General features: G+C 40.0%; 48 protein-coding genes, 1 tRNA gene and 1 other annotated feature (2 of these 50 only partly in view). Of the genes, 19 read left to right on the top strand and 30 right to left on the bottom strand.

Going from position 1 to position 57671, the window contains the following annotated elements:
• On the top strand, positions 1-1220 hold the 3' portion of the coding sequence (locus tag NXG62_RS12705; protein ID WP_427112789.1) for a sigma 54-interacting transcriptional regulator. It extends 745 nt beyond the left edge of the window; only the last 1220 of its 1965 coding nucleotides appear in the window; its start codon lies off the left edge, out of view; it ends in the stop codon at positions 1218-1220.
• Positions 1221-1284: 64 nt separating this feature from the next.
• On the opposite strand, the gene lpdA is transcribed toward NXG62_RS12705, so the two are convergent.
• The 5 genes from lpdA to NXG62_RS12680 form a co-directional block, all read right to left on the bottom strand.
• Positions 1285-3009 (bottom strand): dihydrolipoyl dehydrogenase, encoded by a 1725-nt coding sequence (lpdA, locus tag NXG62_RS12700; RefSeq protein ID WP_427089541.1) that lies wholly within the window; start codon positions 3007-3009, stop codon positions 1285-1287.
• 72 nt (positions 3010-3081) lie between these two features.
• Positions 3082-4431, bottom strand: coding sequence for a dihydrolipoamide acetyltransferase family protein (locus NXG62_RS12695; RefSeq protein WP_427112788.1), 1350 nt, complete (start codon positions 4429-4431; stop codon positions 3082-3084).
• Positions 4432-4475: 44 nt separating this feature from the next.
• Positions 4476-5798, bottom strand: a complete 1323-nt coding sequence (locus NXG62_RS12690; protein ID WP_427112787.1) for an MFS transporter — start codon at positions 5796-5798, stop codon at positions 4476-4478.
• 85 nt (positions 5799-5883) lie between these two features.
• The gene (locus tag NXG62_RS12685) at positions 5884-6861 is read right to left on the bottom strand and encodes an alpha-ketoacid dehydrogenase subunit beta (protein ID WP_427089543.1); all 978 of its coding nucleotides are present in this window, start codon (positions 6859-6861) and stop codon (positions 5884-5886) included.
• 22 nt (positions 6862-6883) lie between these two features.
• Complete coding sequence (locus NXG62_RS12680) at positions 6884-7846, bottom strand: thiamine pyrophosphate-dependent dehydrogenase E1 component subunit alpha (protein ID WP_427089544.1); 963 nt, start codon at positions 7844-7846, stop codon at positions 6884-6886.
• 756 nt (positions 7847-8602) lie between these two features.
• On the opposite strand from NXG62_RS12680, the gene rpoN (NXG62_RS12675) reads away from it, so the two are divergent.
• The gene (rpoN, locus tag NXG62_RS12675; RefSeq protein WP_427112786.1) at positions 8603-9940 is read left to right on the top strand and encodes an RNA polymerase factor sigma-54; all 1338 of its coding nucleotides are present in this window, start codon (positions 8603-8605) and stop codon (positions 9938-9940) included.
• A 21-nt stretch (positions 9941-9961) separates the two neighbouring features.
• Positions 9962-11161, top strand: coding sequence for a cation diffusion facilitator family transporter (locus tag NXG62_RS12670; protein ID WP_091651858.1), 1200 nt, complete (start codon positions 9962-9964; stop codon positions 11159-11161).
• A 131-nt stretch (positions 11162-11292) separates the two neighbouring features.
• Here the strand turns inward: NXG62_RS12670 and NXG62_RS12665 are convergent, their stop codons facing one another.
• The 11 genes from NXG62_RS12665 to NXG62_RS12615 all read right to left on the bottom strand — a co-directional run bounded on the left by NXG62_RS12665 (position 11293) and on the right by NXG62_RS12615 (position 27866).
• Entirely contained in the window at positions 11293-14763 is a 3471-nt protein-coding gene (locus tag NXG62_RS12665) for a DNA polymerase III subunit alpha (RefSeq protein ID WP_427112785.1), read from the bottom strand.
• A 197-nt stretch (positions 14764-14960) separates the two neighbouring features.
• Positions 14961-16643 (bottom strand): biosynthetic-type acetolactate synthase large subunit, encoded by a 1683-nt coding sequence (gene ilvB, locus NXG62_RS12660; RefSeq protein WP_427112784.1) that lies wholly within the window; start codon positions 16641-16643, stop codon positions 14961-14963.
• Between the two features lie 75 nt (positions 16644-16718).
• Positions 16719-16961, bottom strand: a binding site (T-box leader).
• Positions 16962-17116: 155 nt separating this feature from the next.
• Positions 17117-17193, bottom strand: a tRNA-Pro gene (locus NXG62_RS12655).
• Positions 17194-17482: 289 nt separating this feature from the next.
• Complete coding sequence (locus NXG62_RS12650) at positions 17483-18835, bottom strand: pyruvate carboxylase subunit B (RefSeq protein WP_427112783.1); 1353 nt, start codon at positions 18833-18835, stop codon at positions 17483-17485.
• Between the two features lie 317 nt (positions 18836-19152).
• Complete coding sequence (locus NXG62_RS12645) at positions 19153-20292, bottom strand: iron-containing alcohol dehydrogenase (protein ID WP_427112782.1); 1140 nt, start codon at positions 20290-20292, stop codon at positions 19153-19155.
• Positions 20293-20475: 183 nt separating this feature from the next.
• Positions 20476-21567, bottom strand: coding sequence for a glycerol dehydrogenase (locus NXG62_RS12640; RefSeq protein WP_322351649.1), 1092 nt, complete (start codon positions 21565-21567; stop codon positions 20476-20478).
• Positions 21568-21664: 97 nt separating this feature from the next.
• Entirely contained in the window at positions 21665-22702 is a 1038-nt protein-coding gene (locus tag NXG62_RS12635; protein ID WP_427112781.1) for an alpha-hydroxy-acid oxidizing protein, read from the bottom strand.
• A 20-nt stretch (positions 22703-22722) separates the two neighbouring features.
• The gene (locus NXG62_RS12630; RefSeq protein ID WP_427112780.1) at positions 22723-23334 is read right to left on the bottom strand and encodes a hypothetical protein; all 612 of its coding nucleotides are present in this window, start codon (positions 23332-23334) and stop codon (positions 22723-22725) included.
• A gap of 24 nt (positions 23335-23358) precedes the next feature.
• Positions 23359-24834, bottom strand: a complete 1476-nt coding sequence (locus NXG62_RS12625; RefSeq protein WP_427112779.1) for a hypothetical protein — start codon at positions 24832-24834, stop codon at positions 23359-23361.
• 150 nt (positions 24835-24984) lie between these two features.
• Positions 24985-26292 (bottom strand): acetyl-CoA hydrolase/transferase family protein, encoded by a 1308-nt coding sequence (locus tag NXG62_RS12620; RefSeq protein ID WP_427112778.1) that lies wholly within the window; start codon positions 26290-26292, stop codon positions 24985-24987.
• A gap of 122 nt (positions 26293-26414) precedes the next feature.
• Complete coding sequence (locus NXG62_RS12615; protein WP_427112777.1) at positions 26415-27866, bottom strand: 4-hydroxyphenylacetate 3-hydroxylase family protein; 1452 nt, start codon at positions 27864-27866, stop codon at positions 26415-26417.
• 557 nt (positions 27867-28423) lie between these two features.
• Here NXG62_RS12615 and NXG62_RS12610 point away from each other — a divergent pair.
• From NXG62_RS12610 to NXG62_RS12565, 10 genes are all read left to right on the top strand, one after another.
• Entirely contained in the window at positions 28424-28720 is a 297-nt protein-coding gene (locus NXG62_RS12610; RefSeq protein ID WP_322351553.1) for a NifU family protein, read from the top strand.
• Between the two features lie 9 nt (positions 28721-28729).
• Positions 28730-29440: a MaoC/PaaZ C-terminal domain-containing protein gene (locus NXG62_RS12605; protein ID WP_322351552.1), complete on the top strand. Its 711-nt coding sequence runs from the start codon at positions 28730-28732 to the stop codon at positions 29438-29440.
• Positions 29441-29484: 44 nt separating this feature from the next.
• Entirely contained in the window at positions 29485-29721 is a 237-nt protein-coding gene (locus NXG62_RS12600; protein WP_427112776.1) for an acyl carrier protein, read from the top strand.
• Positions 29722-29753: 32 nt separating this feature from the next.
• Complete coding sequence (locus NXG62_RS12595; RefSeq protein WP_427114285.1) at positions 29754-30395, top strand: MBL fold metallo-hydrolase; 642 nt, start codon at positions 29754-29756, stop codon at positions 30393-30395.
• Positions 30385-31458: an acyl-protein synthetase gene (locus NXG62_RS12590; RefSeq protein ID WP_427112775.1), complete on the top strand. Its 1074-nt coding sequence runs from the start codon at positions 30385-30387 to the stop codon at positions 31456-31458. The genes NXG62_RS12595 and NXG62_RS12590 overlap by 11 nt, the downstream gene beginning before the upstream one ends.
• Complete coding sequence (locus tag NXG62_RS12585; protein ID WP_427112774.1) at positions 31448-32632, top strand: acyl-CoA reductase; 1185 nt, start codon at positions 31448-31450, stop codon at positions 32630-32632. Before NXG62_RS12590 ends, NXG62_RS12585 begins: the two co-directional genes overlap by 11 nt.
• Positions 32633-32643: 11 nt before the next feature.
• Positions 32644-34059, top strand: coding sequence for an AMP-binding protein (locus NXG62_RS12580; RefSeq protein WP_322351549.1), 1416 nt, complete (start codon positions 32644-32646; stop codon positions 34057-34059).
• A 7-nt stretch (positions 34060-34066) separates the two neighbouring features.
• Positions 34067-35329: an RNA polymerase factor sigma-54 gene (gene rpoN, locus NXG62_RS12575; RefSeq protein WP_427112773.1), complete on the top strand. Its 1263-nt coding sequence runs from the start codon at positions 34067-34069 to the stop codon at positions 35327-35329.
• Positions 35330-35452: 123 nt separating this feature from the next.
• Positions 35453-36904, top strand: a complete 1452-nt coding sequence (locus NXG62_RS12570) for a sigma-54 interaction domain-containing protein (RefSeq protein ID WP_427112772.1) — start codon at positions 35453-35455, stop codon at positions 36902-36904.
• 22 nt (positions 36905-36926) lie between these two features.
• Positions 36927-37748, top strand: a complete 822-nt coding sequence (locus NXG62_RS12565) for an EFR1 family ferrodoxin (RefSeq protein WP_427112770.1) — start codon at positions 36927-36929, stop codon at positions 37746-37748.
• Between the two features lie 407 nt (positions 37749-38155).
• On the opposite strand, the gene NXG62_RS12560 is transcribed toward NXG62_RS12565, so the two are convergent.
• The gene (locus NXG62_RS12560; protein ID WP_427112769.1) at positions 38156-39049 is read right to left on the bottom strand and encodes a LysR family transcriptional regulator; all 894 of its coding nucleotides are present in this window, start codon (positions 39047-39049) and stop codon (positions 38156-38158) included.
• 397 nt (positions 39050-39446) lie between these two features.
• On the opposite strand from NXG62_RS12560, the gene NXG62_RS12555 reads away from it, so the two are divergent.
• The 4 genes from NXG62_RS12555 (at position 39447) to aroD (ending at position 44577) form a co-directional block, all read left to right on the top strand.
• A complete protein-coding gene (locus NXG62_RS12555; RefSeq protein ID WP_427112768.1) occupies positions 39447-41459 on the top strand; it encodes an FAD-dependent oxidoreductase in 2013 nt (670 codons plus the stop codon).
• A 201-nt stretch (positions 41460-41660) separates the two neighbouring features.
• Positions 41661-42539, top strand: coding sequence for a shikimate dehydrogenase (locus tag NXG62_RS12550; protein WP_427112767.1), 879 nt, complete (start codon positions 41661-41663; stop codon positions 42537-42539).
• Positions 42540-42579: 40 nt separating this feature from the next.
• Complete coding sequence (locus tag NXG62_RS12545) at positions 42580-43791, top strand: MFS transporter (RefSeq protein WP_322351547.1); 1212 nt, start codon at positions 42580-42582, stop codon at positions 43789-43791.
• 39 nt (positions 43792-43830) lie between these two features.
• Positions 43831-44577 carry a type I 3-dehydroquinate dehydratase gene (gene aroD / locus NXG62_RS12540; protein WP_427112765.1) on the top strand — a complete coding sequence of 249 codons (747 nt, stop codon included), beginning with the start codon at positions 43831-43833 and terminating at the stop codon, positions 44575-44577.
• A gap of 80 nt (positions 44578-44657) precedes the next feature.
• On the opposite strand, the gene NXG62_RS12535 is transcribed toward aroD, so the two are convergent.
• The 13 genes from NXG62_RS12535 to NXG62_RS12475 form a co-directional block, all read right to left on the bottom strand.
• Positions 44658-45161 (bottom strand): shikimate kinase, encoded by a 504-nt coding sequence (locus NXG62_RS12535; protein WP_427112764.1) that lies wholly within the window; start codon positions 45159-45161, stop codon positions 44658-44660.
• Positions 45158-45982 (bottom strand): shikimate dehydrogenase family protein, encoded by an 825-nt coding sequence (locus tag NXG62_RS12530; RefSeq protein ID WP_427112763.1) that lies wholly within the window; start codon positions 45980-45982, stop codon positions 45158-45160. The genes NXG62_RS12535 and NXG62_RS12530 overlap by 4 nt, the downstream gene beginning before the upstream one ends.
• Complete coding sequence (gene pheA / locus NXG62_RS12525; RefSeq protein ID WP_427112761.1) at positions 45924-46838, bottom strand: prephenate dehydratase; 915 nt, start codon at positions 46836-46838, stop codon at positions 45924-45926. Before pheA ends, NXG62_RS12530 begins: the two co-directional genes overlap by 59 nt.
• 4 nt (positions 46839-46842) lie before the next feature.
• A complete protein-coding gene (gene aroC, locus NXG62_RS12520) occupies positions 46843-47934 on the bottom strand; it encodes a chorismate synthase (RefSeq protein ID WP_427112760.1) in 1092 nt (363 codons plus the stop codon).
• A 6-nt stretch (positions 47935-47940) separates the two neighbouring features.
• Entirely contained in the window at positions 47941-49224 is a 1284-nt protein-coding gene (gene aroA, locus NXG62_RS12515; protein WP_427112759.1) for a 3-phosphoshikimate 1-carboxyvinyltransferase, read from the bottom strand.
• On the bottom strand, positions 49221-50297 hold the full coding sequence (gene aroB / locus NXG62_RS12510) for a 3-dehydroquinate synthase (RefSeq protein ID WP_427112758.1): 1077 nt from the start codon (positions 50295-50297) through the stop codon (positions 49221-49223). Before aroB ends, aroA begins: the two co-directional genes overlap by 4 nt.
• Positions 50278-51162: a prephenate dehydrogenase gene (locus NXG62_RS12505; RefSeq protein WP_427112757.1), complete on the bottom strand. Its 885-nt coding sequence runs from the start codon at positions 51160-51162 to the stop codon at positions 50278-50280. Before NXG62_RS12505 ends, aroB begins: the two co-directional genes overlap by 20 nt.
• Positions 51163-51195: 33 nt before the next feature.
• On the bottom strand, positions 51196-52212 hold the full coding sequence (aroF, locus tag NXG62_RS12500) for a 3-deoxy-7-phosphoheptulonate synthase (protein ID WP_427112756.1): 1017 nt from the start codon (positions 52210-52212) through the stop codon (positions 51196-51198).
• A gap of 375 nt (positions 52213-52587) precedes the next feature.
• Positions 52588-53481 (bottom strand): polysaccharide deacetylase family protein, encoded by an 894-nt coding sequence (locus NXG62_RS12495; protein ID WP_322351546.1) that lies wholly within the window; start codon positions 53479-53481, stop codon positions 52588-52590.
• Positions 53482-53507: 26 nt separating this feature from the next.
• Complete coding sequence (gene yqeC, locus NXG62_RS12490) at positions 53508-54278, bottom strand: selenium cofactor biosynthesis protein YqeC (RefSeq protein ID WP_427112755.1); 771 nt, start codon at positions 54276-54278, stop codon at positions 53508-53510.
• Positions 54279-54307: 29 nt separating this feature from the next.
• Positions 54308-55144: an FAD binding domain-containing protein gene (locus NXG62_RS12485; protein WP_427112754.1), complete on the bottom strand. Its 837-nt coding sequence runs from the start codon at positions 55142-55144 to the stop codon at positions 54308-54310.
• A gap of 47 nt (positions 55145-55191) precedes the next feature.
• On the bottom strand, positions 55192-55968 hold the full coding sequence (locus NXG62_RS12480; RefSeq protein WP_427112753.1) for a suppressor of fused domain protein: 777 nt from the start codon (positions 55966-55968) through the stop codon (positions 55192-55194).
• Positions 55969-56033: 65 nt separating this feature from the next.
• A complete protein-coding gene (locus NXG62_RS12475; protein WP_427112752.1) occupies positions 56034-56348 on the bottom strand; it encodes a DMT family transporter in 315 nt (104 codons plus the stop codon).
• A 192-nt stretch (positions 56349-56540) separates the two neighbouring features.
• On the opposite strand from NXG62_RS12475, the gene ybaK reads away from it, so the two are divergent.
• Both ybaK and NXG62_RS12465 read left to right on the top strand, forming a co-directional pair.
• Complete coding sequence (gene ybaK, locus NXG62_RS12470; RefSeq protein WP_427112751.1) at positions 56541-57053, top strand: Cys-tRNA(Pro) deacylase; 513 nt, start codon at positions 56541-56543, stop codon at positions 57051-57053.
• A protein-coding gene (locus tag NXG62_RS12465; protein ID WP_427112750.1) for a uracil-DNA glycosylase crosses the window boundary here: on the top strand, positions 57050-57671 show its 5' portion. 38 nt of this gene lie beyond the right edge of the window; the window shows 622 of its 660 coding nt (coding positions 1-622); its start codon is at positions 57050-57052; its stop codon lies beyond the right edge, outside the window. The genes ybaK and NXG62_RS12465 overlap by 4 nt, the downstream gene beginning before the upstream one ends.

Below are 57671 nucleotides of genomic sequence, written 5' to 3'. Positions count from 1 at the left end.
ATATCGACCGAAGAAAAGCTATTAATAGACCGATTGATTCACTTGTCGATTTTGACCCTATCATCATGCATGCCTTACGTTCCGGTGTAGGATATACAGATCGCGAATTTTTTATCGAAACAAAACGCGGTACTCTCGACTTTGTTAAAACAGCAATCATTTTAAAGGATGACGATGGTATGACCACCGGAGCCATTGATATATTCCGGGAAATCAAACGTGTTAAGGATTTAATCAATAAAATTACGGGAGCTACTGCTAAATTTACCTTCGACGATATATTAGGAAATGATTCTGCCTTGCTGGAAGCCATTCGTATGGCTAAAATCGCTGCTAACGGAAATGCCAATGTCTTGATTCAAGGAGAAAGCGGCACGGGAAAGGAACTGATTGCTCAATCTATTCATCAAGCGAGCGCCCGGCATGATGGCCCGTTCATCGCTATCAACTGCGGTGCTATACCGCGAAACCTGGTAGAGAGCGAGCTTTTCGGTTATGAAGGCGGCGCGTTTACGGGTGCCAAAAGCAATGGACAAGCAGGAAAATTCGAACTAGCTCACGGAGGTACTATATTTCTTGACGAAATCGGTGATATGCCTCTAGAAATACAAGTTCAATTGCTCCGTGTACTGCAGGAACAACGTATTATGCGAATTGGAGGTACCCGTTATATTGATATCGATGTCCGCGTGCTGGCAGCTACTAATAAAGACTTAGCAGAAGGGGTCGCCAATGGGAATTTTCGTGCCGATTTATACTATCGGCTCAACGTACTGCCGATTACACTGCCGCCTTTACGTGAACGTCATTCTGATATTGTCTTATTAATAAATATGCTGCTGGAAAATAAATGCCAGCGTTTAGATATCCAAAGAAAACATTTTGATCAAGAATCTTTTGACATCATGCAAAAATATACTTGGCCAGGTAATATCCGCGAATTAGAAAATGTCGTAGAACGAATGATTTACACTTGTCCTCACGAAGTTATTACCAAAGATTTTCTCCCTGCCAATATGAAAAAACAAGATACACCCCCTCCCAGCTGGTTAGGAGATAATATGACGTTAAAAGAATTTGAACATCGTTACATCATGCAAGTATACGAACAATGCGATAAAAACATTTCTCAAACAGCAAAATCTCTTAATATCGGCAGAAACACACTATATTCAAAATTGAAAGAAGTCGATGAAAACATCTTAGTGGAAAACAATTAAAAAGTTAAAAAGAGCGCCTTACAGCTGCAATAATGAAGTTGTAAGGCGTTCTTTCTGTCACGGTTTATTTCTTTTTAGGCGGCCAATGAATCGAATTTCCAAAAACAGCTTCTGCTGCTTCCCCTAATGCTTCTCCCACGGTCGGATGAGCCCATACGGTACTCGTAAATTCGTCCACCGTAGCTTCCAGCCGGATTGCAATCGCAGCCGCTGCAATTAAATCCGTCGCCCGCGGCCCGTAAATATGAACTCCGAGTATCTGTCCGTATTTGGCATCGGCCAAAATCTTGATAATGCCTTTGCCGCCGGCTTCGATTAAAGCCTTGCCGTTGCCAGACAAGGGGAATGTACCGCAGCGGTAGGCAATCCCTTGTTCCTGCAATTCTTCTTCCTTCATCCCGACACTGGCAACTTCCGGTTCCAGATATATGCAGGAAGGAACCGTTTCTGCATGGTAGCTGTCCCGGCCAGTCATAATATAATTGACGGCAGCAATTCCCTGTGCCGAAGCAGCATGTGCCAGCATAAGTTTGCCGTTGCAGTCCCCAATGGCATATATGCCGGGAACATTCGTCTGGAAATGATCGTCGGTAACAATCTTTCCGCGATTAAGGACGATTCCGGCTTCTTCCAATCCGATACCTTGGGTCATTGCGCGGCGGCCTACACACATCAATACTTTTTCGCCTTCTACCGTTTGGGCCTGTCCCTGGTAATTCATATGGACTGTATAAGAGGCGCCGGATTGTTCGATGGATTCTACACGGGCATCGGTCAAGATATCAATCCCTCTGGCTTCGAGATCCGCTCGGACCATGCGGGTAATTTCTGCATCAATAGGAGGCAGGATTCTCGGCAGTGCTTCCACAATAGTACATTTCGTTCCCAGCGAAGCAAAGAGAGAGGCAAATTCAATTCCGATAACCCCACCGCCGATAATGACAAAGCTCTTGGGTATTTCGGTTAATGCCAGGGTCCCCGTGCTATCGATCACGCCCGGAAGATCGGCTCCGGGGATAGGGATGCGTACCGGTTCAGAACCGACAGCCAAAATAATCGAGTCCGCTGTAAGCGTTTCACTGCCGACCTGTATTGTATGGGCATCTTTGACAATTCCCCGGCCGCGATACACGGCAACGCCGTTGGCTTTCAAAAGGCCTTCCACGCCGCCAACCAATGTTTTTACAATAGAACCTTTATATTGCTGCGCTTTAGCCCAATCGACATCCATACCGGAAACAGTGATGCCTAATTTAGCCGATTGTTCTTTGATGGCACTGAATGTAGCGCTTACATGGATCAGCGCTTTCGTTGGGATACAGCCGACATTGAGGCAGGTGCCGCCGACTTTATCGGCTTCGATAAGGGAAACCTTAGCTCCCATTTGGGCGGCCTTGATGGCAGTTACATACCCGCCGGGGCCTGCTCCGACAACAATGATGCTCTTCTGTCCCGATGCAGTTGCAGGTTGTACCGAAACCACCGGTACTACCGGTGAAATTGTCGGTACTGCAGCAGCTTCTTCAGTCGGAACCGGTGCAACTTGTTCTCCTGGTTGTCCAATAACCCCCATAACGGATTTTACTGGGCCTGATTCGCCTTCCTGCATCACAATCTGTAGAAGAACTCCCTCTTCATGTGCTTCAACCACATTACTGATTTTATCTGTTTCTACTTCAACGACTCCTTCTCCCTTTGTAACAGGGTCGCCTACTTTTTTCAGCCATTGCGAGACCGTTCCTTCTGTCATCGTCAGACCTAATTGCGGCATCGTAAGATTAGTTGCCATGAAAAATTACCTCCTAATGGTTAAATAGAAAAGTGTCCCTCCCGGGAGAAGGACACCTCCCCAGTATTTCTATTAGAGTAACAATAACGGATTTTCCAAATATTCGCGGAGCCGCGATGTGATTAATCCGGCTAACGCTCCGTCTACTACTCGGTGATCATACCCCAGGATGACATTCATCATCGGAGCGATCACAATCTTGCCATCTAGTACTACGGCTTTATCTACCGTGCGGCATACTCCGAGAATCGTTGCTTCCGGCGGATTGACGATTGGCGTAAAATGATCGCAGCCGTACATGCCCAGATTGCTGATGGTACAGGTACCGCCTGTCAGATCATCCGGTGACAGCGTATTGTCACGGGCGGCCCGTGCCAGTTCGCCAACAGCCCGATGAATATCCATCAGCCCTTTATGATTGGCATTCTTGATGACCGGCACGATGAGGCCTTTTTCGACCGCAACAGCAACTCCCATATGAATCCCTTCGTTATGGACCAGATACCCGTCTACCAGACTGTCGTTGGCTGCCGTATATTCCTCCAGAACTTTGCACATGGCTTTGATGATCAGATCGGTAAAGGAGAATTTCTTGTCCATGGCAATGAAAGTACTGCGAAGTTCCGTGGCCTTGGTCATATTGACTTCTACCGTATGATGGACATGCGGCGTATTCTTCCAGCAGTCTCCCAGACGCTGGGCAATGACCTTGCGCATCCCCTTGAGCAGAACGCCGTTTTTCGGAGCCGATTTTACTTCCGCTTGCACCGTCACCGGAGCGGCTGCCGCCGCTGCCGGGACTGTCGGAGCTGCCGGAACAACTCCGGCGGCTGTAAGGATATCTTTCTTCATGATTCGTCCGTCGGCAGTTACCGTTTGGGTATCTACTCCCAGATCAGCCGCCACTTTAGCAGCCGTGGGAGAGATACGTATTTTTTCTTCTGCTTTAAAAGCTTCCACATCGCGGCCTACGACTCGCCCGTTCGGACCGGTACCAGAAACGAGGGCCAGATCGATGCCGGCTTCTTTCGCTAATGTACGAGCATACGGAGTCGCCAATACCCAGCCGCCGACAATCGTATGTTGCACTGGACCGGCAGCTGCCGGTGGCACCGGTGCCACCGCGGCTTCTTGAGGAGCTGGTTCTGCTGCCGGGCCGCTGTCATCCCCCGGTACGGTTTCACCGGCTTGCCCGATATACCCCATTACAGCCTTTACCGGGCCGGCTTCGCCTTCCTTCATAACAATGGATAGAAGAATGCCGTCTTCATGGGCTTCCACTATATTACTGATTTTATCTGTTTCAACTTCTACGACTTCATCACCCTTTTTTACCGGGTCGCCTACTTTTTTAAGCCATTGCGAGACCGTTCCTTCTGTCATCGTCAGGCCCAATTGTGGCATCGTAAGTGCTGTCGCCATCAATCATTACCTCCTTGCTAACCTATTTTCAATAAACGTACCTATTATTTTTCTTCCGTCATCTGTTCCCGTGCTATATCAACTGCCGATTTTTTCGGAAGAGTCAGCATAACCGCTCCTGAAATAAAGAGCATAGCTCCTAATGCCAAATAACCGCCGTCTGTAGATCCTGTGTTTTGTTTGATAACGCCCAGCATATAGGGTCCGAGATACCCGCCAAGATTAGCTATTGAGTTAATCAGAGCAGTGGCACCCGCTGCTGCCGCACCACTTAAGAAGGTTGTCGGCACAGACCACCATGTTCCCATTGCAGAATATACACCAATCGCCGTGATACAAATAAATACAAGACTCAATATTGGACTTTGTATAAAGGGTGCACACACTAATCCGATACCGCCTAGGAACATACATCCGGCAACATGCCACCGTTTTTCCCCTGTTTTAGAAGAGTGATTTCCAATAATAATCTGTGCAACCAAGGCTGCCCCCATCGGGAATATAATAGAAATACCTACCATAGTAGCTGACCAGCCGGACAAGCTCTTCAATGCCTGCGGCATCCAGAAATTAAAGCCCCAGAAACCGGTAATCCAAGTAAAGTAAATAATGCATAAACGCCATACTTGTTTATCTGTAAGAGACTGCATAATCGTATATTTTTTTACTTTTGCTTTTGCTTCTTCTTCTGCCGCAATCGTTTCATTTAAGTAATCTTTTTCTTCCTGAGACAGCCAGGATACTTTATCCGGACGATCCTTTACCCAAAGAAGGAATACAAACGTAAAAATTAAGGCCGGTATTGCTTCAAGTAAGAACAACGTCTGCCATCCGGCAAAACCAAAGAGATTTAAATCCAAAAGAATACCTGCTACAGGCGCCCCTACAATAGCTGCAATCAGCAAGGATGTAAGCATTAGGGAAATAGCCTTGGCACGTTCACCAGCAAGAAACCAGCGTGGGAAAAGTACTGCATAAATAACGGGATACAAACTGGCTTCACAAGCCCCTAGCAAAAATCTAAACAAATAGAATTGGAAAGGGGAAGTCATAAACGCAAGCAAACCGCAAACCAAGCCCCAGGTAAACATAATACGGGCTATCCATTTACAGGCATCAAACTTCGCCGCAATCAAAGAACCCGGAATTTCAAAGAAAAAATAACCAAGGAAGAACATACCGGCTCCCGCACCAAATATTTCAGGTGTCAACCACGGCAGATCTCTTGTCATCGTCATACCGGCATACGCAACATTAACACGGTCAAGAAAAGCTATGACCGACACAAAAAAGACAGGAAGGATAACGTGCAATTTACGTTTATTATACAAATTTTCAAAATTTATATTTGCATACTTAGCATCCATTTACTTTGCCTCCTTCTACTTTACCATCATCCCAACCCCTCCCATCACAAAAGGGGTTGGGGAAATAAATATTCATATGAGTACGTTAACGTCCAAGCGTTTTTTTCACTGCAGCAATAATGTCTTCTGGTTCGATTTTAACCAATCGTTCTAATGGCGGCGTATACGGAATGGGAACAAACGGAGCACCTAAACGAACGATCGGAGCATCCAGATAATCCAACATCTCTTCTGCCGTACGGGCCGCTACTTCAGCACCAACACCTCCTTGTTTAACCGCTTCATGGACAACCATGAGTTTTTTGGTTTTCTTCAAGGATTCATAGACTGTATCCATATCCAGCGGGGAAATGGTCCTAAGATCGATACATTCGACATTAATGCCTTCTTTAGCCAGCTGCTGTGCAGCAGTAAGAACATTGGTCATATAGAAGGAATACGAGACAATCGTCATATCGCTTCCTTCTTTAGCCACATTGGCTTTTCCAATAGGTGTCAAATATTCACCTTCCGGGACTTCCCCCTTCATGGAAAATAATTTCTTATGTTCAAAATAAAGTATGGGATCATCTGAACGAATGGCTGATTTTAACAATCCTTTTGCATCTGCCGGATTGGAAGGTATAACTACCTTAATTCCGGGAATATGCATAAACCAAGCTTCAACACACTGTGAATGCTGTGCCGCACCGCCGCGGGTCATGCCATCAGGGGCCCGTAATACCAATGGTACCTTGCATTGTCCGCCGAACATATAGCGGGCTTTAGCCATTTGGTTGAAGATTTCATCCATGGGTACACCAATAAAATCTGCAAAGTGCATATCAACTACAGGACGCATTCCTGCTAATGCCGCACCTACGCCGCCACCAATAATAGCCGTTTCTGAAATCGGCGTATCACGAACCCGTTCTTCTCCAAATTCTTGCGCCAGTCCTTTAAACTGGCCAAAAATACCGCCTTGTTTGGCAATATCTTCGCCCATGAGGAAAACGCGATCATCACGTTTCATTTCTTCCTGCATGGCTTCTTGTGTTGCAACCGAAAATGTTATACGTCTCATTATATATTTTCCTCCCTCTTTGTTAATCGCAATAGTAGTCTTCCATTAAAGCAGATGTATCCAGATACGGAGCTGCTTGCGCTTCTGCTACTGCTTCCGTAATCAACTCTGCATTTTCTTTATCCATGGCATCCATATCTTTCTTTGCCAATAATTTTTTAGCAATTGCAGTTTTACGGAAATTCTGAATCGGATCATCCGCTTCAAAACGTTTCATAGTTTCTTCATGAGAACGATATAACTCCGGATCCCCTACAAAATGTCCCTTTACCCGGAAGGTATGATTTTCGAGAAGATAGGGACCTTGTCCGCTCCGTATATATTCAATGGCTTCTTTAGCTGCCGGATATACTTCGAAGAAATCATTCCCATTAACCGTTTTCCCCGGCATATTATAGCCAACAGCCCGTTTAGCAATCTGGTCAACCGAAGTAGTTCTCTTATAATAGGTTGTAGAAGCCCATTCGTTCATTTCACATACAAAAAGCACAGGAAGTTTCCAAGCAGATGCCATATTGCACGCTTCATGGAACGTACCGCGATTAGAAGCACCATCACCAAAAAAAGCTACCGCTATTTCACCGGAACCGCGCAGCTTTGCAGCAAGCCCTGCGCCCATGGCCAAATTATATCCGGCACCGACAACCCCGTTCGCACCCAGCATCCCGATAGAAAAATCAGCAATATGCATAGATCCGCCTTTTCCTTTACAATATCCCGTGGATTTGCCATACAATTCAGCCATCATTTTTTTTACGTCTGCGCCCTTGGCAATACAATGGCCATGACCGCGATGGTTACTTTCGATATAATCTTTATCGGTTAAATTTTCACATACACCGACACCACTGGCTTCTTCACCAATATACAAGTGTGTAAAGCCTGGCAATTCACCGGCCAGGAAAATTTCTTCGACCTTAGATTCGTAAGCGCGGATGAGAGACATTTTGCGATACGCATCTTTTAATAAATCTTTGTCATACATACTATCAGCTCCTTTTTTTATTTGCCCAATAATAATGCAAAAAGCGTGCCTATTTTACATTGTTGTATAATTTAAAAAAAGTAATACCGACTATAACTTTTGATTAACGCTTGTTTTTTTAGGAAAATGAACATTTCAAAATTTTTTTCTTTATGTTAAATTAAACGTTTTACTATTTTAACATTTACAGTTATAAACAAAAAAAAATACTGATCAGAAACTAAACACATATATTTTTCTGAACAATGACGTTCATATTCTATACATATTTTTTCTTATAGAACAATAAGTATATGCTATTTACTGTTTTTATTTTAAATGTCGTACTTCGTTTTGTATCATTTGCGACAATCTCGAACACTTTTATATATAATGTGCAAAAGCATCATATGTACACATCATTATTTAATTAAGGTAAATGCCCTTCATTTCCAGAAGGGCATTTACTGCATACTAGGTAATATATTAAATTTTTAAAATAAAATACGAAATAATGTAATATGTATCATTTTATACTATTTTTTTATATTTTACAAATAAAACACTTTTTTATAACAAGAAAAAAGTTGACATTCCGCGGTTGATAAAATAAAGTATCTTTGATCAGAATCCTGCCTCGCCTAATCAAAATATATTAAATCGTTTTATTGAAAAGCATGTATTCACAGAAAAATGATCTCTATTATTTTTTTAACTTGTTAATCCTTTTAATTTTGTTATACTTTTACTAAAGGATAATTAAAAAAGGAGCTGCACATGTATAGAGACCCTACTGTATCCATCGAACAAAAACAAAAGCAAACACTGTCTCAATCCTTATCTATGGCTATTAAACTAACAGAATTGAACGGTACCGATATATTATCCTATCTGCAAAATGAAGCACTAGATAATCCATTGATTGAAATTATAGTACCTGAAACTTACCAAAATTCATTAGATGCTCCTTATGATTCGTATAATACCGATTTTCCATCATCTGGTAAATCGGCGACAACGGTTATTGAAGCTACGTACTCCAAGCAATGTGAATCTTTATATGATCACTTAAAAAAACAACTAAGCTATGAAAAAAATATTGCAGAACCTGTAAAAGCACTTACGAAATACTTGATTTCCCAATTAGATGAAAGTGGTTTCCTACGCATTGATGTAGATACGCTGACCAAAACGCTGCATATTCCGCTACCATTGATGCAAGATGCCATTGCGCTTCTGCAGTCTTTAGATCCCGCCGGCATCGGAGCTCGAACACTTATCGAATGTTATCTTTTACAATTAAGCCGTCTCAACAAAAAACCGGGGCGCTTAGAAGAAATTTTACAAAAATACGGGGACGAGTTATTACATAAACGGCTATCAAAAATAACGGCAGCCACACAAATTTCTCCAAAAGAATTATATGCTATGCTGCGGTTTATCCACAAGCTTTCGCCAGCTCCCGGAAAATTGTTCAATAATGAGACAACAATTTGTGTATACCCCGATTTATTTCTGACATTTGAAGAAAATCGCCCTACTTTACGGTATGCAGACGAAACAATCCCAGGTGTTCGTTTTCTCCAAGAAGATTACAATAAATATGAAGTAATGGCAGGAGATGTCCGTGATTTCGCCAGACAACGTTTGTCTCACTACAAATTCATACACAGAGCGTTGGAAATGCGTAAGCGGACATTGCTCTCTGTTGGTACTTTCATCGTCACGCAGCAATTGGATTATTTTATATATGGGTTACCTTTAAAACCTTTATCTTTAAAACACATTGCAAATGCTTGTCACATTAGTATTTCCACTGCCAGCCGTACCGTAAAAAACAAATATATACATACAAATAAAGGGGTCTATAGTCTTGGTTTCTTTTTAAGCCGGGAATTTACGGGAAAAAAAGAAACCGCTCTTTTATCCGTTTTTCAGATTAAGCAATTACTAACCGATATCTTGAGCAAAGAAGATCATGAACATCCTTACTCAGATTACCAGTTAGAAAAAATTTTTCAAGCACTGCATATTCCCATTGCACGAAGAACCCTGACAAAATATCGTCGTGCGCTGAATGTTCCTGATTCACGGTATCGCAAACATCAAACGTAATTATTTCGAAGGAGAATTTACATGATTAAATATATTATTCGTTCCTGCATTACAGATTATAAAAACACCACAGACAAGCTTGTCCGTGAAAAATATAGTATTTTAAGTGGTATTTTAGGTATTATTTGCAATTTATTTTTATTTGTCAGCAAATTTCTCGTAGGTATATCTATTAATAGCATTGCTATCATCTCCGATGCATTCAATAACTTGAGTGATATGGGTTCATCGTCTATTATTATTATCAGTGCCAAACTAAGCAATAAACCACCCGATAAAGAACATCCGTTCGGACATGGACGATTTGAATATTTAGCTTCTCTGACCATCGGCATTATTATCATGGTCGTCGGTTATCAATTAATCAACGCCTCTGTCCATAAATTTTTTGACCCAGAACCCCTTACTTTCAATTATTGGAGCCTCTGCATATTACTAGTATCTATCGCAATTAAAGGATGGATGTATTGCTATAACAATTATATCGGCAGCGCTATCCAATCCAGTGTCAACGAGGCTACTGCTTCCGACAGTATCAATGATGTGATTGCTACCACTGGCGTCCTCATTACAACGATTATCCAACTATATACAACATTGCCGGTCGATGCCCTTGCCGGTACTGCCATTGGCTTACTGATTCTGTATACCGGTTTTGCAATTGTCAAAAAAACCGTAAATATTTTATTGGGAAAAGCAGCTTCTCCTGAGTTGACAGAAGCAATCCGCTCCTGTGTCATGAATGGGAAATATATCGTAGGTACCCATGATTTAAAAATACACGACTACGGGCCGGGCCGTATTTTTGCTTCGATTCACGCAGAGGTACCGGATACCTCTAACCTAGTAGAAGTTCACGCCATTTTAGATGAATTAGAAGAAGAGCTTTCTGATAAATTTCAAATCGATATCAATATACACATGGATCCATTATGTACAGATCTAAAAATCATTACTCGCGTACGTCACATTTTGGATCTTATTATTCAAAAGGAATATCCCTGCTATCATACAGATCATTTACGAATCACCTACGGAAAAGCCCGTCTTAATGTTATTTGTGATTTACACATTCCCCCTACAGAAATGACAGAAGAACAAATGATAGAAATACGAAAAAACATCAATACTGCTATTATTGCATTTAATCCTCGTTATCGTGTCGTAATTGCTAAATTTATCCCAGAAGACATTCCCTCGAAAAAACTTTTGATTGATTAATCTGTAATAAAAAGAAACTTATACATAAAAAGGCGGTGGCAGAAAGTATACTCTTTCCGCCACCGCCTCTTTATGTATAGATTATTTACAAAATTCAGAAAATAGCGCTGCGCACAAATCTTATCCAATCCTCACTCCAAAACAAGTGCTTGAGCCCCTATAATGGATTGCAGCTGGTAATGTAGTTCATCACTAATTTGCACCCAATACCTTTCATCCGTTCGAATGGTTCGACGGCTCCCCATCAAATGAAAATATACAGGTACCGTGCCTGGATGCTGCTGTAAAATGTCAGCAATAGTACTGCTAATATCAGATTTCTCTAAATGCGCAGGTATTTTGATGAACAGTTTATTTCCTTGTCCCGATTTCCAACCCGTATCCATATACTCCTTTTGGACAGCAGATATGTTCCCTGCTCTGGGTTGGCTTTGATCCAGCAATTTCAATTCTTCCGCTAATATTTGTATTGTATCATCATTAATATCAGCTCTGCCTGATATCGCAACAGCCATATCAGGCATCGTTAACGCGGCATAAAGGGCATATGTTTTGGGAAAAACGACAACGGTAAGAGGATGTGTATAATCTTCAATCGTAAGAATCGCCATTTGGTCATTTCGTTTTGTCGTAACCTGCTTCTTTGCCGTTATTAATCCTCCAACATGTACAACTTTGCCGTCATAATCCCGATTCCCTTCACCAAATAATGCAGCTATAGGTGTTAAGGTATCCATAATTTTTTTGTATTTATTTAATGGATGTCCGCTAAAATAAAATCCATCATACTCTTTTTCCATGGCAAGCCGCATTTCAATAGGATACTCTTCTATCGCAGGATAGTTAAGCTCTACTACCGATTCTTCCCCCATATCAAAAAGTCCCATCTGCCCCGAAGCATGATCTTTCTGATTCAAAGATCCCAACGAAATAGCCTGATCGGCAACAGCCATAAGTTGTGATCTTTTATATCCAAAAGAATCCATCGCACCGCATTTAATAAGACTTTCCACTGCTCTCTTATTAACGACATGAAAATCGACACGACTGCAAAAATCAGCCAAGGATACAAAAGGTCCTTCCTGATTACGTGCCTTAACAATCACATCAATAGCATTTTCTCCAAGATTCTTAATACCTGCCAACCCAAATCTGACACCCTTTCCCTGGACGGAAAACATAGATCCGCTGGCATTAACATCCGGTGATAATACAGGTACTTCGTGGTGACGGCATTCGCTGACATAATAGCTTATTTTATTCATATCATTGATCATACTGGTCATGGTAGCTGCCATGAATTCCGGTCTGAAATGAGCCTTTAAATATGCGGTCTGCCACGCTACATAAGCATAAGCAGCACTATGCGACTTATTGAAGCCATATCCGGCAAAATATACCATAAGATCAAAAACCTGGTTTGCTATATCATCAGATATATTATTTTGTCTCGTACCAGACAAAAAGTTTTCCCGCTGTGCTTTCAATACGCTTTCTTTCTTTTTGCCCATAGCCCGGCGCAAAAGATCCGCTTGTCCCAACGTAAAGCCACCCATAACAGAAGCAATCTGCATGACTTGTTCCTGATACAGGATAACACCATAGGTATCTTTTAAGATAGGTTCCAGCAAAGGATGCAGATAGGTAATCTGCCGTTCTCCGTGACTGGCCCGGATAAAATCATCTACCATTCCACTGCCCAAGGGACCGGGTCTATATAGTGCAACCAAAGGAATCATATCTTCAAAATGGCGGGGCCGTAATTCTTTAACCAGATTAGTAATGCCACTGGATTCCATCTGGAATACCCCAGCCGTATCCCCTTCAGTAAGAAGCCGACATGTCTCTAAATCGTCCAGCGGGATATGATTAACATCAATATCGATACCACGATTCTGCTTAATAAGCTTGATGGCATCCCCAATAACCGTCAATGTACGCAGCCCCAGAAAGTCCATTTTCAGCAATCCTAATTCTTCAACCAAATCCTTATCAAACTGTGTCGTCAAATATCCTTCTTTAGAATACTGCAGAGGAACATAATCATCCACCGGCGCTGCTGAAATAACTACACCGGCAGCATGTGTCGAAGAATGACGCACTAACCCTTCCAACGCTTTTCCATAATCAACAAGCCGATGTACAACTGCTTCTGTATCATATTCTTTTTTAAAGTCCTTATTTGTTTTTAATGCTTTATCAAGAGTAATGCCCAATTCATTCGGTATCATTTTCACAATACGGTTAACTTCATTTAACGGAATCGCTAGTACCCGTCCTACATCGCGCAATACAGCTTTAGCCGCCAGTGTTCCGAAAGTAATAATTTGAGCTACATGATCCTTGCCATATTTGTAAGTAACATAGTCAATTATTTTACTGCGGTTTTCATAACAAAAATCCATATCAATATCGGGCATAGATATCCGTTCAGGGTTAAGAAACCGTTCAAAAAGCAAATCATACTTCAATGGATCCAGCCCGGTAATACCCAGCAAATATGCCACAACAGAACCTGCTGCACTGCCTCTCCCAGGCCCTACCGGAATTTTATGATCACGGGCAAACTTCACATAATCCCATACAATAAGAAAATAAGAAGGAAATCCCATTTTTTCAATAACGTCTAATTCATACTCCAGGCGTTTTTGAACTTCATCGGTTACTGGATCATATTTTTTTGGCAAAGCCTGTCGGCAAAGCTTACGCAAATACGTAACATCTGTTTCTCCCTCAGGTACAGGAAACTTTGGCAAATGTCTTTCATCAAAGTTAATCTCCACATTACATTTATCGGCAATCTCCAAGGTGGTTTCCAATGCCTCCGGCATGTCCGGAAATAACGCTGCCATTTCATCGCCGCTCTTCATGTAAAATTCATCATTAGAAAAGCGAAAATGCGTCGGATCATCAAGCGTACTTGCCGTAGAAATACAAAGTTTTACCTCCTGAGCTGCTGCATCACTTCTGTCCAAATAATGAAAATCATTTGTTGCAACAAGCTTTAGTCCATATTCTCCTGCCCATTCTTTAAAAAGTTTACGTACTTCCCCTTCTTCCGGCAATCCATGATTTTGTACTTCTAAATAAAAATCGTCTTTGCCAAAAATACGCACCAGATTTTCTAATGATTTTCGTGCGCCTGCTTCATTCCGGTTTAAAATATCCTGCTGAATGTGCCCTTCAATGCAGGCACTCATAGCGATTAATCCTTCATGATATTGTTCCAAAAGATCATAATCCACCCGCGGCCGATGATAATTATTTTCCCCATCCACAAATCCCTTGGATACAATTTTCACTAAATTATGATATCCTTGTAAATTTTTAGCCAATAAAATCAAATGGCAAAGACGTTCCTTGGTTTTTTGTTCAAAACGGCTTCCGCGTGTCATGTATACTTCACAGCCCAAAATAGGTTTAATTCCTTGCGCCCGGGCTTCCTTATATAAATAAATAACGCCATACATATTACCGTGATCTGTAATGGCAATCGCCGGCATATTCATTGCCGCCGCCTTGCTTACCATATCAGGAATACGGCAGAGTCCATCAAACAAGCTATATTGTGTATGATTATGTAAGTGAACGAACGGTCTCATCCTATTTCTCCTTTTTCTGCAATGGTATCATATATATTGTACCATATTCAACATATTTCTGTTTCTTTAACTTTTACAAATAAACAAAGAACTCCTTTTCCCTGTCATGGGAAAAGGAGTATGCACGAACCGTCTATAAAATATTTAATTACTCTTACTGATTGCTTTATGCTTTTTATTGTAATAATTTAAACACTTTATAATATCATTTGATCTAATCGTTTACCTCCAGGCACCATAGGCAGAACATCTTCATCCTCTGCTATCTTTATATCTACAACAGCCGGCCCGGTATGCTCCATCGCCTGAAAAACAACAGAATCCAATTTTCCCGAGTCTACAACAGTAAATCCGGGAACCCCCATCGCTGCCGTTAAACTGGGAATATGTGTTTTATCGTTAAATACGGAACAAGAACATCGGTGTTCATAGAAAAAGCGTTGCCATTGATTCACCATCCCCAGCACATGATTATGTAAAATAAAAACTTTTACATCTACACCATATCGTGCCATAGTTGCAAATTCCTGACAATTCATCATAATGCTGCCATCCCCGGAAAAAAGAAGTACTGTCGCATGAGGGCATCCAATTTTTGCACCTATAGCCGCAGGAAGTCCATACCCCATAGTACCCAATCCACCAGACGTAATAAAGTGCCGCGGTTTTTCCACATCATAAAATTGAGCCGTCCACATCTGATGCTGCCCTACATCCGTTACAACAATGGCATCTTTATCTGTATGCTTTCGGACAACCTCAAATATTTGCTGCGGCGTAATTTCATGAAGTCTTTTACGTGACGCAAAGGGATGGGACCTTTTCATATTCTCCGTATGCCGGCGCCATAAAGAAAATCGTCTCCCATAATCAATACCTGAATTTTCCAACTTGTCCGCAAAGCGCAATAAAGAACATCGCAAATCAGCTTGTACACTGATGTTTGCATGAATAATTTTATTAATTTCATTTTTATCGATATCAAAATGAACAATACGGGCATGCGGAGCAAAATTCTTCACATCCCCGGTAACCCGATCATCAAACCGTGCTCCCACAGTTAGTAATACATCACATTCCATAACTGCCATATTAGCAGCATAGGAGCCATGCATTCCTACCATGCCCAAATGCAGATCCGAACTATCAGCCATAGCGCCTTTTCCCATTAAAGTAGTAACTACGGGAATTTTTGTATGCCACACAATCCGACGCAATAACTCTGACGTATCGGAAAGAATAATTCCTCCCCCCGTCAAAATAATAGGTTTATACGCATGCTGTAATACCTCGATTACTGCATCCAAATCTGCCTCTTGTCTTGGTTGCAGTTCTTGTTTTTCCTGTTTTTTTTGTTTTTCCGTAAATTCATATTCCACTGTCGCATCAAAAATATCTTTGGGTACATCAACAAGAACTGGTCCCGGGCGGCCTGATGCGGCAATTTGAAATGCTTCCTCCAAAATACTCGGCAGTTCTTTAATTTTCTTGACCAAATAATTCCGCTTGGTTATCGGCTTGGTTATTTGAGAAACATCCGCCTCTTGGAAAGAATCCCGGCCGATTAAGGAAGTCGCCACCTGTCCGCTAATAATAACCAGCGGCACAGAATCCATATTGGCAGTAGCAATACCTGTTACCATATTACAAATGCCGGGACCGGAAGTCGCAAAACAAACACCTGTTTTTCCCGTAGCTCGCGCATACCCGTCAGCAGCATGTACTGCTCCTTGTTCATGCCCCGTCAAAATATGAGGAAAGTGAAGCTTATACAACTCGTCATATAAAGTAAGTACCGATCCTCCTGGGTAACCAAAAACAACATCAACATGTTCTCGCTTTAGACTCTCCATAATTATCTGCGCACCATTAAAAATCATTTTCCCCACCTGTCTCCCATTATATTGTTTGTCAGTTTTAGAGCCTAAAATTGAATAAAAAAAATCCGTCCCTATAAAAGGGACGGATAATAATTCCGCGATACCACCCTGATTCCTGCCGCATTACTGCCGACAGGCGCTCTACAACGTACCAACATACGCGTTTCCTGTAACGTGGAAATACCGTAGACACTTAATCGAAATTCAGCATCTCTCTTCAGGGAGGATTTTCATCAACCTGTAAACACCGGTTCGCACCATCCACCGGTTCTCTGCAGTTTAACTGAGTCAATTACTCGTTCCCATCATCAGATTTTTACTATGCTTCTTCAAAAAGAAGTTTTATATATTATATTAAACAAAACACGGTCTGTCAAATAATATTTTGTAATAATTGATACAATTCAAAAAGCCAGAAAAATAGACAGCAAAAAACCGGAGGCATAGTAACTACAACTCCGGTTTATGTTATCTGGTCGGAACGGCGAGATTTGAACTCGCGACCTCTTCCACCCCAAGGAAGCGCGCTACCAAGCTGCGCCACGTCCCGTTATCAGCACTAATAGTTTACCTGATATTAATGTATTTGTCAAATAAAATATAATTATTATTTACTATTTTACAAAAATAGTAAATAGCAATGTTTCTCTTAATAAATATATATACAATTTTAATCCTTTAAACCATTGACAGTAAATAACATATACACATCATATATGTTATATTAGTATCATAAAAGCAAAAACCTTTGCTTTTATAAAAAAACAGGACACTCAATATTTTAAGTGCCCTGCATAATATTATTATTGCAAATATACAACATAAAAATTTTTATACAATTAATCTTCTCTGTCTTTTCGGCTGTTAAAAAACGGTAATGCTACTTCAGGGAAAAGCGCATAGCTTAAAACATCTTCCGTTGAAGCATTGGGGAACCCTTCATCACTCAAATCTTTTCTTGCTTTATCCATTTCTGGTTTCAAATCATCAGCAGGACGGTGATCAATGACCGGTTCATCCCCAATAACCATTTTTCGAAATTCTTCAGAAATTTTTCCGGGAACACGACCATACTTCCCTCGAACAAGATCTCGAACTTCATTGGAAATCATCTTATACCGGCCATACATAACATTAAGAGCGGCCGCTGAACCGGTAATTTGACTAGTCGGCGTAACTAGGGGCGGATACCCTAAATCACGGCGAACATTTGGCATTTCCGCTAGCACTTCATCAAAGAGGTCTTCCTGCCCCTGGTTTTTCAGCTGATTGAACAGATTCGTCAACATACCTCCGGGAATTTGATACTTACGAACTGCCGGATTAATTTGACCGGGCATAGTAAGTTTAAACTCATCGCCCAATTCTTTTCGCACTTTTTTAAAATGATCTGTTAATGGCCATAATTTTTCAATATCAATATCTGTATCATAGATGCTGTTTTCAAGAGCCATTACCATTGTCTCTGTAGCTGGCTGACTTGTAACCTCACCAAAGGGTGATAATGCGGTATCAATAATATCAACGCCTGCCTCAATTGCCTTCATACAGGTCATCTCACCAAATCCGCAAGTACAATGGGTGTGCAGTTCAATAGGAATGGTAAGATGTTTTTTCAACATACGCACCAGGCTATATGCATCATAAGGAGACAATAATCCTGACATATCCTTAATACACAACGAATCAACTCCCATATCCTGCAATTCTTTGGCTCCCTGAGTAAAACTTTCCATCGTATGAATAGGACTTATAGTATAAACGATAGCCCCTTGAACATGTACCTTTGTATTTTTTGCCGCTTTGATTGTCGCTTCCATATTGCGCGAATCATTAAGCGCATCAAACACGCGAATGATATCAATACCGTTGTCCACAGCACGATTGACAAATTCATAAACCACATCATCAGCATAATGGCGATATCCTAATACATTTTGTCCACGTAAAAGCATTTGAAGAGGAGTTTTTTTTACATATTTTTTAATTGTTCGAAGTCGCTCCCACGGATCTTCATCAAGAAAACGCATGCAGGTATCAAACGTAGCCCCACCCCAGCATTCAATTGCATTATACCCTATTTCATCCATCGCTTCCAAAACCGGGAGCATCTGATTCAATCGCATCCGCGTAGCCGCTATAGACTGATGTCCATCACGAAGTACCGTTTCTGTGATTTTAATCTTTGCCATGTCATATCCTCCATCTGAATTGCATTATATATTTCCCTATTTAACGATACAGCAACATACAGACTGTCTCCGTTAAAACATATCATTCATTATTCTAAAACCAACTATTAATATAAGGTCTTAATTACAGTACACTATAGTGTATTATATCATATTTTTACATTATATACACTAAGAAAAAACCAAGCTTTCGCAATCTATATAGGTAAAGCGGGCAAGAATATTCAGAAGCACTATGCTTCTTCCATACCTTGACCGCTCCACAAACCGCTATATTCTGTATATTCTTTCATGTATTCAAACTGCATAGATTATTGTTACATGCATTCCATGTATATCTCTTTAACTTCTTCTTTTGAAAATACTTTAGGATGTAACAGTAACGAACTCCTGGAAATACGCAACGCATTCTTAACCATCCACTCTAAGTCTGATGGAAATATTCCTTCATGGGACAATGTCGTTGTCAACCCTGCCCTTGCTAAAAAAGCTTTTAAAATCGGCACACAGTCATGTTCATTTTTTCCACCTAACGCCTGCGCTAAATCAGCAAATCGATGCGGAGCAGCGGAAATTGATTTTTCAAAAATACAAGGTACCAATGCCGCTAATCCACGTCCGTGAACAATATTTCTAAGACCACTGGCAGGATGTTCCAGCCCATGAGGAGCTGTTACTCCCGCCATCTGAATATTCATTCCTCCCAAAATACTAATCAAAGACATCGCACACCATGCATTTTTATCCTCTGTATCGACATATGCTCTGAAAAAATTCCCGCGAAATAATTGTATTGCATATAGGGCCTGCATTTCCACAAATGGCTGACAAGCACTGCTTAAAAAAGATTCCATATGATGACAAAGGGCATCAAAAGCTACTGCTGAAAAAACAGATAGAGGCATAGAACTCATCATTTGTGGATCTATAATAGAAACGACCGGCAATAAACAGGATGAACATAAAGCTTTTTTATTGTGCGTATTCTCATCCGTAAGAACAGCAAAGGTATTGCCTTCACTTCCCGTACCACAAGTTGTGGGTATGGCAATAATTGGCAAGGCCTTTTCTACTTGTATATGTCCTTTAATATAATCTGTTAAATCTCCATCGTTACAAACTGCAAAGGCAATACCTTTTGCACAATCAATCGTACTGCCTCCGCCTAACGCAATAACTATATCACATTTATTTTCTTTAGCTATTGCCGCTCCTGCATACACTGTGCTCAATAAAGGATTCGCAGTCACTTGATCAAATAAAATAAAAGAAATGTCTTCTTTATATAGAGATGCTGTTAGTTTCTCTATATACCCATTCCGTTTTGCACTACCGCCCTTACTGGTAACTAAAATAACTTTTTTACCATAATGTATGCAAAAACTCCCAACCTTTTCTACTTTTCCATAACCAAATTCCAGATGTACGGGAAGATGATATGAAAAATCACACATCATACATACCACTCCTTATGTATTATTTCATCCCGAAAGTAAATTGATCATCAGTATAATTATACATATTACACCATTAGTTATAATTCTAACTGCTTTTTATTAATAATTTAAATTACATACAAATAAAACACTTACTCCATCGCCGACGTCTTAATATACTAACATATAATTTCCAAATTTTTATTAAGTATGTCCTCCCATAGCATTGACTTTCATAATAGCGTTATACACCTCATCCTCAGTAATATCTGCACGTACATTTTTAGTAAACTGGGTAGGTACACAAGCGGCTTTTGCCACATTACGTATATCGTCTTCTTGGACATCCGTAATACCTAAATCACCTAAACAAGATGGTAATCCGACCATTTTTATATATTTCAACACCGTATTCCATTCTTCTGGTAGCGCTTTTTCTAATTGTAATTGAACTAACAATCCAAAAGCAACTTTTTGACCATGAGAAGCTTTATGAGCTTGAGACACAAGTGCAAACCCATCATTAATCGCATGAGCTGCGGCTAACCCACCGCATTCAAAACCAACTCCGCTTAAATATACACAAGCTTCTACAACCGCTTCTAGTTCTGAAGTGACAATATGCGCTTTTGCCGCTTCCAATGCTTTCGCTGAATGTTTCAATAATATATCATAACATAACTTTGCTAAAGTCAATGCTGTAGTTGAACAAGTGCCGCGCGCCATAGTTTTCGCACCACTACGATAGCATGCACGAGCTTCAAAATAAGTAGATAAAGCATCCCCCATACCAGAAACAAGATATTTTTCAGGCGCAGCTGCGATAATCCCTGTATCTACCAATACCAAATCCGGATTGCGATACATCATGAGGGCTTTAACAACGACCCCTGCATCATTATAAATAACCGCTACGCCGGCACAAGGTGAATCATTGGAAGCAATTGTCGGAATAATAATAACAGGTATACCGCCCATGTTTGTTCCTACCGCTTTTGCCGTATCAATAGCTTTTCCACCACCAGCTCCAATAATAGCATCACACCCATTGGCTGCGGCTAAGTGGACAGCTTCAGCGATAGCTACTTTTGAACATTCACCAGCAAATTCATAATATTCCACTGTTTTTTCAGAATTTTTTAAAGAAAACCGCACCCGATCACCAATGCGCTTTTTATTGTTAGGAGAGCATATCAATAAAAACTTATTTCCCATTTTTCTTACATATTTTCCTAATTTATCTAATTCTCCTTCACCTTGAATATACATACCAGGTCCTTTTAATCCAATTGTCATAATAAAATTCCACCTTTCAATAAATAAAAAATCTCCTACCCTCGAATATATGTTATTGCTTCCCAAAGTATTCGTTGTAGGAGAAATCATCTGCCTTTTATATTTTTTGTATCATTTGACGCGTTATTTGCTTTAAATTTTCAGCACCTGCCCTAACCATTACCCTACGTAATTCATTTTGCCACTGCTGAAAAGAAATTCTAACGCCCTCTGCGCCGCCGCCAATAACACTGAACAGAACAGGGCGTCCAATCAAAACCGCATCTGCTCCTAATGCTAACATCCTAAAAACATCTTCTCCCGAACGTATACCTCCATCTGCCAAAATAGTCATTCGACCTTGAAGCGCATCGGCTATTTTCGGCAGCACATCTGCAGCCCCCTTCATAGTGTCTAAAATACGGCCCCCGTGGTTTCCCACGACAATAGCTTTAACTCCGACTTTTTCGCAGGCAATTGCTTCTTTAACAGTCATAATACCTTTTACAATAAACGGTAAAGAAACAGCTTGCGTTATACGATATAAACTTTTGGGAGATTTATTCTCTATATTCAATCCTTTTGTTTTCATCAACGCAAGTTTAGATGCATCTGCATCAATACCAAAAGCTGGTTCATTAAGACGTTTTGCCATAATACCGCGTTCAATAATAACTTCATCCGGCCGTGGCTTAATAATAGATATGATGTTACCAGGATACAAATTCGCATATTTCATGCCTACAGCAAAACTATACGACTGCGGTCCATCTCCAATCATAGCCATTACTCCAACAGCATTGGCACCTTGTATTAAAGCATGCATATACTGATCTTCAATACTTTCCGGAGTTTCTTCTTGTATACCGGCATTTACCGCAATAGATCCTACCGGAGCTGATATAATAGGCATTGACACCTCTTGTCCAAATAATGTCATATGCGTATCGGGAATGAAATCTCGAGTACCGCGATTGCAATCCTTTACCGTATATTCTTGCAAAGACTTCCAATTTCTGTAAAAAGCATTACCTGTACCGATTCCCCCTAATCCGGGCAATTCACCGGCACAAGTAATACCATTACATATTTTACATATGCGGCACGAATTGTGCATCCTTTTCTTTGCCAGGGTAAACAATTCTGCCTGATCCATCTTATATGTACTCCTAATTTTTAATTGATATTTTGATACTCTTGCAGTCGTAAAGTAAGCGTATACACATCTTGGCCTACACGATACAATAAAAAATCACGATTATCATCATTGCATGGAAGATTTTCAGGCTCACCGCCGTTCAGCCAATCATGACATATACCATTTAATTCGGCAAATATCATATGTAATCCTTCTTCGCCAAAACCTACTTTTTTTACTAGTTTATTAAAATGTTCCTTATCAGAATCATTATATTTAAATATTTCACACCATATAGAAAGTAATTCTTGTTCGTTCATTCCTGTTTTTTTAAAAATAAGTTTTTTTTGTGTCGCCAACATCAGTAGTATGCAGGACAAATAAGACTTCACTACCACAGGAACCTTATCTCTTACCTTGGCAAAATACCGGCGATGGGCCCAATAGCTGCTGAACGCTAAATTATTTCTTTCCAAAAATTCTTTGATTCCATCATTGGCCGATACAGCACAAATCATAAAGAAACGCTTCATCGCCTCATTTGTAGATCTGCTTTTTGCTTTTACCATACATTTTTTAATAAAAAACTCACAGACTTCAGCCGAGTTTTGCTTAGATAAATTTCTCAGTAAATCACCATAGTACTGCATATATTAGCCTCCGGATATCAAAACTTATTTCACGTCTTTTGCAGCAGTCGATGATGCACCAGCTTGTTCTTGAGCCTGTGCCAGTTCTTTTTCTGCAGCAATATTAAATAAAGGATCTGATTTTAAATTATATAAATCTAATCTGCGCTTGAAGAAATTTTTACCATACACAAGAAGACAAAGAACAATTCCGACTGCCAATGCATAGGCAGCGCCACGGGACACAAGAACACCGCCGATAACACCGGCAACACCTAAATCATTGAACGTTTTAGCTCTCAAAACCCCTACACGAACTGCTACATATCCCTGAATCAACATAGTTAAAGCCAAAGCTATGGGCAATATCGGTTTTACAAAACTAACAATAGGTGAAATCCAATACCCTGTAAAAGTACCAAGTCGGAAAGAGGCAACCCCGCCAATTAAGCTGTCCATTGCATCACGGCCATGTTTATACCGTTCGCAAATAACAACCTGCATTGCTGCCCACAGCGGTCCGCACATAGAAAGATCAGGACCGAGCATGGACATAATAATATTCCGAATACCAACAATACAATTGTTCCGATTCGCATCAAAATGAATGTTTTCATCACCATTACGGAATTCACGAGCTTCATCAATCAATGCATCTGCCTGAATCAATTCACCAAACAATACCACATAAACAGCTACGACAAGCGGAAATGCTGAAATGTAATACTGCAAAGGAGGGAACCCAATACGATCGGCAAACGGGCTCCATTGAGTAAACAATTCATAAAATTGCGGATGAGTAAATCCCCATTCAATCGTCGGCCAAGGAAGTTCTCCTACAAGCGGAGCAATAACAACAGCCAATAACATGGCCGGCAGTAATCCTAAATCGGAAATAACTTGGAATACCTTATTTTTCCGCATAATAGTTTTAAAGTGATTGCTGAAGGAAAGATAAAAAGCAAAGCCAATGGCAATCGCAATTGTCCAAGGATACTTATCAAAACTGCCGCCAGCATTGAATACAAGACGAACGGCGGCAATACCTGCTCCAATAAGAATCCCGGCCTTTAATGCATCAGGAACCATATCTACAACTTTCTTAGCTAATCCGGTAGCTCCCAAAAACAAGGTTACTACGCCGAGTTCAAATTCAAAAGCAATCAATGCATGCATCCGTTCTGCTGTATCGTTGGGAAACGAAGATATCCATAACAACAGCAAAGGAATAGCGGGAGTAATCCAACCGGGAACGACAGGATCTCCTAAATGGGCATGCCAGCAATATAAGAAACCATTCATGATAACGATAGTAATAGCGATTTCAAAGGGCATCCCCAAATATTCTTGCAATACGGGAATAATACCCAAACAAACAGCACAAAGCAATAAACCTTGCACATAATCAGGCCATTCGAAGCGATAGTGGATAAACGGCAACCGCAGGACAAATTTAAAAATATGCAGATTAATCCCAGGCTGCACTTCTCCTTCTTTTCTTTTATAAATAGGACCAAACATAATAGGTCACACCTCCAATAAAATACTGAAATAGTAAACTACACCTGATACTAATACAAAAAAACCATAGCAACCATCTCCACCCTATAAAATTCATTTTCGTGACAGCTGCTATGGCATATGTATCAAGTTAAGCAAGATAACACAGGATTATTCTTCAAACTTACAATGAAACCGTGCTTCAAATTCTTCAATCAATCCAGCTCGGAAATCAGGATGCGCAATATGAATCAACGCTGTAGCCCGCTGCTTCAAGGTCTTCCCTTTTAAGGAAGCAATTCCAAACTCTGTAACTATATAGTCCACATCATTACGCGATGTAGTAACAGCTGCACCAGAATCTAAACTGGCACAAATCTTGGAAACTTTACCATGACCTGCGGTAGAAGGCATTGCAATAATAGCTTTGCCACCTTTTGCACGTGCCGCCCCGCGAACAAAATCAACTTGGCCACCCACGCCGCTGAACTGACGAGAACCTATCATTTCTGCATTAACCTGTCCCATAAGATCTACTTGCATTGCCGAATTAATGCTGATAATATGATCAATCTGAGAAACAACAAACGGATCATTTGTATAATCCACCGGTTTAATCAGTACATCCGGATTATGATCCACAAAATCATACAATTTTTTGGTTCCCATTAAAAAACAAGATACAAATTTACCTGTATCAATAGTCTTTCTTGCATTTGTAACAACACCTTTGTTGGCCAAATCCACTACACCGTCAGAAAACATTTCCGAATGAATCCCCAAATCTTTCTTATCTCCCAAGAAAGATAACACGGCATCAGGTATAGCTCCAATTCCGAGCTGCAATGTATCACCGTCTTGAATCAAAGAGGCTACATATTCACCAATCTTTTTTTCTGTTTCGCCAATTTTAGGCGGCTGTAATTCGATAAGAGGTTCATCACAAGGAATAATATAATCAATATCCTTGATATTAATGCTGTTGCCATAAGTAAACGGCATATTTTTATTAATTTGAGCTATTTTCAGTTTCGCAGCTTCTGCAGCAGGTTGTGTGTAATCACAAGAAATACCAAAACTGCAATTACCTTCTTCATCTGGTTCCGACAGTTGCAGTAAGACTACATCCATGGGAATGATGCCTTCTCTGAAAAATTTAGGTACCTCATGGAAAAATACCGGAGTAAAATCAGCGCGGCCTTCTTCCACAGCTTTACGTGTAGATCCACCAACAAATAATGCATTATGATGAAAATGTTTTTCCATACCAGGTTGGCAATAAGGAGCCGTCCCCATAGCAACCATATGCAAAATTTCGACATTTTCCAAACGTTCCGCTTGTGCTACAAGCGCATTAGTTAAACATTGCGATTCCCCACAAGCATGTGTAAATACAACTTTATCACCCGATTGAATATGACTAATAGCATCTTCTGCTGTCACAATTTTTTCAGGATATACACTTTTCCAGTCTTTCACAAAGCACACCTTCCTTTTTTGTGCGTATATGCAGCAACTGCAGGAAAAAGGAGCTGTGACCTGCAGCTGCTTCCATATTAACGCGATAGGATCAAATGAAATAATAATCGTGTAAGCAAGGATTATTCTTCAATCTGAGCAATGGCTTTTGCCAATTGTTTCTTCATTTTCAAGTTGCCTTGACGAGAAATCATAATCCGTTGTGCCTGCGGCGAACCAGCACCATGCATGGATTCTGTACGATAGCCGACTGCAGCAGTTCCAAGGCAGAGATTTTCAATCAAACGTAAAATCTTCAAACGATTTTCTGTACTCACAACATTGACACCGCGAAGGTATTTATCAACATATGGTCCCAGTTTCGGATCTTTCAGGTCTTTTTCAGAAGGGGCCGTTACCATGAGGCCACCGGCAATATCTTCTGCCAGACGTACGATTTCATACGGAAAACGAGTTACGTTTTGTTTACATACATTAGCCAATAAAAGATCAATCAGATAATTGCCGGCTTCTGTCTTCGTTCCCAATGCAGAACAAGCGATACCGCAGGCAAACAAGGTTTCATTTAAATGCTGCATTTCGATAATCTTGTCTTTAATATGGGAAGCCTTTGGACAGCCGTTGTAATCAGCAGCCACAGCGGCAGCACCAATCAACACATCGCCTACGCCAACTTTACATCCGCCATAAGATTGACGATGATAGCCAGCAAAACGTTCTACCAAGGAACCTGCAAATTCATATTCTCCGTTAAGGAAAATTCTGTCATTCGGGATAAATACATCTTCAAAAATTACCAGTGCTTCTGTGCCGCCAAACTGCGGATTACCGGTATCCATTTTAGCACCTTCTAATTTTCTGGTGTCGCAGGACTGACGGCCGACAATCATAAAAATACCTTCGGCATCCGTCGGGCAGGCAAAGGATACCGCATAATCCTTATCATCTTCACCCATGGCAATCGTAGGCATTACGATAACTTCGTGGGAATTGATAAAACCGGTTTGATGTGCCTTGGCACCACGTACAACAATCCCGTCTGCCTTGCGTTCTACAACGCGAAGGAACAAATCCGGATCAGCCTGCGCGTGAGGAGCAAGGCCGCGGTCCCCCTTCGGGTCCGTCATCGCTCCATCAACGGTAAGGTCATTATTCTGCACGTATTTAAGGAAGTTCATGAAGTTTTCATGATAATGCGTCCCGTATTTTTTATCCGTATCATAGGTAACAGAGAATTCAGCATTAAATGCATCCATACCAACACAACGCTGGAAGCAAGCAGCTGTTTTATCTCCACAAAGACGCTGCATTTTAACTTTATTCATCAAATCTTCCGTGCTTTGGTGGATATGAGTAAAACGGTTGACCTTTTCGCCTGTATACGGAGAAGTAACTGTCATTAAATCTTCATATTCCGGAAGCTGTGCCAAATCATAGGTCATCTTTACAGAGTTTAACGATGGACGGAGAATCGGGTCGTCTACGGGACATTCTACTTTTTTACCAAACATATACACCCGCAAATTCAATTTTCTCATACTTTCGACGTACTGTTCACCTGTCATTAATGCCATAATAAATCATCCTTTCTACTTCTAAATAACTATTAATTTTCCACACAAGAGTGCGTTTGTCCTTCATAGAGCAAAATACGTGCCAAGCAACCCTGATTCATTTACTTTAAGGAATAAATATGATGACTTTTTATTGCAAGCAACATGCATGTATGCTGAATTGTCTTTTTTTTTAAAAAAATACTTTTATTTTGTTGCATGTGAAAATCGCCACAATTCAAATCCTCATATTCTATTAAAAACATTTATTTTGTTGCATATTTGAAACACATTTTAATATTTTAGATTCATTTTTGCAACAAAAGGTTCGTTTGATACAATATTATTCGTATGTTTACACTTTTTTCTCATCTAGCATGAGATTACTTCCTCTTATATCAAACGAAAACATTTGTTCAAATTAACACAATCTCATCAGGTATTACCTTATATTTTACAAATCGTTATATTATTATTTTTACTATAAAATTTTTATTCTCTTTTTCTTGGCATGAATATTGCTATATATTATATTTAGAATACAATACTAGTTAGTATATTCTAAAGGATGTGAAACCATGTCAAAAATAACTTTTCAAGAAATTGAAACTATTTTGGAAAATGAAGTTCGTCCAACTTTAGCCGAACATCACGGGGATGTCTGTATCGTTGATTATTCCAACAATGTTTTACGAGTTCGTTTAACCGGACAGTGCAGCGGTTGTCCCTCTGCATTATCCACGACGGAAGAAATCATTGCATCAAAGGTAAAAGAACATCTGCCACAAATCAAAGACGTTATTTTAGTTACCGGTGTCAGTGATGATCTACTAGCACAAGCAAAAGCACTAATGAATCATAAAAAAAATATATAGGAGATTCTTATGAAAATTGGCATAAAATATTGCGGTGGCTGTAACAGTCGGTATGATCGAGCGCGAGAAATAAAAAAACTTATTAAACAATTTCCCCAACACACATTTGTCTATGATACGCCAGATACAAAAATATGTGATGTGTGGCTGATTGTTTGTGGGTGTGTTTCCTGCTGCGTTGCAACAGATAACTTGATCGCTACAAAAAAAAAGTTTATTTTGTATTTACCGCGTGATTTCGCTACTGTTGTTGCATATTTGAAACAATCAGAAGAAATCCCGCAAATCCAACAAAAAAAACTGCTTCATCTGGGTGATACTGCTTCCATGACAAAACAATTTACCACTGACGATATCACAAATTTTGCCAAATTAACCGGTGATTACGGTAAAATTCACATAGATGCAGAATTTGCCGCTCATTATGGATTCGGCCGTCCTGTAATCCATGGAATACTGACGGGAAGTCTCATTTCTTCCGTAATGGCTATGCAGCTCCCTGGAGATGGCACTATCCTCATGGATGAAAATATACGATTTATTTTGCCCGTATATCCTGGGGATATAATAACTGCCACCGTGCTATTAAGTACTGTAAAAGAAAATAAGAGATTTTATGTCGGAGAACTAACGGGACGCTGCAAAAATCAAAAGGATGAAGTAGTTGCCGAAGGAACCTGTCATCAAATGATGATGAAAAATTTGTTTATTATCGGTTAACTACGTCGTACACAAAAAATACAACAAAGGATATGGTGTTAAAAATGACAAATTTAGAAAAATACGATAAATTATTTATGGACAATTTCAAACTAACAAAAGAGCAATTACCCGGTTTAAAATACAGGTCCATTAAATTATGGGATTCAATGGGACATATGCAGTTAATGGAAGAAATGGAGGATATTTTTGATATTTCATTAGATACCCCTGATGTATTATCTTTCAGTTCTTATGAAAAAGGGCTGGATATTCTCCGAAACTATGGCGTTGATATCTAATGAATACACATGTAGCATTCAATCCAGTCCGCATCATTGATCCTATAACAAACAGCAATTGCTACATAATAAAAGAAGATGCTCATGTCCTTATTATTGATCCCAACAATTTTTCATTAATTAACGCTTACTTAAAAGCACATCAATTACATCCTGAATATGTTTTACTTACTCACGAACATTGCGATCATATTTCAGGTCTTAATGAACTGCGTCAGTATTATTCTTTTAAAGTTATCGCCCAAGCTGCCTGCAGCTTGGGTATTCAGGATAAAACGCTAAATATGACTCGCATAATGGAAACATATCTATATTTTAAGAGTAACGGAACTGTTCTTACCCCCTATCCAAAATTCACTTGTAAACCTGCCGAACTAACTTTTAACGAAACATATTATTGGCATTGGCTTACCCATCAGTTTACATTTCTTCATACACCTGGTCATACCCCTGGCAGTACATGCATACTTGTCAACAATACTGTTTTATTTTCCGGTGATTATTTTATTCCCGGCGAAGAGGTCATTACCCGTCTACCCGGCGGTAATGCAGATATATATGAAAAAATTGGCAAAAACATTTTACGCACTCTGCCGGAAAACATGCAAGTATATCCCGGACATGGAAATACCTTCCTCCTGACAAAAGAGGTGAAGCAACATTATGGATTATAGCGAATGGTTATCACATGAACCATACTCGTGGTCACAAAAAGAAAAAGAAGCTCATTATCTTCCTTATTTTAAGGAGCTAACCGCTTATCATAGACTACATTGTCCTTCCTATGGCAAAGTTCTAGATATGCTGGCCTATGAGCAGCATACTGTTAAATCTATTGACCAAATACCCATGCTGCCTATTTCTCTGTTTAAACAAATGTCTTTAAAAAGCATTCCCGATGACGAGATTTTCAAAACTCTTGTTTCTTCGGGCACAACAGGGCAGGCTGTCTCAAAAATATTCTTGGACAAAGTTACTGCACAAAACCAACAACTCACCTTATTAAAAATTGTCACTTCCTTTCTCGATAAATCAAGACTTCCCATGCTTATCATTGATACTCCGTCTACTTTAAAAAGCCGGGAAAAATTCACAGCGCGCGGTGCTGCTATATTAGGATTTTCTATATTTGCCAAACATCGTTACTATGCCTTAGATGATACAATGCATGTAAATATAGAAGTACTGAAAGAATGCCTAAAAAAAAGCGCAGGAAAGCCTATCCTTATTTTTGGTTTTACTTTTATGATATGGAAATATTTTTGTCAGGCATTGGAAAAAGCCCATATGTCCTTTGACTTTTCTAATGCTTTTGTCTTACACGGCGGTGGCTGGAAAAAAATGCAGGATCAAGCGGTATCCCCAACCATTTTCAGAAAAAAATTATTAGAGCAGTTTGGTATTTCACACGTGCATAATTATTATGGTATGGCAGAACAAACTGGCTGTATATATATGGAATGCGAATACGGTCATCTCCATGCCAGCATTTTTTCTGATATTATTATGAGAAAAGCTGCTGATTTTTCTGTTTGCCCCATAGGAATCCCGGGAATTATCCAAGTATTATCACCTATGGCTGTGTCCTATCCGGGACATTCTCTCTTGACTGAAGATATAGGCACTTTACTAGGTATAGATGATTGTCCCTGTGGTCGAAAGGGAAAATATTTTTCTGTAGATGGACGAATCCCGGCAGCGGAAATAAGGGGGTGCAGCGATACGTATGGACAATAATATACAAATACTAGCCGGTATAATACCGGAGCATGCTCATCCATTACCGTTATTTTCGCCAATAGTACTTGATTTCTTATATGCTCTTAGCCATGAAATCCGGCAAACACCTGAATTATATACAAATAAAGATATAGCAGCTTTTTCTTTTTGGCTTCGCCGCAAACACATTTACTCTTTTCAAAAATTAACACCTACCCATCCTCAACGAGTTGGACGGGGAATTATATTTCATATTGCCCCCACCAATATTCCCATTATGTTTGCCTATAGTCTTGTTATATCCTTATTAGCCGGGAATAATAATATCGTACGTATTTCTCCCCGTATTATACCGTCCATGTCTCCATTGATTACACTTATAAGAAAACTTTGGAGCAAAAAAGACTTCCAAATATTAAAAAATTCCAATGCCTTAATTACATACAAACGAAGCTCTTCTATCACACATTATCTCAGTTCTATATGCGATGGAAGAATCATTTGGGGCGGGAATGATACAATAAATGAGATTAGAAAATCGCAACTATCACCGCAAGCTTTAGATTTAGCTTTTGCTGACCGTTATTCTCTTGCTCTATTTGATGCAGAGACAATTCAACAGTGCAATGACGAAGAACTAAAAAAATGGGCTCATTATTTTTACAATGATACCTATGATATGGATCAAAATGCCTGTTCCAGTCCTAAACTTATTTTATGGATAGATCCTTCCGGAAAAAATATACAGCAAATTCAAACCCGCTGGTGGAATGAAGTCTATCGCGCCGCTATCAACTACGAACTAGCCCCCATAAAAGTTAGTCGAAAATATACAGATTTATGGACTTATAGTATGACTTATCCAGAAATAGATTATATAAATCAATGGAACAATCTATTATATGTATATACCCTATCTACACTACCCGCCGACATAACAAAATTATCTGGAACATTCGGACAATTCTTTCAATTTACATTACCATCCATGCTAGATTGCTTGCCTCTATTCTCTAAAAAAATACAAACTATCTCCACCTTGGGAATTGACGCTCCCACACTCCGGACTTATATGATTCAATCCGGAGTGCTTGGAGGTGACCGGATCGTATCTATTGGCGAAGCCATGAATATGCACATACAATGGGATGGCATCAATATCTTGGAATATCTTTCAAGACTTATTGGATAGGAGGTACTGTTATGTGTTTTTTTGACAAAAATCCGAATTTTTCAAATCATGTATTATTTGTAGATAATACAGGACATTCTGTTACTTATCAAGATTGGTATTATCATGCACAAAAATTAAAAGCATTGATTCCCCGACGTTCGCTGGCAGTTATTTTATGTCATAATGGTATCGGCTCCGCTTTATCCTATCTAAGCTGTCTGCAAAATCATATTGTGCCTTTATTATTAGATAGTCAAATGGATAGAGACCTATGCCAGCAGTTATTGACAATTTACAGCCCCAATTATATATTTAAATCACTTAATGCTGCGCAAGCAGGCGAAGTTCCCATATATATAATAGAATCGTACGGTCTCTTTAACTATTCTGATAAAAAACACGATATATATCCTGAACTTGCTTTACTATTAACGACCTCAGGCAGTACAGGAAGTCCCAAACTAGTTCGACAAAGTTATGCAAACATCCAATCTAATGCAATGTCTATCTCTTCCTATCTAAAACTGAACGATAAAGAACGTCCAGTTTCTTCATTGCCGATGCATTACACCTTTGGTTTGTCTGTAATAAACAGCCATATATTGGTCGGTGCTACCGTATATCTGACAGAATTAACTATTTTTGATGCTGCTTTTTGGGATTTTTGCAAAAAAAAGAAAATAACATCTATAGCTGGAGTTCCTTTTACTTATGAATGTCTAAAAAGAATCCGTTTTTTTAATATGACATTGCCAAATCTTCAATTGATGATCCAAGCAGGAGGTAAGTTGTCAAAAACATTACAACAGCAATATGCTGAATTTGCCTGCCGTACACATAAACGGTTTATTGTCATGTACGGACAAACAGAAGCTACCGCCCGTATGTCATATCTCCCGGAAGAATACAGCGTATCCAAAATTGGCAGTATCGGTATTGCCATACCTGGGGGAGCATTTCATATCATGGAAAATGCTCACACAGAAATTTTTGATCCAAATATACAAGGTGAATTATGTTACGACGGTCCGAATGTAACGTTGGGATATGCACAATCTATCGATGATCTGAAATTAGGAGATGAACGTCATGGACGTTTATGGACAGGGGATATCGCGTATAAGGATAGTGATGGATTTTATTACATTGCGGGACGAAAAAAACGTTTTCTCAAAATAATGGGAAAACGCGTTAATATGGATGAAATAGAACAACTATTTAAAAACACGTATACATCTTATGATTTTGCCTGTACCGGCGTAGATGAAGACTTGCGTATTTTCACAACAGCTCCACAAGATTTATTGGAAGAGTGTTCTGATTTTCTCCTAAAAAAAACAGGACTCCATCCAGCGACTTTTACAATTACCACCATAGATGCTATTCCGAAAAATTCTTCCGGGAAAACACAATATACTATGTTGAAATCACTCGCAAAATTATAGGTCTGCCATGAAACTAGAAAATTCACTCTATCAGGAACAAGCTCAGCAATTGTCGGTATTTCAGCTTCAATCACTGCAACTTTTGGCACTTTCTAACAAAGACCTTCAAGATACTCTACAAAAAGAATACACCGAGAATCCTTTTATGGATTATACTCCTTCAAGTTCGGGAAAAGAAGCTGTAAAGGATGCCCTTCAATTCACTGCTGCTCCAGATGAAAACATTGTAAAAAACTTCATATTGGATCAATTAAACCCAGAAATATACTCACATGGCGAATGGGCCCTTCTCACCTATTTAGCCGAAAACGTTGATGAATATGGATTTCTTGATATAAAAGGTCTTACGACACGGCTTGCGTTACCCTCTAATTTACTTGCAAAGTGCGTAAAACACCTACAAAGTCTTAATCCTCCCGGCATTTGCACTGTTTCTGTACAAGAATGCTTAAAAGAACAACTGCGCCGCAAAAAAAAGCTAACTCACGTTTTACAGTTTATTATAGACAACCATTTGGCCGATATTGGCAAAAATAACATAAAACATATTGCAGCGACTACAAACTTATCCAGAGATCAAGTACTGCCATTGATAAGAATAATCCGTTCACTCCGTCCGCATCCGTTGGAGGGTTTTTCAGCAAAATCTGCTAATTTTATTATTCCCGATGTTGTTATTCAAAAAGATAATGCCGAGATACAAATTTTTCTCAACGATACCTGGATGGGTTCTTATTCTATAAGCGATTATTATATTGGATTAATGAAATCCGCACAAGATCCGGAAGTAAAAGCATATTTCCAGCGTAAATATTATCGTTGCTATATGATGCTGCGCAATTTGGAACAACGCCGCAACACGTTATTATTATTAAGTCAGGCTGTTTGGGAATGGCAATTCGACTTTTTCGTAAAACAACAGCCTCTCAAGCCCATGACACTTCACGATATTGCCAGTAAAACAAAGGTACATAGTTCCACTGTTTGCCGAGCAATCAAAGACAAATACCTGCAAACACCAGTCGGAACAATTGCATTTAAGCAATTATTTCAAAGAGGTATAAAACGTGATACGGTTTGTATTTCTCAATCAGATATAAAAAAAAGATTAGCACATATTATTTCTCAAGAAAATCCGTCTTCTCCGTTAAGTGATGCCGAATTAGCCGGTAAGTTATCAGAAGAGTGCCGTCTTTCGCTGTCTCGCAGAGTAATTTCTAAATATAGGGAATCTTTGCATATTGCGAATTCGTATAACAGAAAATTGTAAATATAGTCAAACCGGGTTTGTTTCCCTTCAATTTTTTTTTAATTTATGTTAGATTAACAGTATGTATTTTAGCTGTAAGATATAAAAACTCATAATAGTTCTACAAAGACGTTGGAGGCAGGTATGACAAAAAAAATATCCATGTTTTCCACTGTATCAGAAGCAGCTGAGCGGTTAAACGAAATTATTGAACACTCTTTTGACGGCATTTATATTACAGACGGTAAAGCAAATACCATCAAAATCAATCATGCCTATGAAGAAATTACCGGGTTAAAAAAAGAAGAAGTGATGGGGAAAAACATGGATGACCTTGTCCATAATAAAATTATTTCTCGTTCTGGTTCCTTAATTGTATTAAAAACAAAAAAACCGGTCACACTGCAGCAGCATTTTAAAACAGGGAAACAAGCCCTCATCACCAGTTCACCTATATTTGATAAATCGGGTAAATTGGTAATGATCGTAACCAATGTACGTGATTTAACGGAAATATATAATTTAAAACAAGAAGTATTAGAAAAAACAGAAGCCATGGAAAGACTGCGATTGGAATTAAACCATATTCAAGAATGTCCTGGAGAAGAAGATCTTATTATAAAGGATGATGTAGCATTGGCCGCACTATTGCTGGCAAAACGGGTAGCACCTATGGACACAACCGTAATGCTGCTGGGGGAAACAGGTGTAGGTAAAGAAGTCATGGCAAAATATGTGTTTCACCATAGTTTACGTTCAAACAGCAGTTTTATCAAAATAAATTGCGGCGCCATTCCGGAAAACTTGATTGAAAGTGAGTTATTCGGATATGAAAAAGGTGCTTTTACCGGCGCAAATAAAACTGGTAAAATGGGTTTATTCGAGCTGGCCAATAATGGTACTTTGTTTCTCGACGAAGTAGGTGAACTGCCAAAAGAAATGCAGGTAAAATTGTTGCGAGCCTTACAAGAACAAGAAATTACACGCGTCGGCGGTGTTACTCCTATTAAAATCAATACCCGCATTATTGCGGCTACTAATCGAAATTTAGAAGAAATGGTTCAACAAAAACTTTTCAGAGAAGATTTATACTATAGACTTACCGTATTTCCTATCTATATTCCCCCATTACGGACAAGGCCTAAGGATATTACACCTCTTGCCGAATCTTTTCTAAAAAAATTAAATCGAAAATATAATTTTAAAAAACATTTTTCTAATGTATCTATTACACTGTTAAATGAATATGACTGGCCAGGAAATATCCGCGAATTGAAAAATATCGTTGAACGGGCCGTCATCATAAGCTCCGGTGACGAAATTAAACCAGAAGATCTCCATATACGGCAAAAAACTGGATTAAATACGGAAACAATAGGTACCATTATTACGGTGCGTGATGAAGAAAATACCCCCGAACATATATCTATATTTCCTGAATCAGGAGATCTAAAAATTATGTTGGAAAATATTGAACATCATTATTTAGAACAAGCTTACGAAAAATATGGCAATGTACGCGATGCCGCCAAAAGTTTAGGTCTTACGCCATCCACATTTGTCAGAAAACGTCAGCGATTTATAAAAAACAGTTGATTGGTATAAGGAGGTCATGCAATTGAATAAAATTACAAAAATTAAAGCCGTATACTTTAGTCCAACGGGTACCACCAAAAAAACAGTAACTACTATAGCTGCAACTTTGGCAGAAAAACTGAACATTTCTTGGGAAATGGATGATTTTACGTTGCCTCCACGCCGTAAAACTCCCCTGGTATTTAAAAAAAACGAGCTAATTATTTTCGGTGTTCCCGTCTACGCAGGTCGGGTTCCCAATATCATTATCAAATATATTGCAGCACTGCAAGGTAACAATGCGACAGGTATCCCTGTCGTATTGTATGGAAACCGCAATTATGATGATGCCTTAATAGAATTGCGTGATACGTTGGAAACTGGCGGCATACACACAATTGCCGCCGGAGCATTTATTGGCGAACATTCCTTTTCCCGCATATTAGGTGCCGGTCGTCCTGATAAACAAGATTTAAGTATAGCTCGTCAATTTGCCCATACCATTGTTGAAAAATTAACAGAGAAAAATAAACAATTAACTCCTATCACCGTAAAAGGTAATATACCCTATCGTCCCTATTACCGTCCCCTCGTAAAAGACGGAACGCATGCCGACATACGAAAAGTTGTTTCCAAAGTCAACGACCATTGTACAAATTGTGGTATTTGTGCAGCTGTCTGTCCCATGGGTTCTATTTCTAAAGAAGATATTCGATCCTATATTGGCATTTGCATCAAATGCGGTGCCTGTATAAAATTTTGTCCTGTACAAGCACGGTATTATGATGATCCATCTTATCTTTTTCACAAGGAAAATCTGGAAGAAACGTATACCCGGCGGGCAGAACCAGAATTATTCGTATAAAATCGAGCAGGAGATCACGTGGAAACATATTGGACTCTCTTTTTACAATTTCTGCCAGCTATTTTTCGATGACCTCGGAACCTCTTGTATTTGCACATTGCTTATTTGATTAATCGTCGGTTGAGACAATATATTGTGTATTTTACTGCCGACGGATTGCAAGCGTTACTCCGCTTTCGGATTGCCTACTCACGTCTGTAAGACCTCCCCGGATAAGAACGCAGTCTTTCTCTCCTTCTAGCTGCCACCTCTACAGGATTGTCCTCGCATAGTTTAGGGCTTTGGTTTGCGTGGCAACCTTGCCTTACGCTATGTGCCGGGCACACCATGTAAAATAATGCTAAGATCTTAATATAAAATCTCAGCGTTATTTTTTTTTAATATTTTTTAATAACGACTGCATAAATTTATATATTTCCTGTCTGCCATCGGGATAACACAAAATTACGAAAAGTCTCCATAATAGGAAGCATGTTAGCATGTCTGTAAACGGCCATAAAAAGATATCGCTTATCTAACGGATTGGCAATAGGAATACGATCCAGATTATAATATTTTAACGTATAGAAATCAGGAATGATAGCTACACCATATCCCGAAGAAACAAGACCGGCCATTGCATTATCCTCTTCAATATGACACACGACGTCCGGATGAGAATCTGCTTCATTCATAATATGCGTTACCATCTCGTATAATCCGCTGTTTTTACTAAAAGAAATAAAAGGATATGGTTCAAGCTCTTTTAAAGAAACAGATTCCCGATCACCTAACGGATGTCCTTTAGGAACAGCAACGACCAATTCTTCCTCCGATATAGGATAAAATATAATATCTGGTTCATCTTCTACATAAGAACAAAATGCCACATCCATTTTTTCATCCTTTAGATCCTTGACTATCTGTGAAGTCGTCCCTTGCTTAAAATCAAAAGTAATTCCTTTATGCTGCGGAATCGCCTGAAATTGCGTAATAAGTTCGGGTACAAACGTATACCCCATGGTATAAATAAATCCCAGTATGATCCGCCCATGGTCCGGACGTGTATAGGCCTGCATAATATTTGTCCCTTTATCTAATTCCTGAAGAGAGCGTTTAACATATGGAAGAAACATGCGCCCATACTTGTTTAAATATATGTTTCGCCCCTTTTTTTCAAAAAGCCTTAATCCTAATTCACCTTCCATATCGCGAATTGCTCTATTTAAACTGGGTTCCGTAATATATAACGATTCAGCAGCCCGGCGATAATGTTCTGTCTCTGCTAGTTTTACAAAATATTGCAATTGTTTTAAATTCATTTTTACTCCTTTCTTTAACTTTTTACAACAATTTATAGAAAGTCACTGCCGAATGATAGCCTGTAACTAGTAATTTAGTGTTACATGGCTATCATTTTTTACTTGCATCTCCTCCCTTTTATTTTCTTAAATTTTAATATCATTTCTCTTTCAATTGACATAATGTAAGATATTCATTATTATTTACCCTCATTAAGCTGCACGGTTTCCTCCCAAAACTTTATTACTAAACACATAATGCATTTTTTATTTTATCATTTTTGATAGAAAAATTAAACGTTTTTAGTGAAAATAAGGAAATAGTACTATCAATTATTTTCTCGTATAATATATATCGTAATTAAATGTTATGTTTTTCACATGTATCTCTTTCATACTACAAGGAGGAACTCGATTCATGAATCAAAAATATCCACATATATTTGAACCCTTGACCATATTGCGTACAACTTTTAAAAACCGCGTCATTATGCCACCAATGGGATCAAACTTTGCAACATTCAGCGGCGAAGTTTCTGAAAAAATGAAAAATTACTATGGTCTTCGTGCCCGTGGTGGTACCGCTTTAATAACCGTAGAAAATGCTTGCATCGACTATCCGCTCGCTACAAATGGTACAAAGCAATTACGAATCGACAACAAACAATTTATCCCGGGACTGTTTGAATTAACAGAACGAATTCATAAATACGGAGCACTCGCCTCTATTCAGCTGAACCACGCCGGAGCTTCGGCTTATCCAGAACGGTTAAACGGCCTGCAATCTGTATCCTCATCTTCGGTCCCTTCTAAAGAAGGAAATCCGGCTCCGCGTCCATTAACTAAACAAGAAATACTTGCTATTGTGCAAAAATACGCGGAAGCGGCTGAACGAGCCATAGCTGCCGGCTTCGATATGGTGGAAATCCACGGCGGCCATTCCTATCTGCTCGACCAATTTCTTTCTCCTTTGTATAATAAACGCACCGATGAATTTGGAGGAAATGCTGAAAATCGTGCCCGTTTTTCCCGTCTCGTCGTAGAAGCCGTCCGCAGCAAAGTAGGTCGCTGGGTCCCCATTTCTTTCCGCGTTTCTGCTGATGAATTCATCGAAGGAGGAAATACTCTCGACGATACCATCGCATGCTTAGCCTCTATTGTCCCCGCCGGGGTAGATATTATCAACGTATCTGCTGCTGTCAATGACTCTATCCAATACCAGATTGATAAATGTGATTTGCCGGATGGCTGGAGAGCTTATCTTTCTGAAGCTATCAAGAAGGAATTCCATACGCCCGTTATTATTTCCGGTAATATCCGCAATCCTAAAATTGCAGAAGAAATTATAGCTTCGGGAAAAGCCGATTTTCTGGCAATCGGCCGCGGCCTTATTGCCGATCCGGATTGGGTCCGTAAAGTACAATTCGGCAAAGAAGAGTGCATTCGCCAATGCATTTGCTGCAATATCGGCTGCGCTGATCACCGCATTGCAAAATCTAAACCTATCCGTTGTACGGTAAATCCTGATGTAATAAACGGCGAAGCCTATAAAAAAAATAAAGTTACTCGGGACATTCATGTCGTCGTTGTCGGCGGCGGAACCTCTGGACTGGAAACAGCTTGCACAGCTGCAGAAGTCGGTTGCCGCGTAACGCTGTTGGAACGAAGCAACGAACTTGGCGGCATGGCTCGTAAAATTGCTCGTTTCCCGGAAAAAAGCCGCATCGAAGATTTTCCGGCATATCTTGAAAAAAGAGCTGCCCGTCTTAAAAATCTTACAATCAAATTAAATACGGAAGCAACACCAGCTATGATCGAAAAATTAACCCCGGATATTTTGTACAATGCGACAGGTTCTAAGTCGATGACCCCACCAATTGAAGGCCTTCTCGAATATACAGATGCAACGGACAGCAAAATTACTTCTATTACAAATTTCATGGAAACCATTTCCTATTTTGAAAAGATCGCCGAAGGTAAAAAAGTTGTCATCATTGGTGCCGGTGCCGTCGGGTTAGATGTTATGGAATTTTTTGCACTTCGCAAAGCCGATGTCCAAGTCATTGAAATGATGCCCTCTGTCGGCAAGGATTGTGATATTGTAACAAAGTCTACGCTGAAAAATCTGTTCAAACAGCACGATAATATCCATATGCATTTAGCTACTGCTCTAAAAAAAGTTTGCCCCGATAAATTTATTGCTGAACATGATAGAAAGATGGAAGAGTATCCTTTTGATCTCGGTTTTATCTGTATGGGTCTTATCCCGGACTTACCGGATGTAACTGCATTTGAAGCCTATGCCCGAAAAAATAATATTCCCTATTATAATATCGGCAACAGTAATAAAACCGGTCAAATTATTCACGGCACCGAAGCCGGACGCAATGTAGTCAATGTGATCGATATGATTGGCGGGTTTGAAGATTAGTTAAATTGATTTTTTTACCGCGGTTGGTTTATTCCAATCACGGCAAAAAATTATATATTTCCACAGCAGATATTTTTGTCAATGCTAGTGAAAAATAGTACAATTAAGGTATTCTATATGTATGGTAATCACCGCATACCGGCGGTTTAATATACAAAATCTTAAAGTTTTTATGTATATATTATTAAGGAGGAATTTATTATGGGTAAAATTGCAATTACAGAACGTGTAACAGGACATACAGAATTGATTGGGTTGATCGCATATCCAATTCGCCACAGTATGTCTCCGACAATGCACAATGAAGCATTCAAAAAATTAGGGTTGGATTATGTATATGTCTGCTTTGAAGTAGATAACTCCACCTTAAAAGATACAGTACAGGGATTGCGTGCTATGAAAGTACGCGGATGGAATGTCTCCATGCCAAACAAAGTCGCCATCACACAATATCTTGACAACTTATCTCCTGTTTCTCAAATTGTCGGTGCCTGCAACACCGTTGTAAATGACAACGGCATCTTAACTGGGACGATCACAGACGGTACAGGTGCGATGCAGTCTCTCTCGGAAGAAGGCGTTGACTATGTTGGCAAAAAAATGACGGTTATCGGTGCCGGTGGTGCAGCAACCGCAATTGAAGTACAGGCAGCGCTTGATGGCGTCCGTGAACTGACTATTTTCAACGTAAAAGATAAATTTTTTGAAAATGCCCAGGAAACGGTTAAAAAACTTCGCGAACGCACAAGCTGTATAGTAAACCTTTATGATTTAGCTGATCATGCTAAATTAAAAGAAGAGTTAGACAGCAGTGATATTTACATAGACGCTACTTCCTGCGGTATGAAACCGTTGGAAAATGTTGTTGCCATCCCTGATAAAAGTTATTTGCATAAAGGGCTTGTCGTTATGGATACTGTATACGCTCCAAGAGAAACAGAATTGATGAGATGGGCCAGCGAAGTAGGCTGCCATACCTTTAACGGTTTAGGAATGATGCTCTGGCAAGGAGCTGCTGCCTTTAAACTTTGGACGGGAAAAGAAATGCCTACAGACTACATTAAAGATATCTTATTCTAATACAGACTATGACCCACTCAACCAAAAAGGAGAAATCATAATGAATCAATCATATCGCCCGTTGTCTTTTAGCCTGTATTTAAACTATTTTGTTCATGGCATCGGTGTTATTATCCTTGCTCAAAATATGGATGCACTGGCTGCTCGCTGGGGCAGTATCGCCGACGTTGCCTGGGTGATTTCCATGCTCGGCATCGGTCGTTTAATCGTTCTTTTTGTTTCTGGTAAATTATCGGATAAGTATGGCCGCAAGCCGTTTATACTTTTAGGGATAGTTACATACATTTCTTTCTTCATTGGTATATTAATGAGTCCCACCTCGACAATTGCCTGTATTTTTGGTATTTTGGCCGGTATCGCTAATTCATTTTTAGATGCCGGTACCTATCCTGCCTTGATTGAAGCATACCCAGATAGTGCTTCTACCGCAACGGTTCTTTTAAAAGCCTTTATCTCTGCCGGTCAATTTCTACTTCCTTTGTTCATCGGTTTCCTTATCAGCACCGGTGCTTGGTACGGCTGGTCCTTTATCATTGCAGCGGCTATTCTTCTTATCAATCTGCCGCTCATCATGAAATATTCTTTCCCATCGATGAATCCGGTTAAGGAAGCGGAAGGTATGTCCACAAAACTTGCAAGCTGGATTCCAAAGTCAAAATGGTATTTGGAAGGTATCTGCTTTGTTATTTACGGATATATTTCTCAAGCTACATTTTATTTGATTAGCCAGTGGCTCACAAAATACGGCGCTTCCGTTGCCCAGATGACAGATATTGCTTCTCGTGCACTTATGAGCTATTATAGTATTGGTTCTTTATGCTGTGTATTTTTCACCGCATTTATTACAAAAAAGGGCATCCGTCCTATTACCCTTCTCGTTGTCTATACTTTTATTTCCACCATATCGATCTCCGGTCTGTACTTCATACCGTCCGGTTCTCTTGCTCCGATACTCTCCTTTATAGTAGGTTTCTCGGCTGCCGGCGGAGTTATGCAGCTTGGTCTTGTAATGATGACTGAAATGTTCCCGAAAGGCAAAGGAACCATGACGGGTATATTCTATACAACAGGCAGTATCGCCTCTTTCACTATTCCCGTTATTACTGGATATATGGCAGACAGTGGTATTAACAGCATTATGGGACTTGATGCAGCCATCGCTTTAGCCGGTTTTGTTGTCGCTTGTATCATCTATATCCGCTATAATCGTGTTATGAAAGAAAAACCAGCAGAAAATCAAATTGCTGCTTAACTTCAAATATTGTGTTTTACAATCATCCCGGAGGTCAGAATGATTAAAATTGGTAATGTTACACTAGATAATGGTATTCCTAAAATCTGCGTCCCTATTGTAGGCCGCACTGTAGACGAATTACAACAGGAATGCAGATATCTGCAAGATAAAATTTATGATGTCGTTGAATTGCGCATTGATTTTCTAAAAACAGTAACCGATTTGAATTCGGTCAACGAAGCTATCACAGCCGTCCGTAACGAACTGCCCAACAGCGCTATCCTTTTTACCTTCCGTACAAAGGATGAAGGCGGTGAAACGGCCGTACCAGAATCATTCTATTTTGAATTGATTCAGTACGCCATTCAGTCCGGCAAAATCAATGCCGTCGATGTAGAATACTTCCGCAATCCCGATAGTATTCAATCGATTATTGCTCTTGCAAAAAAAGCAGGTGTAACTGTCATCATGAGTAATCATGATTTTGATAAGACACCCTCTTTCGACGAAATAACAACACGTCTCATCGGTATGAAAAAGCTAGGTGCTGATGTTGCAAAATTAGCTTGTATGCCTAAGTCTGCGAAAGATGTATTGACGCTGCTCAGTGCTACAGAAGCTGTAAAATCGCAGTACCCTGATGAACCCCTCATTACGATGTCCATGGGTAAATTGGGTACGATCAGCCGCATCAGCGGTGAAATATTCGGTTCTGCTTTAACATTTGGTTCCGCAAAAAAATCGTCTGCTCCCGGTCAATTGGAAGTGACGACGCTCCAAAAAATTTTGCGGACTCTCCACTAATTCCATAATACTTCATCACAAAAATGACAGTAACAAATGCAAATTTCGTTACTGCCATTTTTGTAATATAATCAATAAATTTATTTTAACAAGGCTTTTCCTACTAGTTTTTCCAACATATCAAGTACGCGGGGAATAGAGCTATGATTAGGAAGCTGAAAATCAGCCGAAGCACAATATGCCGTTATACGTTCCTCATATAAATCATAAATTTTTTGCTTGCCAGCCGCTAACAATGGTCTTGTAGAAATTTCCACATCACCGGCAATATCATCAGGAGTACGATCAAGAAATATAATAATACCTGTTTTCTTTAATACTTCAATATTAACAGGCCGTTTAATAACGCCGCCGCCAGTTGCAATAACAATACCGTCTTGTTTCGCCAGTTCTTTTATTGCTCGTGTTTCAGCCTCTCGAAAACAATTTTCACTAATCGCAAACAATTCGGAAATTTTCTTTTGTTCTCTCGCCTCGATATATGCATCCGCATCAATGAATCGACGCCCCAATCGTTCTGCTAAGGCACTGCCAAATGTAGTTTTTCCACTTCCCGGCATACCTATAATCACTACGTTTTTCATAAAATATTCTCCATTTCCTTAGCAATCGAATTAATGACATCATTTCCTATTTGACGTTCCAGCCAAATTTCTTCCGAAACAACGGCTTGCGCAACAAGCATAAACATTCCATTTAATGTAATCGCCCCATGTCGTTTTCCATATTGTAGAAACAGCGTATCCTTGGGATTATAAATAAGATCTACCAACGCTTCATAACGGGCTGCCGTTTTTTCTGAAATAGGACAAACTTGCATATTAGGATACATACCCACAGGTGTACAATTTACCATAAGAGGCGCTCCTTTGCGATTTCCCAGTTCATGATACCCAATAATTTCTATACCTATCCGTTGGGCAAAATCGGAAAATGATGCTTTCAGAAGCAAAGGGTTACGAGAAACAACAGTAATATGCGCGGCACCCGCATCCGCTAAATATTGGATAACAGCACGTGCCGCCCCCCCCGATCCAAGAACAATACAATCATTTCCTTTTGCTTTTATTCCTGCATGATCCAAGGAACGGCCAAATCCAACATAATCTGTATTATACCCAAATAGTCCTTCTTTGGTAACGTGAATTGTATTGACAGCTCCAATGCGATCAGCTGCATGAGAAATTTTTTTTAAAAAAGGCATTACATCAATTTTATAGGGAATCGTGACATTCATTCCTGTATAGCCGCAATCCGTTTGCAAATGAGTCGCTATATCACTTCGTTCCATCTCCAGTAAATCATATTGATTATGACGATCTATTCCTAATTTTTTAAATAATATTTCATGGATCTGCGGCGATACACTGTGTCCTAATTTTGCTCCTATAAGTCCGAATTTCATGAGCAGCTCCTCCTTGGTCTGACGGATAATTTCCCAAAATCTTAAAATATGTACAATTCCGAGCCAAGTCGTCCAACGTTTTGACTACACCAGGATCTGTTAAACTTCCCATAACATCAATATGGAAAAAATATTCAAACGGATGCCCTTCCATCGGTCTGGATTCCAAGTGTGTCATATTCATGCCGTTGTAGAAGAAGTGGCCAAGCACATGGTATAGTGCACCCGGTTCATGTTTTGTCGTCAATACTAATGTTATCTTATCCCGATTATCAGCTTGATTCATTTGTGGAGCAATAATAAAAAAACGCGTGTAATTAAATGAATTCGTATAGATATGAGGCACTACTATCTGCAAACCATATAATGCAGCTGCCATGCTGTTTGCTACGGCAGCTGTTGTGCGGTTGCCTTCCTTTTGAACCCGCTCAGCACTCTGTGACGTACTGAAATACGGACATTGGATCCAATCCGTATGTTTCCGGAAAAAATCCCGGCATTGAGCAAACCCCTGCGGATGAGAATAAACAATTCGAATATCTTCGAGACGAGTTCCCGGAAGCGCCAATAAATGATGATCTATTTTAATGCACTGTTCTCCTACAATAAAACAATTATTCCGACGAATCAAATCATATACTTCCGTAATACTCCCCGTTGAAGAATTTTCAATAGGTATAACTCCATATTGAATTTTCTTAGCAGCAACTGCTCGTATTTCATCTTCAAAATGATCATAATACGTTGTAGTAATAGGTTGGTTTTTAAAATAGGTCATCATAGCCTCGCTGCTGTAGGAGCCGGGTGCTCCATAACAACCTACGGGAATACAGTATTCATAGTCATCCTGGTCCATAGCATCATCTCCTGGAATTCGCCATCATCCACATATCGAGAAGTGTCCAAGCCGTTACTGCTTCAATGACGGGAACTACTCGCTGCACGATACAAGGATCATGACGTCCTTTAATTTCAATAGAACAATTTTTTTGTGTATCTAAATCAATCGTTTCTTGTTTTCGCCCAATAGAAGGAGTGGGTTTAATAACAAGCCGAAAGACAAGAGGCATCCCATTTGTAATACCGCCGAGAATTCCTCCGTTATGATTAGAGACTGTAACTACCTTACCTTTTTCATACTGCATTGCATCGTTTGCTTCTGAACCATGCATTTCCGATAGTAAAAAACCATCTCCAAATTCAATTCCCTTCACTGCAGGTATAGAGAAAAACATATGACTCAACATACTTTCGACGGAATCAAAGAAAGGATCTCCTAATCCCGCAGGCAATCCAACAACCATACCCTCTATAACTCCGCCTACAGAATCAAGTTTTTCTTTCGTCTGAGTAATGAGATTTTCTATAGGAAACGCTTTGTCCTCTTCCAACAACGGTAATTCTTTTTGCCTAAGTGACTTAAGCAATGACGCATCTTCTCCCATAGGACAAAACTGCCGGTCTTTAATATTTCCAATTTGCTGTATATGAACACCTATTGTAATACCGCGGCGTTCCAGCAATTGCGCTGCAATCGCTCCGGCAAAAACAAGCGGAGCCGTCAGCCGTCCCGAAAAATGTCCGCCGCCTCGATAATCATTAAATCCATCATAACGAACATGACCGGTGAAATCAGCATGGCCGGGACGCATGATATGACGGAGATTATCATAATCACCAGAATGCTGATCGACATTACAAATACGGAAACACAACGGTGTTCCTGTTGTATGTCCTTTAAAATAACCGCTTTGGATTTCAAAATCATCGTTTTCTTTTCTCGATGTAGATAAGAGATTTTTTCCGGGCGCCCTGCGGGACATCGTTTTACGCACTAATTCCCAATCAATGGTTTCTCCTGCCGGAATACCATCCAAAACCGCTCCTACAGAACGGCCATGAGACTCTCCAAACAGTGATATAGTCAGATACTTTCCAAATATATTTGCCATGCCCTTTTATCCTTCCTTTTCAATAATTCCGCCGAGTTCAGCATAATCATTCCAAAAACCAGGATATGACTTGCGAACACATTCTGCACCCTCAACAATAATCTTATCACTGCAGCATTGTGCCGCAATTGCCAGCGACATAGCAATCCGATGATCACCCCAAGCACTGACACGCCCCCCCCTCAGATGATCCACACCACATATAAGCAACCCTTCCGGTTCTTCCCGCACATCGGCTCCTAATTTGTTAAGTTCTACCGCCATCGCATGAAGACGATCACATTCTTTCAGCCGTACACGGCCGGCATGAATAATATGTGTAATACCGCAGCTTAATGAAGCAAGCACCGTCAATATAGGAACCAAATCCGGACAATCTGCCGCATCTATCACCATTCCCTGCAGCTTTGATGCGGTTGTTATGATGGAATCTTCCGTATAAAGGCTCCCCCCCATACGACGAATAATAGAAATAATAGCTTTATCTCCCTGACATGTTTCCGACTGCAACCCCTGACAGCATATCTTTTTTCCGATAATTCCTGCCGCCAGCCAAAAAGCAGCTTGAGAATAATCTCCTTCTGTCGTATATTTGCCCGCTTGAAAATGTTGTTGTCCCGGAATAAAGTATATCCCGTTTTCTTTTTTCTCAATTACAATGCCATGTTTTTTGAGACAAGCCAACGTCATATCTACATAACTTGCTGATTCAAGTGTCGTCGTACTGCATAAAAGAGAATCTCCCTGAATAAGCGGCAGTGCTAAAAGAAGTCCTGTGAAAAATTGAGAACTTATATTTCCTGGCAGGGCATACCGCCCCGGTGTTAATCCCCCGGAAACTTGCAGGGGAAGTCCTTTTTCTTGTATTTCATAGTGAACATCACACTTATCAAATACATCATAGTATGGCTGCAACGGTCGTTCTGCCAGACGTCCGCTGCCAATGTAGGTAACGGTATTCCCACTGATAAGTCCTACCGGTATGAGAAAACGCAGTGTCGATCCTGATTCGCCGCAATGCACAATTAACGGTGTTTCTTGTTTGCGCAACCCTCCGTGCACGTAATATTTTATGCGATCCGGTCTTCCATCAGCAATTTCTTGAATAGCAGCACCCATCTGTCGTAAAATTCGACAAGTAGCAGTAATATCTTCAGAAGCTGTGATATTTCCTACAACACTTTTCCCCTGAGCCAGTGCTGCACAAATCAATTCACGGTGCCCTTGACTTTTGGAAGAGGGAACGGTAACGGTACCTGTTAATTTTCTAGGAGTTAATACGAGATTCATGCTAAATCTCCTTTCGAAATATATGTGGAAATATCCGGGCCAAGGACTGGAAAACGTTTTCCTTTGCCAATACGTTCTAAAATAATAAAAGTTATATCATCACCGTGCTTCTTTTTGTCATGGCCAATATATTTCAATAACTCTTTTCCCGATGCCTCCATCATAACCGGTAAATGAAACTTTTGAAGTACTTTTCGGATTCTTTCTGTTGTACCCTTTTCAGTAAGTCCCAATGCCTCCGTTTGTGCGGTCAAAAGCATCATTCCTATAGCTACTGCTTCTCCATGGGTATAGGTTCCATACCCATAATATTTTTCAATGGCATGCCCTATCGTATGCCCAAAGTTCAAAAGCATCCGTTCCCCTGTATCGTGTTCATCATGTTCTACAATGCTTGCTTTAATTTCACAACAAGTCTTGATAATTTTTTGCCAACATAGGCTTATTTCATCATCTCCGGAAGACTGTTCAAATAATGTGAAAAGTTTTTCATTGCAGATACACCCATATTTAATAACTTCGGCTAATCCATCATGTGCTATACGTTCAGGCAGCGTTCGTACTAATTCCGGATCAATAAATACAGCTTTAGGCTGATAAAAGCAACCGGCCAAATTTTTACCCGAAGGAAGATTAATTGCAACTTTCCCTCCTACACTGCTATCCACTTGCGCTAAAACCGTCGTAGGAATTTGAATGAAAGGAATTCCTCGCAAATACGTCGCTGCTGCAAAGCCTCCCAAATCTCCGGGAACACCACCGCCAAAAGTAATGATCGCGTCGCTCCGAGTAATGGAAAAATCAGAAAGAGCTGCATAAATTTGGGCTAGCGTTTCTATATTTTTACTTTGCTCCCCTGCAGAAAATATAATGCGCTTGCTTTCTATTCCGCTATTATTTAAAGCAGTTTGCAATCTGTTTCCATACAAGCGGTCTACCGTATTATCACTGATAACGGCTATTTTATTTGTATGGCTTATCCTTCGAACAGCACTCCCCAATATATCGAGCAATCCATTCTGCACATAAATGCTATAGGAATCTTTTCCTAAATTAACCTGTATGTTTTCCACTAGTAAGTTCCCTTCTGCGAACAGCGGCTTTTTCAAGATACTCCATCATTTTGTCTTTATCACTGTTCACTAAAAGTTCTGTAAAATCTTCTAAAGAGTTTTTAAACCGGTTGATTTCTTCAAGCAGATTCTGCCTATTCGCCATAAATAACTGAGTCCATAAAAGTGCATTGATATCAGCCACGCGAGTCCCATCCCGAAAACTGCCGGCAACAAAATACTTTGTTCTGGCATCCATAGAATTACTGTTAACAAGCGCCGTCGCCACTACATGAGGAAGACTGCTTGTATATGCAATCATACGATCATGTTCTTCTGCTGTCACGCATATAACATGTCCGCATCCTATTTCCTTGGCTATCCTGGCAATAAGCCGGATATTTTCTGTCTTATTTTTTTCCTGCGGTATCAAAATATAATTAGCTCCCTGAAAAACAGAAGCATCGGACTGAGATAATCCCGATCCTTCCTTCCCTGCCATAGGATGGCCGGGAATAAAGTCCATCTCATCACAAAGCAACTGCTGTATGATATGTATTGTATTTCCCTTAATGCCCGCTATGTCTGTCAAAATTACATCGGGCTTAAAATTCTTTTGATATTTACGGATAAATTCTATCATATCACTTGCAGATAGGCAAAAAATCAACAAATCTGCTTTTTTCAAAGCGTTATTTCCACAAATATCGCCCATTTCAATAAGATTTTCTGCAAGCGCTTGTTCTACGGTCTGCAAATTTTTATCAATGCCAATAATATGCTGCACGCCTACATGATTCAATGCTTTGGCATAAGACCCACCCATCAGTCCCAATCCTATAATTCCTATCGTAAAGTCCGTAAAATCGCTTTCCGAATTATCCACGCTGTTTCACCTCAATCAACTTTTTACTATGATTTATAGTTCTCGTTCTACAATAGGTGCTATCTGTCGCAGCGAATTCATCAAATGATCAAACATCTGTGGGGTAATCGATTGAGCTCCGTCACATAAAGCATTATCCGGGTCATTATGAACTTCTACCATGATACCGTCAGCACCGGCAGCAATGGCTGCTTTAGCCATCGGTTCAACCATCCAGCGCTTACCGGTGGCATGGCTGGGATCAACAAGGATGGGCAGATGACTTTCCCTTTTTATAGCTGGGATAGCACTTAAATCAAGTGTATTTCTCGTATACTCTTCAAACGTACGAATACCGCGTTCGCAGAGAATTACATTACGATTTCCACCTGCCATAATATATTCTGCCGACATAAGCCATTCTTCAATAGTAGCACACAATCCGCGTTTTAATAAAACCGGTTTATTCACTTTACCGACAGCTTTCAGTAATTCAAAATTCTGCATATTCCGGGAACCAATTTGTATAGCATCAATATCATCATCTAAAAATGCTCCCAGTTTATCTGCCGACATAATTTCTGTCACAACAGGAATCTTGGCTTTTTTACTGGCATGATGAAGCATCTCCAATCCACTATCTCGTAACCCTTGGAACGAATACGGAGATGTCCGAGGTTTAAATGCCCCCCCTCGCAACATAGCCGCCCCAGAAAGTTTGACAGCTTCGGCAATACCATCTATCTGCTGCTGTGATTCAACAGAACACGGCCCGGCAATCACAGCAATTTTTTTGCCTCCGATTTTGACATCCCCAATATCTACAACGGTATCCTCAGGGTGAAAAGATCGGCTGGCTCTTTTATAAGGTTCCGATACTCTCATGACCTTTTCCACATACTCATTTGCCTTAAGTTGTTCTCCATCAATAACTGATGTATCCCCTACAAGTCCCATAACTGTTTTTTTTGCCCCTCTGCTTTCATCAATTTGCAGTCCTTTCATTTGAATAGATCGTTTAATTTTCTCGATTTCTTTCTGTGGCGTTCCTTGTTTTAACACAATAATCATAATAAATTTTCCTCCCCATTCTCCAACAAAAAAAGCAGGCTCTCATGAGCCTGCTCCTGTCAGTGCGTATTCGTATACTAATACGTTGCTATTGAAGGTATACGTTGAAGTGCTCCCATGTTGATCGACTGCATATATGATTTGGCATAGCAAAAATAACCGGCGTAATAAAAGTATACCCGGCTAAAGTCGTACCAAAAACCATATGCAATTGCAGTTTGTAACATAGATTGTAACTTCATTTTGGATATTCTCCCTCTGCAACTTTTCAAAAATTTATTGTGCTTATTCTATCCTTCTCAACTTAATTTGTCAAGGAAAAAAATACATTATTTTAGCATTTTCACTTATTAAACGTTTTACCTATCTATTTTTTTACCAAGCCGGCGGAATTGCCGTTGTCACAACCCGGAATATATATCCTTGACTCTTAAGCAGTTTTATAATCTGTGGTAAAGCCTGCACCGTTGCCTCATGCCCTACGGCATCATGCATAAGAATAACCAAGTGACTGTTCAAATACGGACGTATGACAAGTTGTTTTTGAATATTGGTCACTTCCTGGCCTGCCGTACGTCCCGTTCCATCCGCATCACCTGTAAGCGCATTCCAGCCAACCTCTATATAACCCAGGTCATTGACGGCCCTCCAATACGCTTTGGTAAAATGACCGGATGTGCCGCCCGGCGCTCGTGAAATGATAGGACGGACACCAATAATATTGTAAATCAGCTCTTCTGTTTTTTCTAATTCATCAGTATAGGCCCTGGGAGAACGATATAATTTTTTATAATCATGACTGTATGAATGAAGTCCTATAGCATCTCCATCTTCGTAAATCCGTTTTACTATATCCGGATTCTTTTCAATATTTTTACCCATAAGAAAAAATGTCGCATGAATTTTTTCTTTTTCCAAAATATTAAGAATTTTATCCGTATTATCTTTGTTAGGGCCATCATCAAACGTTAAATATACAACATGATCACCATAAAAATATTCTCTTGTTTTGCCATAAGTAAGAGGTAATCCTTTTTCTCTTCGCTGCTTAAGTGTATATTTATCATATACAGGGACATTACTATCTGCATCCGGCAAGGAAAAATTTTGGCCAATATATGCCGCTTTAGTTTCTGATAACATGGAAAAGAGATGGTTGAATTCACCTGTAGAATCAGCAAAATCAAATTCTTCATCAGTATGCATATATGCACCAGCGGCAATTATCAACAAACTTACGCCCACACCAACCAAAATCTTAAACTTCATAAATACTGTCCTTCTTTGCCTGCAAGTCATTCACTATAATTAATATATTGTCGTATAGCACAAGTATCTTTATATCCATCTGCCAAAACAATAGCAGTCAAGCCAATATCGGTCAATTCATCAAGCAAGGCTTCCGTCATACGATGCTGCACCGCATTATATCCAGTGCAAAATAAAATCCGCCGGCAATCTGCCCCACGAAACATTCCCTGCGGATGCTTGACAATCTTAGCTAAAAGAGCCGGAGTTACAATGGCCCCTTCAGGCCGTCCCATAATAGTAGAAGCTATCTCTACCCCCTCTACTCGTTCAGCCTTTAACGCATGTCCTAACATCTGCAAATTCAATACGCCTATTAGAACATCACAATTTTGCGGAATTGCAGTTTGACCTGCCTTAGGAGCTTTTACCCATTTATTTCGAGTTTCATCTGCCTCGAGAAGAATATACCATTCGGGGTGATGCTTCTTCAATACAGATACAATAGATAAAGGAAGCCCTATATAACGATCTGCACCATCAATACCAAAAAACCAAGCTGGAATACGTCCTTCTCCAATCCGGGAAGAACAAAATCTTTCTCCTTTTTCAATATCATCCGTACAAATAACATCAAAAGGTTCTACATTATCCACCTGTGCACTTTCTACCGGCACCGTACTGCTTATCAATATCGGCAAGTTTCCCTTATGCCCATACATACCCAATCTTTCTAATACTGTCGTTTTCCCGCCGGCCCCAACAATCGCCGTAATTCCAGGAACTAGCAAACGACGCCAGCGTTTATCTTCTATCATGTTTCTGCCTCCGTTTATTTAGGATTTTATTAGATTTTTTCCGAGTATTCCTTATTGATTTCATTTCGCAGCCGGCTGAAACCTTTCCATGCCGAATTGATAAGGTCACGAACCATCTTCACTGTAATTTTGCGACGTTCCTGCTCAGAACATGTCCCATAATTTTCAAATTCAAGTTCTTCACTGGCAACTCGTGCAACATTCTCCCGAATAGTCATTCCTTTTTCCGTTAGTAATTCACTTGCATTTTCAGCAACAGCCGCAATAGCAGGACGACCGCCGACAACGATCCGCCATGAATTTTCTCTTAAAACTACAGCTCCCGTCAAATACGGTTCATCCGTCGGTAAAATACGCATAGCAGCATAGGTAGTATATAATCGTTCTTTGGCAATGGATACACATGTAATCAATTCACCCATGGGCGGACAATATAAATAATCATTCAAACTCATGCGTCCTTTATCATGGAGCTCAACATCTACAGTTAAGCAAAGCAGGATAGGTATTAATACAGAAAAAGGCATTTTACATGCAAGAACACCGCCAATAGTAGCATGTTGGCGTAATTCATCATCGGTCAACGTATGAATATATCTTGAAACAACGCCTCCTCCAAAACTTCGAAAAAAGGGATACGCACCAATTGCATCCAGCGTTGTCATTGCACCAATCAAAATTTCATCCCCGCTATCATGTATATAGTTCAACCCAAGATTAGACAAATCAATCGCCAAATCATAATGATCGGTATGATGGCTCAAGCCTTTACCCCCTGCGACAAGCACCGAAGAAGCAACGCTTTTGTATGCACTGTAAACTTCTTCTAATGTTCGAGGAGCTACTGTATAATCACTGGAAAACAAAATAGTTCATTTCCTTTCTCTATTCCACTTTAAAAATATTCAAAAAATCAATGAATTGCCACATTAGGTCGATGAATATCCAATAAAAAGGATTCCTCATTGCAATTCAAAATTCGTTCAATTAATTCGTCCGGACCTATTTCATCATATAATTCTATTTCTTCCTTATATATTAAGTACGGCATTAAAATCTGAATCGTTGTTCCATCATGAGTCTGCATCTCACCTAATGCTCCTTCAAACTGAACAATAAGAACCCCTGACAATTTTGTTGTTTTTGCAAAAGGATCACAATTTTCCGTATTTGGCAAAACAAATCCATATGACATCCATAGCTTGTGAACATGAGGAAATCGTCCCAATTCCATAAGAAGACGAATAGGCCAGGCTGCTTCATCCGTAACTGATATACAGCGATCTCCCTTAGTATCAAACGGCCAATTCCCTGGCAGCAGCATACACAATTCACCATAAGCCTCTTTATCTTCCGGTGAATTTTGACCTGTTGGATAGTGCATAGGAGCTGCACTCATCCCTATTGTATGTAAAAGATAAAATGGTTCTTCCACGGTAGGATGCAATAATTCTACATGCACCGGTAATGGATTATCCAATGTATCGGAAAAAATAGTCCACCGTCTATGGGGAAACAATGTGTGAAAATATTGTCGTACTTCCGCAGCGTACTCACAATGTGTAAGCTCTATGGTATCATCGGCATCCGTCATGGAAAAAAAACGACGTGCCGACGCTGCTGCATGGGTACTATGATTGACCGCAAAAATTCTTTCTTCCGACCAAATCGTTTTTTCTTCCCTGCCCATATTATCCCCTCCTAGCATCTGCTTTGTCTTATTATACCATATCAAAAAGGTTTAAACTATCATAATCAAAGATTCAATTTCAGTCCAATAACCCCTGCAATAATCAAAAAAATACATACCATGCGCCCTATCGCCCGCGGCTCACCTAGCCACAGCATGCCAATAATAGCAGTACCTGCCGCTCCAATTCCGGTCCATACTGCATACGCTGTACCGATTGGCAAAGACCGAAGAGATAAATCCAAAAAAAACACGCTGCCCAGCATAGCCGCTCCGGTAAATAGGGAAGGCCAAAATCGGGTAAATTCTTCGGTAAACTTTAAAGTTACGGCCCATGTAATTTCCAAAAATCCTGCGATAACCAAAAATATCCATTCCATAAACGTTCTTCCTATTCATATAGTCTAAGTAAAACAATATATAATTCTTTTCCATTTTTATTATAATAACTTTGAAGACCTGTGGCAACTATATGTCGATCATTGCCTTTTCTCGGCCAGTTAATTGTGCTATAGTAAAAGCAAGTTCAACAAATTTGCAATCACTCCTTTCCCTATCAAAAGAGGTTTAAAATGGCTAAAACAAAAAAAACAAACGTAATGCGTATTTTAGATAAAAAACAAATAGTCTATGCAACAAAAGCTTATGATTATGACGAAACTGATTTATCAGGGGTACATGCGGCAGCAGAACTTGGGTTGAACCCCGAAGCAGTATTCAAAACGTTAGTTGCACAAGGGAATAAAACCGGACCGGTCGTCTTCTGTATTCCCTGCGATAAAGAACTGGATTTAAAAAAAGCAGCTCAATGCAGCGGCAATAAAAATGTTCATCTCCTTCACGTGAAAGAATTATTAGCTTTGACCGGCTATATCCGCGGCGGCTGCTCTCCCATCGGCATGAAAAAACAATTTCCCACCTACATTGATGAATCAGCTAAACAACATGACACGATCAGTATCAGTGCCGGAATGAGAGGACAACAAGTGTTAGTAGCTCCTGATGACGCTGCGGCTGTCACCGGCGCCAAATTTTGCGCCCTCATTATGGAGGGAATTACACTTACGGAAGGAAGAGTACGATGACAAACGAAGAAATGAAACCATGGCTGGATACACTCATGACCTGTGAAGCATGTCCTTTACGCCATGAAGGAAATCGCGGTCCTACACGATATTCCGGAGATCCAGCCTCCCCCTTGATGTTCGTCGGCGAAGGTCCCGGCGGCGTGGAAGATGAATTTGGGGTCCCGCTTGTAGGCCCCTCAGGCAAATTATTGGACAAAGCCTTATGGAGTGTCGGACTCACCAGAGATCATGTCTATGTTACAAATATTGTAAAATGCCGTCCTAAAGGCAACCGAACCCCAACATTAGAAGAAGGTAAGTTTTGCGCCAATATCCATCTAGCAAAAGAAATCGAACTAATTCAGCCAAAAGTCATTGTCTGTTTGGGAAAAGTTGCTTTTCAATATTTCTATGGACACACAGCCAGTATTATGCGTAACCGCGGCAAATGGTTCGACTATAATGAAATTCCGGTTATACCCACTTACCACCCAGCATTTCTCCTGCGTCAGACGGGACACGAACTGGTAGAATCAAAATGGCAAGTTTATTACGACTTTAAAGCAGCTGTTGAAAAAGCTGCCGCTGCTGCTCCAGACTATATATTTAAAAGTGACACGCCGCCAAATCTTCTGG

The sequence above is a fragment of the Megasphaera sueciensis genome (assembly GCF_050219315.1).
GTDB classification, from domain to species: domain Bacteria; phylum Bacillota; class Negativicutes; order Veillonellales; family Megasphaeraceae; genus Megasphaera_A; species Megasphaera_A sueciensis.
This window is presented reverse-complemented; position numbering and strand designations above follow the sequence as displayed.

What these genes read in the sequence shown, in the direction of transcription:
- aroC (WP_427112760.1), bottom strand. Translation starts at nt 47,934, where the DNA reads ATGGCAAATATATTTGGAAAGTATCTGACTATATCACTGTTTGGAGAG.
- NXG62_RS12625 (WP_427112779.1), bottom strand. Translation starts at nt 24,834, where the DNA reads ATGTTTGGTCCTATTTATAAAAGAAAAGAAGGAGAAGTGCAGCCTGGG.
- NXG62_RS12550 (WP_427112767.1), top strand. Translation starts at nt 41,661, where the DNA reads ATGGGTAAAATTGCAATTACAGAACGTGTAACAGGACATACAGAATTG.
- NXG62_RS12665 (WP_427112785.1), bottom strand. Translation starts at nt 14,763, where the DNA reads ATGAGACCGTTCGTTCACTTACATAATCATACACAATATAGCTTGTTT.
- NXG62_RS12695 (WP_427112788.1), bottom strand. Translation starts at nt 4,431, where the DNA reads ATGGCGACAGCACTTACGATGCCACAATTGGGCCTGACGATGACAGAA.
- NXG62_RS12615 (WP_427112777.1), bottom strand. Translation starts at nt 27,866, where the DNA reads ATGGCATTAATGACAGGTGAACAGTACGTCGAAAGTATGAGAAAATTG.
- NXG62_RS12670 (WP_091651858.1), top strand. Translation starts at nt 9,962, where the DNA reads ATGATTAAATATATTATTCGTTCCTGCATTACAGATTATAAAAACACC.
- NXG62_RS12585 (WP_427112774.1), top strand. Translation starts at nt 31,448, where the DNA reads ATGGACAATAATATACAAATACTAGCCGGTATAATACCGGAGCATGCT.
- aroF (WP_427112756.1), bottom strand. Translation starts at nt 52,212, where the DNA reads ATGATTATTGTGTTAAAACAAGGAACGCCACAGAAAGAAATCGAGAAA.
- ilvB (WP_427112784.1), bottom strand. Translation starts at nt 16,643, where the DNA reads ATGATTTTTAATGGTGCGCAGATAATTATGGAGAGTCTAAAGCGAGAA.
- rpoN (WP_427112786.1), top strand. Translation starts at nt 8,603, where the DNA reads ATGTATAGAGACCCTACTGTATCCATCGAACAAAAACAAAAGCAAACA.
- NXG62_RS12630 (WP_427112780.1), bottom strand. Translation starts at nt 23,334, where the DNA reads ATGCAGTACTATGGTGATTTACTGAGAAATTTATCTAAGCAAAACTCG.
- NXG62_RS12535 (WP_427112764.1), bottom strand. Translation starts at nt 45,161, where the DNA reads ATGAAAAACGTAGTGATTATAGGTATGCCGGGAAGTGGAAAAACTACA.
- NXG62_RS12495 (WP_322351546.1), bottom strand. Translation starts at nt 53,481, where the DNA reads ATGAAGTTTAAGATTTTGGTTGGTGTGGGCGTAAGTTTGTTGATAATT.
- NXG62_RS12685 (WP_427089543.1), bottom strand. Translation starts at nt 6,861, where the DNA reads ATGAGACGTATAACATTTTCGGTTGCAACACAAGAAGCCATGCAGGAA.
- NXG62_RS12480 (WP_427112753.1), bottom strand. Translation starts at nt 55,968, where the DNA reads ATGGGCAGGGAAGAAAAAACGATTTGGTCGGAAGAAAGAATTTTTGCG.
- NXG62_RS12640 (WP_322351649.1), bottom strand. Translation starts at nt 21,567, where the DNA reads ATGACAATTGGATTAAAAGGACCTGGTATGTATATTCAAGGTGAAGGA.
- NXG62_RS12645 (WP_427112782.1), bottom strand. Translation starts at nt 20,292, where the DNA reads ATGATGTGTGATTTTTCATATCATCTTCCCGTACATCTGGAATTTGGT.
- NXG62_RS12605 (WP_322351552.1), top strand. Translation starts at nt 28,730, where the DNA reads ATGAAAATTGGCATAAAATATTGCGGTGGCTGTAACAGTCGGTATGAT.
- pheA (WP_427112761.1), bottom strand. Translation starts at nt 46,838, where the DNA reads ATGGACCAGGATGACTATGAATACTGTATTCCCGTAGGTTGTTATGGA.
- rpoN (WP_427112773.1), top strand. Translation starts at nt 34,067, where the DNA reads ATGAAACTAGAAAATTCACTCTATCAGGAACAAGCTCAGCAATTGTCG.
- NXG62_RS12610 (WP_322351553.1), top strand. Translation starts at nt 28,424, where the DNA reads ATGTCAAAAATAACTTTTCAAGAAATTGAAACTATTTTGGAAAATGAA.
- NXG62_RS12570 (WP_427112772.1), top strand. Translation starts at nt 35,453, where the DNA reads ATGACAAAAAAAATATCCATGTTTTCCACTGTATCAGAAGCAGCTGAG.
- NXG62_RS12545 (WP_322351547.1), top strand. Translation starts at nt 42,580, where the DNA reads ATGAATCAATCATATCGCCCGTTGTCTTTTAGCCTGTATTTAAACTAT.
- NXG62_RS12680 (WP_427089544.1), bottom strand. Translation starts at nt 7,846, where the DNA reads ATGTATGACAAAGATTTATTAAAAGATGCGTATCGCAAAATGTCTCTC.
- yqeC (WP_427112755.1), bottom strand. Translation starts at nt 54,278, where the DNA reads ATGATAGAAGATAAACGCTGGCGTCGTTTGCTAGTTCCTGGAATTACG.
- NXG62_RS12475 (WP_427112752.1), bottom strand. Translation starts at nt 56,348, where the DNA reads ATGGAATGGATATTTTTGGTTATCGCAGGATTTTTGGAAATTACATGG.
- NXG62_RS12690 (WP_427112787.1), bottom strand. Translation starts at nt 5,798, where the DNA reads ATGGATGCTAAGTATGCAAATATAAATTTTGAAAATTTGTATAATAAA.
- NXG62_RS12560 (WP_427112769.1), bottom strand. Translation starts at nt 39,049, where the DNA reads ATGAATTTAAAACAATTGCAATATTTTGTAAAACTAGCAGAGACAGAA.
- NXG62_RS12650 (WP_427112783.1), bottom strand. Translation starts at nt 18,835, where the DNA reads ATGGCAAAGATTAAAATCACAGAAACGGTACTTCGTGATGGACATCAG.
- aroD (WP_427112765.1), top strand. Translation starts at nt 43,831, where the DNA reads ATGATTAAAATTGGTAATGTTACACTAGATAATGGTATTCCTAAAATC.
- lpdA (WP_427089541.1), bottom strand. Translation starts at nt 3,009, where the DNA reads ATGGCAACTAATCTTACGATGCCGCAATTAGGTCTGACGATGACAGAA.
- NXG62_RS12600 (WP_427112776.1), top strand. Translation starts at nt 29,485, where the DNA reads ATGACAAATTTAGAAAAATACGATAAATTATTTATGGACAATTTCAAA.
- NXG62_RS12580 (WP_322351549.1), top strand. Translation starts at nt 32,644, where the DNA reads ATGTGTTTTTTTGACAAAAATCCGAATTTTTCAAATCATGTATTATTT.
- NXG62_RS12590 (WP_427112775.1), top strand. Translation starts at nt 30,385, where the DNA reads ATGGATTATAGCGAATGGTTATCACATGAACCATACTCGTGGTCACAA.
- ybaK (WP_427112751.1), top strand. Translation starts at nt 56,541, where the DNA reads ATGGCTAAAACAAAAAAAACAAACGTAATGCGTATTTTAGATAAAAAA.
- NXG62_RS12530 (WP_427112763.1), bottom strand. Translation starts at nt 45,982, where the DNA reads ATGAAATTCGGACTTATAGGAGCAAAATTAGGACACAGTGTATCGCCG.
- NXG62_RS12635 (WP_427112781.1), bottom strand. Translation starts at nt 22,702, where the DNA reads ATGGATCAGGCAGAATTGTTTACCCTGGCAAAGAAAAGGATGCACAAT.
- aroA (WP_427112759.1), bottom strand. Translation starts at nt 49,224, where the DNA reads ATGAATCTCGTATTAACTCCTAGAAAATTAACAGGTACCGTTACCGTT.
- NXG62_RS12555 (WP_427112768.1), top strand. Translation starts at nt 39,447, where the DNA reads ATGAATCAAAAATATCCACATATATTTGAACCCTTGACCATATTGCGT.